The sequence below is a fragment of the Selenomonas sp. GACV-9 genome (assembly GCA_900116485.1).
GTDB lineage: Bacteria > Bacillota > Negativicutes > Selenomonadales > Selenomonadaceae > Selenomonas_A > Selenomonas_A ruminantium_G.
The window spans coordinates 576,714-633,877 of record FPAX01000001.1 but is presented as its reverse complement, the minus strand read 5'-3'; the positions used below and the strand labels follow the sequence as shown (position 1 = coordinate 633,877).

The window sequence follows — 57,164 nt, the reverse complement described above, 5'->3', positions numbered from 1 at the left end:
GAGGGTGATACGCTGCGCATCAATTATTGGGAAAAGAAGAACTGACAGGATAAAGAAAGGGCGCCATGCAATCGGTGATGCATGGCGCCCTTTTTGTCTGCGCAGCGCGTGTAGGGAAGCCGGCTGCAAGGTCGTCCGTTCCGTGGTTGGCGATCGGAAGCTGGATGACGCGAGCCGGCGCAAAGATAGGCGGGACAGGATCGCGAGCCAACCATATCCCTGTTGCTATCATTATAGCATAAATCCCTGTCGCTGCGGGCAAAAGAGAGAAAAATAACGGGTATGATAGCTTGCGGTTATATCGTCTTAAGCATTTGTTATTTGTATTTATCCTCAATATGAGGTATTATGATTAGGTAATAAAAACACAGCGCGAAAAAGTTTGCGATGAGGAGGCATTATCCATGCTTGAAAATAAACAGTGGGATGGTTTTTCGGGAAGCCTTTGGCGGGAAGAAATCAATGTGCGTGATTTCATCCAGAAGAACTATCAGCCCTATGATGGGGATGAATCGTTCCTGGCAGGCCCGACTGAGGCGACGAATAAACTTTGGGACAGACTGCAGGCGCTGCAGAAGGCCGAGCGCGAGAACGGCGGCGTCCTCGATATGGATGTGGATATCGTATCCAGCCTGACGTCCCATGGGGCAGGCTACATCGATGAAGCCATGAAGGATTTGGAACGGGTTGTCGGTCTGCAGACGGATAAACCGCTGAAGCGTGCCTTCATGCCCTATGGCGGCATCAAGATGGCAGAGCAGGCCTGCCAGAACTATGGCTATGAGCCGAGTGCGAAACTTCATGAGATCTTCACGAAATATCATAAGACCCACAACCAGGCCGTGTTTGATGCCTATACGCCGGAAATCCGCCGCGCCCGTCACAGCCATATCATCACGGGACTGCCGGATACGTATGGCCGCGGCCGCATCGTCGGCGACTACCGCCGCGTAGCGCTTTATGGTATCGACCAGCTGATTGCCTTCAAGGAAGCCGATAAGGCTAATACCGGTATTGATGGGGTTATGACCGACGATGTCATCCGCCAGCGTGAGGAGCTCACGGAGCAGATCCGTGCGCTGCAGGGCATGAAGGAAATGGCTGCCATCTATGGCTTTGACATCTCGGCCCCGGCCAAGGATGCCCGCGAGGCCGTGCAGTGGCTCTATTTCGGCTATCTGGCTGCCATCAAGACCCAGAACGGCGCCGCCATGAGTGTCGGCCGCATTTCGACCTTCCTGGATATCTACATCGAGCGCGACATCCAGAACGGCAAGCTGACGGAAGCGGAGGCCCAGGAGCTCATCGACCATCTCGTCATGAAGTTCCGCATGGTGAAATTTGCGCGCATCACGTCCTATAATGAGCTGTTCTCGGGGGACCCGGTCTGGGCGACGCTGGAAGTTGCCGGCATCGGCATGGATGGCCGCAGTCTGGTCACGAAGAACGACTACCGCTTCTTGCATACCCTTGAGAATATGGGCCCGGCTCCGGAGCCGAACCTCACGGTGCTCTATTCCTCGGCCCTGCCGGAGAACTTCAAGCGCTATGCGGCCAAGATTTCGGTGACGACGAGCTCCATCCAGTATGAGAACGACGATGTCATGAAGGTGGAGTGGGGCGATGATTACTCCATCTGCTGCTGCGTATCGGCAACCCAGACGGGCAAGGAGATGCAGTTCTTCGGGGCGCGTGCGAACCTGGCCAAGTGCCTGCTCTATGCCATCAATGGCGGTGTGGACGAGAAGTCCGGCGAGCAGATCGGGCCGGAGTACCGCGGTGTCACCGGGGATATCCTGGACTACGAGGATGTCGTGAAGAAATTCGACCGCATGATGGATTGGCTGGCAGGCCTTTACGTCAATACGCTGAACCTCATCCAGTATATGCATGATAAGTATTATTACGAGGCCGCTGAGATGGCCCTTATCGATACGGATGTGCGCCGCACGTTTGCTACGGGCATTGCTGGCTTCTCCCATGTGGTTGACTCCCTGTCGGCCATCAAATACGCCAAGGTCAAGGCCATCCGCAACGACGCGGGCATCGTGACCGATTACGAGACGACGGGGGATTTCCCGCGTTACGGCAACGACGATGAGCGTGCCGACGAGATTGCCAAGTGGCTCTTGAAGTCGTTCCTCGACAAGATCAAGTCCCGTCATACCTATCGCAACTCGGAGCCGACGACGTCGATCCTTACGATCACGTCGAATGTGGTCTATGGCAAATACACGGGCGCCATGCCGGATGGCCGCAAGGCTGGCGTTCCGCTTTCGCCAGGTGCCAACCCGAGCTATGGTGCCGAGCAGAACGGCCTGCTGGCATCGCTGAACTCCGTGGCGAAACTGCCGTATGAGTGGGCCCTTGACGGCATCTCCAACACCCAGAGCATGACGCCGGAGGCCCTTGGCCATAACGACGAGGAGCGTTCCGCGCAGCTCGTGAATGTGCTTGACGGCTACTTCGACCAGGGCGCCCATCATCTGAATGTCAACGTCTTTGGCCGCGAGAAGCTCCTCGATGCCATGGAGCATCCTGAGAAGGAAGAGTATGCAAACTTCACGATCCGCGTCTCGGGCTATGCGGTCAAGTTCATCAACCTGACCCGCGAGCAGCAGCTCGATGTCATTGCGAGAACCTTCCATGCACACATGTAAGGGGTATATCAATGCGGTAGAGAGCTTCGGCTCGGTGGACGGGCCGGGGCTTCGCTACATCTTTTTCCTGCAGGGCTGCCCGCTGCGCTGCAAGTACTGCCATAATCCCGAAACCTGGCAGGGCACAGGCGGCACGGAGATGACGGCGCAAGAGGCACTGGCTAAGGCCCTGCGCTACAAGTCCTATTGGAAAAATGGCGGTGGCATCACCGTGTCGGGGGGCGAGCCGCTGCTGCAGGCAGGCTTTGTCACAGAGTTGTTCACACTGGCCAAGGAGCAGGGCGTTTCGACCTGCATCGATACCTCAGGCGCTGTCTTCTCGCGGGAAGAGCCGGTGTTTTCAAAGCTTGCGTCACTGCTGGCCGTAACGGATACGGTGCTTCTGGACATCAAGCATATTGACATGTCAAAACATCGGGATTTGACCGGTCAAGGCAATGGACAGATTCTTGCTTTTGCCAGATATTTGGCTGAAATCGGGAAACCGGTCTGGATCCGCCATGTCCTTGTGCCGGGCATCAACGATGATGCGGAAAGCCTTGCCAAATTGTCCAGCTTTGTGGCGGGACTTGGCAATGTCCAGCGCTTTGAGGTACTGCCTTATCATCGACTGGCCATCCATAAATACGAAGAACTGGGGCTGGATTACCCTTTGTCCGATGTGCCAGAGCCAACAAAGAAAATGGTAGCAAGGGCAGAAGAAATCCTGCGCACAAGTGAATATCAGGGATATAAACGCTGAATAACAAAGTACGTTCGTCATATCCCATAAATCAGCGGTCCGAAAGGGCCGCTTTTTCTATGCGCAAAAAGCGTGAGAAGGTAGACTTACGCAATAATATTTGCTGAGAAAAAGGGAAATGATTGTTGGTTCGCGAATTTCAAGGCATCAGTAATTGTCAATCATAAAGGAGTAGTGGCTATATGGACAATCAAAATCCTGTCATGGCGGTAGATAAGGCTGATCGCGACAAAATCATCATCAAGACCAGTGTCATCGGTATCCTGACCAATGTGTTACTAGCAGCCTTCAAGGCGGCTATCGGATTGGCGGCCAATTCCATCGCCGTGACCTTGGATGCGGTGAATAATCTTTCCGATGCCCTTTCTTCCGTCATCACTATTGCCGGAACGAAACTGGCGGGAAAACTTCCGGACAAGGAGCATCCCTTTGGCTATGGCCGGATCGAGTACCTCAGCGCCTTGGTGGTGGCGGGCATCGTGCTTTATGTTGGCATCACCGCCGCCGTGGAATCCGTGAAGAAGATGATTTCGCCGGAGGTGCCGGACTACAGCGTGACGGCACTGCTCATCATCGGTGCGGCAGTTATCGTAAAGATAATATTGGGTAGATTCGTCAAGGCGCAAGGGGAAAGAGTAAACTCCGGTTCCTTAGTGGCCTCGGGGTCGGATGCCCTGCTTGATGCGGTGCTCTCGCTATCGGTGCTTATCTCGGCTATCATCTTCATCGCTACCGGCATATCCCTGGAGGCGTATGTCGGTGCAGTAATCTCCGGGTTCATCATCAAGTCGGGTATCGACATGATAAGGGAGACTTTGGATGAGATCCTGGGGAAACGCATGGATAAAGAGATATCCCGGCAATTGAAATCGCTGCTGTCCGATGAGCCCGAAGTGCGGGGGGCTCACGACCTTGTCATCTATAATTATGGCCCCGACAAAGACTTGGCCTCTGTCCATCTGGAACTGCCGGATACCATGAGCGTAAAAGAAGTGGATGGGCTGACCAGACGGTTGGAAACGAAGGTGTTCAAGGCAACGGGCATCATTCTCGCCGCGGTAGGCGTCTATTCCTACAACACGGAGGACAGCAGCGAGGCAGCAAATATTCGTGTTGATGTGACGAAACGGGTGCTGGCCCATGCTTGGGCTCTGCAGCTCCACGGTTTTTACCTGGATGAAAAAGCAAAGGCCATGCGTTTCGATGTGGTCATGAGTTTTGATATACCGCATAAAGAAGGTGTGCGGATTCTCCAAGAGGAGATGAAGGAGGCCTACCCGCATTACGATATTCAGATCGTGCCCGATGTGGATTTATCGGATTGACAATATTGGTGGTTTTTTAAAATTGTATTTGACAAAATCGAATTTTGTTATATAATAAAGCATGTAAGATGAAATGAGGGATATAGAGACTGATATGCAGTAGTGTTTGTATTTCAAAGGAGAGCTGAAAACATGGAAAAACAGGAAATCATCAATGCCTTTCATATGATGTGGGACAATTTTCCGGAGCCAATCATGCTGATTACCAAAGACCGCCAGATTCATGCGGTAAACAAGAAAGCCGCTTCGTTTGGTCTTAATGATCAGATGAAATGCTCCAGCATTGGCAAGCCGGAACAGCATAAGGGCTGCCTTTGCAATCAGGCCGCAGATACCAAGCAGGCCGTTTACAAAGCCTATGAGGGCCAGTTCGGCCGGGCTTATGGTTTTTGGGTTCCTGTAGCCGGTGCTGAGGAATATATCATTCATTTCGGCGTAGGTTCTACTTTCGAGTATCCCCTGTGATGAAGGTTATATAAGTTCTGTTTTCCAATTCGGTTCAGAGAAAAGGAGCTGATGGCATGGAGAAAAAGCGAATCCACAAGGATATTATCATTATCGGTGCAGGTATGGCGGGACTTACAGCAGCCCTCTATGCCGGGCGTATGAATCTTGACGTGCTGGTGCTGGAAAACGGCATTATCGGCGGACAGATTGCAAACGCCACAGGCATTGAGAACTATCCGGGCTTTGCCAAGGTTTCCGGCAAGGAACTTATGGGAACGCTGCAGCAGCAAGCGGAAAGCTTTGGTGCGGTCATTGATGAGTTTGACTCCATTGTGAAGGTGAGCCTTAAAGGGCAGCCAAAACTGGTGGAGACGGAGGAGTATCTCTATGATGCTGATGTCATCATCATCGCCTCGGGCATGAACCGTCGCAAGCTGCCATTGCCGGAGGAGAAAAAGTACGCGGGTAAAGGCGTGCATTATTGCGAACTCTGTGATGGTCATATGTACCAGGATAAGGTGATTGCCGTCATGGGCGGCGGCAATGCAGCTGTGGATGCTGCCAATTTCCTCACGAAGTATGCCAGCAAGCTTTATCTGATCCATCGTTCGGATTTGCGGGCCGATGAAGTCTCGCAAAATAGGTTGAGGGAAAATCCCAAGGCAGAAATCTTCCTGCAGACGGAAATCAAGGGCCTGCAAGGAGAGGGACGCCTGGAGCGCATCGAGGTGCTGGACAAGGCCTCGGGGGAGACGCGCAGCCTGCCCGTGGATGGCATCTTTGTCAATATCGGCGTGGTGCCCAATACGGAGCTTTTCCAGGAAGAGCTGCCGCTTTCGGCCAGTGGCCGTATCGAAGCCGGTGAGGACTGCCGGACAGCCATTCCAGGGGTATTTGCCGCTGGGGATGTGCGGGAAAAGGAAATCCGCCAGCTGACTACCGCTGCCGCTGACGGCACGGCAGCCGCTTTGCTGGCTGAAAAATATCTAGTGAAATTGAAGGAGGGTAATGCAGTATGGTAAAAGTATATTCAATCAATGATTGTCCTTGGTGTGAAAAGGTCAAGAAGTATCTGAAGAGCAAGAATGTGGAGTTCGAGGAGCACAATATCGAGGAAAATGATGCAGACCGCGATGCCTGCTATGAGCTGACGGGAGACACCATGGTTCCTATTACTACAGTCAATGACAAGGATTATGTGCTGAGTTTTGACAAGGCTAAGCTGGATGCCATGCTGGGCCTTTGATAGATCGCGTGCCAGATGTAAGTGAGGAGAACGATATGGGGATTTATGATTTTGTGGTAAAGACCAACAAAGGTGTGGAAAAATCCTTGGCTGATTACAAAGGCAAGGTATTGATAATCGTCAATACTGCCTCCAAATGCGGTTTTACGCCCCAGTTCAAGGAGTTGCAGGACCTCTATATGAAGTACAAAAGTCAGGGCTTGGAAATCCTGGGCTTTCCCTGCAATCAGTTCGCAGAGCAGGAGCCGGGCAGCAACAGCGAGGTGCAGGAATTCTGCCGTTTGAATTACGGCGTGACGTTCCAGATTTTCGAGAAGGGTGATGTGCGCGGCGAAACGGCGCAGCCACTCTTCAAGTATCTGATTGAGCAGCAGGGGTTCAAGGGCTTTGATGCGTCTCATCCGATTGCTGCTAAACTGACGGAGGCTCTCCAGCAGAATTTCCCGGAATATTTGGAAGGGGATTCCATCAAGTGGAATTTCACCAAGTTCTTGGTAGATAGAGAGGGAAATGTGGTGGCCCGGTTCGAGCCGACCTTTGCTCCTGCCGATATGGCTAAGGAAGTTGAGAAATTACTATAACACGATAAGGCAGTCTTCTTCACGACTCAGTGAGGGAGGCTGCTTTTATTTTGATCGTAATTGAATCGATTCCGTAAATGCACCTTTTCGATAACTAAAAAATAAGAGGAATGATAAGTTTCGGTATAGAATGGAGAAGATAACAGAAAAATGCTATGAGTACTGACTCCCAGACGACATAGTGACAATCGAATAGGTGAGGAGTGAAATGTATGGATTCTGCAGTAATTACCTTATGTGTGCTTTGCGTAGCGGGGTTCTTCTTTGCTACGGAACTTATTCCTTTGGCTGTTACGGCCATGGGATCGGCTATCCTGCTGGGCCTGTTTGGTGTGCTTACCCCCGCACAGGTTTATTCTGGGTTATCCAATTCAACGGTCGTTTTATTTGCGGGGATGTTTGTCATCGGTGCGGCGATGTTTCAGACAGGACTCGCGCAGAAAATCGGCGTCACGGTCGTAAAGAAAGCCGGTACCGATGAGAAGAAACTGATGCTGGCCTTGATGGTCATCACCATTGTTCTCTCGGGTGTTTCGTCGAATACGGCGACCGTCGCTTGTTTGATGCCAGTGGTGGTGCAGATTTGCATTGCCGCCCATATTCCCGTATCGTCGCAGCTCATGGGCATGGCATTAGCCGCAAATGTCGGTGGTACCCTTACCCTTATCGGTACGCCGCCGAATATCCTCATGAGTGCGACCCTCGAAACCTCTGGGTACAGTCCCTTTGGATTCTTTGAATTTGCCCTTATCGGTATCCCGCTGTCACTGGCTGGTGTCCTTTACATGATGACCGCCGGGCGGCGTCTGTGCCCGCATAATTATGCGGATAACAACTTGTTCGACCAGGAGTCCGCGGAACCGGAAAATCCGCGCAAGATGCTGATCTGTGCAATTATCCTGATATGTGTGGTTGTAGCGATGGTCTTGGAAAAGGACATTGGCGTGCCGATGCAGACGTCGGCTATTATCGGTGCCCTGGCCTGCGTGTTGACGGGATGCGTGACAGAAAAGCAAGCCTATCAGGGGATTGACTGGGTTACGATTTTTCTGTTCGCCGGCATGCTGCCGCTGGCCAGTGCTATGGACAAGAGTGGTGCGGGCAAGATGATTGCCGATTTTGTCATTGGCCTTATCGGCTCAGAACCTTCGCCCATGGTCATCGTCGTGGCGATGTTCATCCTGTCCTGCGGCCTTACGCAGTTCATGAGCAATACAGCGTCGGCCGCCCTTTTGGCACCGATTGGCATTTCGATTGCGCAGTCGATTGGTGCTTCGCCGTATCCAATCCTCATGACCATCGGCATTGCTGCTTCCTGTGCGTTTACGACACCGGTGGCAACACCGCCGAATACGCTGGTGCTGGGGCCTGGTAAATTCCGGTTTATCGATTATGTCAAAGTCGGCATTCCGATGGTTATCGTGGCCCTGCTGGTATGCGTGGTGGTCATTCCGATATTCTGGCCGTTCTTCCCAGGATGAGGATAGCAAAATATTAGCCTGAATCGAGGAGGAATATCTATGGAACGCGAAAAAATCATTCGGGGTATTGAAGCCTTTGACCCCGAACTGTTTGACTTTATACAGATGGAATTAAAGACTCAGCGCTATACGTTGTCGCTTTTGCCTAACGAGAATTATGCCTCGCCCTTCTGCTCCTATCTGAAGGGGAGCCTTTTAAGCAATACCTATATGGACTATCACGATGTCTTGACCTGCAGCCGTCTTGAAGCGCTGGCCATTGAGCGCGCGAAAAAGCTGTTCGGCAGTGAAGCGGCCATCGTGCGCATCAACAATCTGGTGGCGGCCTCCCAGATTGTCTTCCACAGCTTTGTCAATACGGGGGATACCATCATGTCCTTCAACCTGCGCAAGCAGGAGTATTGCTATACGAAGGACATGAAGTACAACTTCGTCAAGTACAGCATTGAGCCCGAGACCCAGCATCTAGATTATCGTCATATCGAGGCGCTGGCCAGTGAGTGCCATCCCAAGATGATGATATTTTCCCCAACCAATTATCCGAAGGATGTCAACTACCGGAAACTGGCGCAGATTGCGCATGGCGTCGGCGCTGTGCTCTGGGTCGATATGAGTGCGGTGGTTGGCTTGGTAGCGGCCAAACTCATGAATTCTCCGGTTCCCCATGCGGATGTGGTGACCTTCTACACCCACGATACACTGCGGGGACCGCAAAGCGCTGTTATCCTGACGAATAGCGAGAATGTGGATAAGCTCAATGAGATTGCCATCAACACCGGCCATGTCTATCTGCAGGAAAACATCCTGGCGGCGCTCTGCATCGCCTTTCGGGAGGCGGAAACCCCAGAGTTCGTCAATTACTGCCAGCAATGCCTGAATAATGCCAATGCGCTGATGAATTCCCTCAAGGAAAATGGCCTCAATATCGTTTATCATGGCACCAATAGCCAATATATAGCTCCCGAAGTACATTATAGGGACCGCGGAGCTTTCTTGGCGCAGGTCAAGCAGGCGGGGTTCATTGTCAAATGTGACAACATCATGACATTTGACGATGACAAGACGATTCCGGCTCTGCGGCTGTCGAGCTTGATTCCGACGACCAGAGGCATCAAGGAAGAAGAAATGGTGGAAGTGGGGCGGCTGCTGACCCGGGCTATTGTTCCTGAGCTGGAGTCCAAACAGATTGCCAAGATCCGTCAGTCATTGGCTGAGATTGTGTTTACCAAGCCACTGTTTTCGGAGGAATGGCTGCCGCGGAAAAATATTGTCAATCCCCTCTATAGTTCGCATAACATCAATTATTCGCGGGAACTCTATGCGGCCAATAAGAAGAACTTCCTCAAACATCTTTTTGGCTTTGATGATTAATATCATTGACAAGAATTTTCTGACGTAATATAATGTCAACTGTGATATAAATCACGGTAATAATTACATATTCAGGGAACAGGTGCCATCGAAGATGGCCGAAGAGAAAAGCCGGTAAAAACCGGCGCGGTCCCGCCGCTGTGAGGGGAGCAAACCTGCAACGATGCCACTGGATGAGATCTGGGAAGGCGCAGGCAAGCGATGAACCGAGCCAGAAGAACTGCCTGTCCGAAAGTCACCGAGTTGACTTGTCGATTGACATTTGACTAGTCAAGCCACCTGCGAGCGATGGGAAGGGGACTTCTGAATATCTAGTGAAGGATAGCAGAGGTCTTTTGGCGCGCGCTAAAAGACCTCTTTCTATTTTATCCAAACTAATAGGGGGATTTTACTATGAAGAACTGGAAAAAAGCATTAGCTGTATCTCTTGCCTGCACGGCAGCATGGGGCATTGCTGCTCCGCAGACCGAGGCTGCTTATCAGCTGAACCCGGAGGTCAAGAAACCGACGATGGCACTGAAGACGGCATCGGAGATCGGCGTGCTCAAGAACGAGAATCCAGAGCTCAAGAACCTTGCCAATAAAGATGCTATCGTTGTCATGACCTTTGGCACGACGTTCAAAGATACGCGTGCTAAGACCATCGATGCTACGGTCAACGAGATTCAGGCTGCCCATCCGAACGTTAAGGTCGTAACGGCTTATACGTCCCATATCATCATCAAACGCGTAGCAGAGAAGGAAGGCATCAAGTTCCCGACGCCGGAGGAGGCTCTCGAGCAGCTCAAAGCTGATGGCTATAGCCGCGTAGCGCTTGTTTCCCTCGATGTTATCCCGGGCATGGAGTACAACTACGACATGGGCGTTTATCAGAACTACAAGAACCAGTTCAAGAAGATGACGCTGGGCACGCCGTTGATGTACTGGCAGGGCCAGGAAGAGCAGGCTGATGATGTGACGGAGACTCTCAAGGCGCTGTCCTCGCAGTTCCCGAAACAGGGCAAAGATGATGCCATCCTGATCATGGCTCATGGCACGCCGAACATCTCTAATGCTTATTATTCCGTTATGCAGGCTAAGCTCGATGAGATGGGCTGCAAGAACGTCTTCATCTACACGGTTGAGGGCTGGCCGAATCTCGAGACGGTCCTGCCGAAACTCAAGAAGAATGGCATCAAACATGTTACGCTGATGCCGATGATGATGGTTGCTGGCGATCATGCCAACAACGATATGGCTGGCGACGAGGAAGATTCGCATAAATCTGTCCTGGAGAAGGCTGGCTACAAGGTTGATGCCTATATCCATGGTATTGGCGAGAACAAGAACATCCGTGATCTCTATGTTTCTCGTGCCAACGATGCTTGGAATGCCTTGGAGGCTGACAAATAATCTGTTTCGTGCAGATTGGGACGCGTGCGATTTTTCGCACGCGTTTTTCTTATAGGGAGATTGCAGGAAAAAATCCTTAGGATGCGGACATTTTGCTTGACGCTGGCCCCAGAACTCTTTATAATGAATCTGTAATTTGATAAAAGCGAATGACATGGCTGACGGTTCAGTGGAATTGACCACGGGCCGTGTCATTGGTGGAAATGCCGACCGTCTGGGCACCATTTTTGTGGGCTCGGACTGTCGGCATTTTTGTTATTTTATGGAGGAGCGATTTTTTTGGAGCTGTTGGAGAGAAAGATACAGGAAGAAGGCATTGCGCTGCCGGGCAATGTGCTCAAGGTGGACTCGTTTCTGAATCACCAGATCGACCCGGAGCTGTCGCTGGCGATGGGCAAGGAGTTTGCTCGTTTGTTCCGCGAGGCAGGCATTGACCGCGTGCTGACTGTGGAGGCATCGGGCATCGCCATTGGTGTCATGGCCGCCCTCGAGCTTGGCGTGCCGCTGGTCTTTGCGCGCAAGAAGAAATCGGTACTCATAAATGAGCCGGTTTATTCGCAGGAGGTATTCTCGTTCACGAAGAAGGAGACCTCAGAAATCATCGTGCTGCAGAAATATCTGCCGGCTGGTGAGAATGTGCTGATCATCGATGACTTCCTGGCCAATGGTGAGGCGGCACTGGGCCTTGCCAGTATTGTCGAAACGGCTGGCTCGAAGGTTGCCGGTATCGGCATCGCCATCGAGAAGGCATTCCAGCCGGGGCATCAGCGCATTATCGACAAGGGCTATCACCTGGAGGCCCTGGCGAGCATAGCATCCCTTGCTGATGGCAAGATTACGTTTACGGAAAAATAAGACGTTGGAGGAATTTATTGTGACAAAAGCGATTCATCCTGTTGACCAGAAACTGCCGTTTACGCGCACCCTTATCTATGCGGCCCAGCACGTGCTGGCCATGTATGCTGGGGCCGTCGCTGTGCCCTTGGTGCTGGCTGGTGCCATCGGCCTTTCGACGGAGCAGCTCATCTACCTCATCAATGCCGATCTCTTTACCTGCGGCATTGCAACTCTCGTGCAGGCTCTTAGCATCAAGGATTTCATCGGCTCGAAACTGCCGATTGTCCAAGGCTGCACCTTTACGGCAGTGACGCCGATGATCATAATCGCCAATACCCATGGCGGCGGGGCAGCAGGCCTGCAGGTAGTCTATGGCTCAGCCATCTTTGCCGGCATTGCCTGCTTTGTCATCAGCAATTATTTCAGCAAGATGCTGCGGTTCTTCCCGCCAGTGGTCACGGGCTCGGTCATCACGATCATCGGCCTGTCGTTGCTGCCGGTAGCCGTCAACTGGATTACGGGTCCGAACCCGCAGGCTGCTGATTACTGCAGCCCGTCGAACATTGCCTTGTCGTTGGCGGTACTCGCCATCATCCTGTTCATCTACCGCACCTGCAAGGGATTCCTCGGTCATATTTCCGTTCTGCTTGGTCTCGTGATTGGCACGGGCATTGCCGCAGCTTTCGGTATGGTGGATTTTCATGCCGTTGGCGAGGCGGCGATGCTCGGTGTCACGACGCCCTTTGCCTTTGGCCTGCCGGTCTTTGAGCCGGTATCCTGCCTGATCATGACGCTGGTCATGCTGGTGACCATGGCTGAGACTACGGGCGATGTCATGGCGGTCAGCTCGATCGTCAAGAAGCCCATGACGGAGGAGATGCTCACGAAAGCCCTGCGTGCCGATGGTTTCTCCACGGCCCTGGGCGGTGTGTTCAACACCTTCCCGTATACGGCTTTTGCCCAGAATATCGGCCTTATCAGCATGACGGGCATCCGCAGCCGCTACATTGTGGCGACTAGCGGTGTGCTGTTGATGATCCTCGGACTTTTCCCGAAACTGGCGGCTGTCGTTGCCTGCATTCCGACCATGGTACTCGGCGGCGCAGGTCTTGCGATGTTCGGCATGGTAGCGTCGAGCGGCATGCAGGCTCTCTCCCAGGCTGATCTGCAGAAGAAGGGCAACTCCATGGTAGTAGCCATCAGCGTAGCCGTAGCACTGATTCCCATTGGCGTGCCGTCCTTCTACAGCCATTTCCCCCAGTGGGTGCAGCTCATTGGCAACAGCGGCATCACGATTGGCAGCATCATGGCCATCGTGCTCAATGTGCTGCTCTGTGAGCACAAGCCGAAAACAGCTGAGCAGGAGCAGAAAGCTGCTTTGAATCTTCAATAATATAGCGAGTAAATGTCATCTGGCAGTCCCGGAAAGGGGATTGCCAGATTTTTTCTTGTCAAAACAATATTGTTACATGTATACATATATTCCTCTTTTATGGCGCTTTTAATTGTGGTATAATGTTCTTTGTGATTGTACATTACAGGTGTACAGTTGCAAAAAACATTTACCCTATAAGGAGCATTCATACGATGAAACAAAATGACAATGAGTTTATGCAGCACGATTTACGGCTTCCTGAACTTACGGTCCGCGGTATGCTGCTCGGTGCTATCCTGACGATCATCTTCACAGCATCGAACGTCTACCTGGGCCTCAAGGTCGGCCTGACCTTTTCCTCGGCTATTCCGGCCGCGGTGATCTCGATGGCCGTCCTCAAGATGGCGAAGGATTCCAATATCCTCGAGAATAACATGGTGCAGACACAGGCTTCTGCCGCAGGAACCTTGTCGGCTATCATTTTTATCATCCCTGGCATGCTGATGATTGGCTATTGGCAGGGCTTCGAGTTCTGGCAGACGCTTTTGGTATCGGCTTGCGGCGGCTGCCTGGGCGTGCTGTTCACGATTCCGCTGCGCCGCGCGATGGTCGTCCATAGCGACCTGGCCTATCCGGAAGGTGTGGCTGCCGCTGAGATCTTGAAGGTCGGCAGCAATGCTGCGGCAGCTTCTAAGCAGGGCAGCGGCCTCAAGGAAATCATGTCGGGCGGTATCGTAGCTGGTGTGGTCGCACTGCTCTCGAACGGTTTTCAAGTGCTCTCGGGCGGCCTGTCGCTCTGGTTCCATGTGGGCCGCGGCATGACGCAGTTCCCGATTGGCTATTCGACGGCTCTCGTCGGTGCTGGTTACCTCATCGGCATTGCCTCGGGACTGGCGATGCTCGTCGGTATCCTGATCGCCTGGGCGGGCTTCGTGCCGTTCTACACGATTACGAGCGCTCTGCCTGACGGCATGACCATGCAGAAATTTGCCGGTGCGGTCTATCAGGAGCGCGTCCGTCTGATTGGTGCCGGTGCCATGGGCGTGGCCGCCATCTGGACGCTTATCACGCTGGCCGAGCCGGTCATCGAGGGCGTCAAGGAGTCCATCGCCTCGGTCCGCATGTCCGATGGCGAGAAGGACAAACACCGCATGGACATCGATATGTCCATCAAGAGCATCGGCCTGGTATTCGCACTGACGGTTGCCGGCCTGCTGGCGATCTTCTATGCCTTTGTCAGCCCTGAGGGCCTGCCGCTGATGCAGAACCTCACCTTTGTCCTCGTCGGCGTCGGCGTGGCTGTGTTCATGGGCTTCTTTGTCGCCGCAGCCTGTGCCTATATGGCCGGTCTCGTCGGCACCTCATCGAGCCCGATTTCGGGTATCGGCATCCTGGGCATCATCGTGGCGTCCCTGGTGATGTATGCGCTGTGCACCTCCTTTGGTATCTTCAGCCTGCCCGGCGGCGAGAAATTCGCGACGGCCACGGCTATCTTTACGACCTCCATCATCATGGCGATTGCCTGCATCTCGAACGATAACATGCAGGACCTCAAGACTGGTTATCTCGTCGGTGCTACACCGTGGCGCCAGCAGGTGGCTCTGCTGCTCGGCTGCGTAGTCGGTGCTCTGGTCATCGCCCCGGTACTGAACCTTCTCTATGAGGCCTATGGTTTCCCTGGTGCGCTGCCGCGTCCGGACATGGACCCGTCCCAGGCACTGGCTGCCCCGCAGGCCGCACTGATGACGACGATTGCCCAGGGCATCTTCTCGAGCCAGCTGGCTTGGGAGTACATCTATCTGGGCATGGGCCTCGGCGTACTGCTCGTCATCGTCGATCAGCTGCTCAAACGCAATACGCGTCATCTTTGCCTGCCGTCGCTTGCCGTTGGCATGGGTATCTACCTGCCGCCCTCGGTACAGACGCCACTGGTCATCGGCGCCATCATGGGCTACTTCCTCAATAAGAAGCTCAAGGAGCGCAAGGGCGAGGAAGGCCGGAAAAATGGCATGCGCCGTGGTACGCTGTTCGCTTCGGGCCTTATCGTCGGTGAGTCGCTGGTCGGTGTCGCCCTGGCTGGTGTCATCGTCGTCTCGGTCACGAGCGGCGGCAGCGACAGCCCGCTGGCACTGGTCGGCAAGGATTTTGCCGATACGGCCGAAATGCTGGGCCTTGCTGTCTTCCTCGTGACGCTGGCCATCTTCGGCAAGACGGTGCTGGGCAATAAGAACAACTAAAAAGACGTTCAAAAAAAGCTGCCGTGCAGGGCTTCCTGCGCGGCAGCTTTTTTGCTATGCGGGGCTCCGGAAGATAGCAGGCAGAAGCCGGCAGTATCTTTCCAGGAAAACCGGTTGCTATTTTCATAGGAGGGAAGTACAATGGCAATAGAATATATGAGGAAAGGCAGGCGATAGATATGTTGCCGATGGAGATATGGCAGGGGCTGCTCATTCCGCTGCTGGGAACGGGGCTTGGCGCTGCTTGTGTATATATCCTGAAACGTGAATTGTCGGTGAATGTGCAGAAGGCTTTGATGGGCTTTGCGGCGGGTGTCATGGTGGCCGCGTCGATCTGGAGCCTGTTGATTCCGGCGATGGAGGGCAGTGCCGAGATGGGACGGCTGGCGTTCTTGCCAGCGTTTATCGGCTTTTGGGCAGGCACGCTGTTCTTGCTGCTGCTCGACCATGTCATCCCGCATCTGCATCTTGATGCAGATAAAGCTGAAGGTATGTCATGCAGCTTGCCGAAGACAGCGATGCTGGTGCTGGCCGTGACGCTGCACAATATCCCTGAGGGCATGGCAGTCGGCGTTGTCTTTGCGGGGTGGCTTTCTGGCAATGCTGATATCACGCTGAGCGGTGCCTTTGCTTTGTCCATCGGTATTGCCATCCAGAACTTTCCCGAGGGGGCAATCATCTCGCTGCCGTTGCGGGCTGAGGGCATGAATAGACACAAGGCTTTTTGGGCAGGCTTGCTTTCAGGTGTGGTCGAGCCATTAGGTGCGGCCTTGACCATCGTGGCGGCTAGTTTTGTCGTGCCTGTCCTGCCGTATTTGCTGGCCTTTGCCGCTGGTGCCATGATCTATGTGGTGGTGGAGGAGCTCATCCCCGAGATGTCGGCGGGGGAGCATAGCGATATTGGCGTATTAACCTTTGCGGCGGGCTTTACCGTGATGATGGCGCTGGACGTCGCTTTGGGATAAGTTGCTGGCAACGTTTTGCCAGCGCTGTCCTTCCTGTACGGCGCTTTGGATGCGCTGCTGCAGGTCAGGGAAATGGTACAGTCCGTCGGCATTGGCAGTCAGTCCCTTCAAGCGCAATGGAACCCGGGCTGGCGGAGCTTGCAGGGTAAGTGGCGTGCGGTGGCGCAGCTGCTGGGCTGTGGCGTAGACAAGGGAAAGGCCTGCGTACTCTTCGCCGTCCTTTCCTTGGCGTTTTTCGATGACGAGCTTGGCGCCGATGGGGGTCTTGGCTTCGATGCTGCCTGCCAGCGTGTAGTCTTCAACGCCTAGCGCGGGCAGGACTTCGGCGAGATTGACATCATGGCCCCCGAGAAAAGTGATCTTCCGCTGGCCATTATCAAGTTCCTGGCTGATGGTAGCAAGCAGCGGCGCGGCCAGGGCTTTGGCGGCCGTTGGCTCATAGAAAAGGGAATTGATGCCGAGTTCTTTGAGGGCCGCAATATCTTCCCAGTCCTTTGACGTCAGCTGATGACCGAAGGCGGCCGCCAGGTCATTTTCCTCTTCGTAATATTGCAGGGTCAGCGCATCGCTGGCTGGTATCAGCGCGCCCCAGGGCGTTTTGAGCCCCAGCCCGCCATTTTTCGGCAGGGTAATCGCCTTTCCCGTATAGTCAATGGGACCATGTTTCCGTGCATAGGCTGACTTGTCAAAATCAAGGGCCTCGATAAGCAGCTTGCAAGCGCGCTCGCCGCGCTGCTGTAAGTCGTTTTTGATTCCTGACTGGTCAAACTCTCTTTGCACTTGCTGGCGGTAAAGCTCATTGTCGGGAGTGGCGGGCAGGAATACGGGGTCAGCCGCATTGACTTCCTGGTGGTACTCGATGGTCACATCGCTTAGTGGCAGCAGGCCGCAGGCAAAATAGCGTGCCGTAGCAATCGTGCGCTGGAAGGAGTTGGTGTAAAAGCGGACTTCCTCCGCGGCTGGCGAAACATTATGCGTTAGCAGGGATTCCTGTTCGAGCCATTGCCGGAAATACTGTCCCATCAAGAGTTCAAGCTCGGCTCCGCGAGGGGAGAGCTCGCCGGGTGCGCACTGCCAGTCAAACCAGGTATGCGGTGTGAGCTTAGCAAGGGTAGAGTCGCGTCCGGCCAAGGGGGCGCGGATATTGTGGCGGCTCAGGATCAGCACCTGTTTCAGCGGATACTCGGCTTTTTCAGCGGCCTGACTGGTAACAGGCAAAAGGAAAAGCAGGCAGAGGATGATGACAATTAGTTTTTTTGACATGGTATCATATCCTTTCTGAAAGATCATGATTTTAGGAGGCGGAGACAATCAAGACGGTCATTTACTATTATTCAGCCACAGGCAACTCCCTCTATGTGGCAAGAAAATTGCAAAAGGCACTGCCCGAGGCTGAGGTTTGCTCGTTGGTACAGGCTTTGCAAGGAGGATTGCTCACAGTCAGTGCCGATTGTGTGGGCTTTGTCTTTCCCATGCATTATTTTGGTCTGCCGCTGCAGGTAGAAGAGTTTGTGGAAAAGCTATCTATCAGCGGGTGTCCCTATATCTTTGCTGTCGCTACTTGCGGTGTGCCGTACTGGGGGCGTCCATTTATGGATCTTGAGCAGATCCTGCAAAAGAAGGATTGCACACTTCAGGCAGCCTGGTATTGGCGGCTGGTGTCCAACTATATTCCCTGGCGGGATCTTGCGGCCCAGTGGCGCATCAACATAAGGGCCTGGCTGGCAGAGCGGAAACTGGTAAAGATCTGCGTGGCAGTCAAGCAGCGTAAGCTGCATACGACCTGGCAGTTGCTGCCGAAGTTCTGTCAGGGGTATCATGAGAAATGGCGGCAGCGCCAGCCGCAGATTGACGAGAGTTTTGTCTGCGATACCGCTAGATGTACGGGCTGCGGGCTGTGCGAGCGGATTTGCCCGCGGCAGAATATCATCCGTGAAGGCGGCGCGCCTGTCTGGCAGCATAACTGTGTGGAGTGTTTGGGCTGCATCCATATCTGCCCGGTGCGCGCCATCGATTATGGCGAAAAAACGCAGGGGCGCAAGCGCTACCGTCACGAGAGCATCAAGCCGGCCGATTTACTGCTGCGTTAAGGAAAAGGCGTGGTTCAAGGGGCCCGAGCCTTTTCCCAGGTCGAGCATGGCCAGCAGCGTGCCGGTAAGGTACTCTTTGGCAAGCTCGACGGCAGTGACGAGCGGCAGTCCCTTGGCAAGGTTGGCGGCAATGGCGCTTGAGAGGGTGCAGCCGGTGCCATGCGTGTTGGGGTTGTCGAGGCGCTGGCCGTCAATCCAGTGATACGTATCGCCAAGATAGAGCAGGTCATTAGCATCGCCTGACGCATGACCGGCCTTCAGCAGGACGTGGCAATGATAGCGGTCGTAGATAGCTGCCGCCGCCGTCAGCCGGTCTTTTTCGGAAGAGATTGACTGCCCAGCGAGGATTTCGGCCTCCGGGATATTGGGCGTGACGAGCTCAGCCAGCGGCAGCAGCTCGTCCGTCAGTGCGGTCAGGGCAGCATCGGCGAGCAGGCGCTGGCCAGCCGATGCGACCATGACGGGGTCGATAATGATATGCTCGGCCCTATAATCTGTCAGTTTCTGAGCGATGGTATGGATAAGGCCGGCATCAGCGACCATGCCAATCTTCACGGCGTCCGGGCGGATGTCAGTGAAGATGGCATCAAGCTGCTGGGCGAGGAAGGCAGGCGAGACTGTCTGGGTTGCGGTAATGCCTGTGGTATTCTGAGCTGTCAGCGCGGTAATGGCACTCATGGCATAGACGCCATGCATGGTCATGGTCTTGATGTCCGCCTGGATGCCCGCGCCGCCGCTGCAATCGCTGCCAGCGATGGTCAGGGCAGTGGGCATGGTCTTGGTGATATGCATGCAGATTCCCCCTTGTGGATGCCTTTGGATACTACCTTAATTATACTCGTTAGCCTGAAGGGGAGCAATTGGCGCCAAGACAGGAATCTGCTGTCCTGGCAGCGAATAATACAGGAAATGCTATGAGAATCCCTGTGGGGAAAGGAGGCCTTTATGATTTGCAGTATCCGCTTTGTTTTGGACGTTATCCTGTTTGTCCTGCTGCTTACGCTTTTCAAGCGGCATGTCATCTCGGCAGACTATCATGTGTGGGCAGGGCTTGTTTACTGCGGGCTTCTGATCTGGCATATCTGGCTCAATCGTCAGTGGCTGCAGCAGCTCATCGGCAGGAAGAAGAAAGGGCTTGACTGGCTGGTTCTTGGTCTTATCCTTGTCTGGATCCTTCTGTTGGTCACTGGCATCCTGACGGCCAAGCAGTTTGGCATTGAGTGGCATTTCCTGAAACCGTATCATAAGTTCCTCGGTGCCATCTCATTGCTATTGGTGGCTGCGCATATCGGTTTTCATTGGCAGTATCTGAAGGATCATATCCTGCAGTGCTGCGGCTTTCTTCGCAAAGTACCGGCGGCACTTGCCACTTTGGCCTTGGTGGGAACGCTGTGCCTTGGCGGCTACGGTTTTGTGGACTCGGGCTATGCCAAGTGGATATCGGCACCGTTTACGGTGGCAGCCCGTCCGGCAGCTGATGCGGCCCAGCGGCGGCCGCACAAGCCACGGCCGTTCAGCTGGGAACGGCTGGGCAAGTCCATGGCGGAGATCGCGGGGATGATGTTCCTGGGGGCCTATGTGGTCAAATGCGCACGGAAGCCGCCGGGCAAGAAATCCGGCAAGGGCTAGCAAGAAGGAGTTTGTTTCACGGGCCGGGAATAAAAAATATATGAGACTTTATTCCGAACCAGAGGAGAATTGCCGTATGAAAGCACTGCTGTCCTTGTTTATCTGTCTATCTGTGCTGGTGTGCCTGCCAGCTGCAGTCCTGGCGGAGAGCCCTGCGGGGGCGACCATCCGGCTGGGGGTTGTGCCGCCAGACAGGAGCGTCGCCAATGCCCGTGTCCTGTGGCAGTATTACATCGGTTATCTGGATGAATTGTCCAAGCATAACGACAGCCAATATGAGCTGGTGGATCTATCCGGCAGCAATATCTTTTCCCCGCTGCTGGCTGGCGATGTGGATATGATGCTGTCATTGGAATATCCGGGCTTTCTGGCCAAGCACGACGGGCTCATTTATAGTGACAGGGATTTTGGTTATGATATCGTGGGGCTCTATACGCGCCCCGAAGAAGACCGATTTGGGGCCGGCGACCTGAGCAGCTTGGAAAATGCCCGGGTAGGCGTGCTGGCTGCGCACAGCTTGGAAGCCCGCCTGCAGCAGTTCCAGCAGGAGTACCGCGTGCAGCTTGCCGTGCAGACCTATGCAGACCATGCGTCGCTGGTGGCGGCGTTGGCCGCAGGCGACGTGGATATGGTGGTGGATACGGCTGCCCAGAGCTATGGACAGGAGAAATTCTTCCTTGCCTTTGCTCGGGTGCCCATGAAGATCGTGACGACGGCTGGGCAGCAGCCCAAGCTCAGGGAAATGGAGCAGGCTCTGCAGCGGCTCGATACAGAGAATCCGCACTTTGCATCGCAGCTGTCGCAAAAGCTGGCGGAGAATCTGGACTTCCAGCTCGTGCATTACACGCCGGCCGAGAGGCAGTTCATCAACAGCCTGCCACCGCTGCGGCTGGTGGTCTATGGCGGCGTCCGTCCCTATATCGAATATGATGACAACCGGGACAAGGCCAGCGGTATCTATCCGGACCTGATCGCGGCGATTGCGGAAAACTCCGGGGTGAAATTCGAATACATCCATGTGCTGACCTATGACGACGCCCTGAATATGCTGAAGACCGGCAAGGCGGATGTCATGCTGGATATCTTTGCGGGGTCAGCAGTCCACCAGCCATTCCTCTATACCAATCCCGTGCTGGAGATCCCGTATACCTTGGTGGGCAAGATGTCTGCGCCCCCTGACCGCGATGAGAACATAACGCTGCTGCTTCCCTATGCCGATGCTTCATTCATGGCCTTTCTGGAGCAGAAATTCCCGCACTGGCAGATAAAGAACTCCCGTGCCGATGTGATCGATACGCTGCAACAGGTGGACAACCATAGCGATGCGCTGGCCTTGGTGCGCAACTCGATCTTGGAGATCGATCGCCCCTTGAGCTTCTACCCGCATTTGGCGATAATCCCCGATACGTCCATCAATATCCCCATGAGTCTGGCGCTTTCGCCGCGCCAGCCGCGGATGCTGCAGACCATCCTCAACAAAGCGATCACGCAGATCAATCCTGAGACCCGGACCAGCATCACGCAGAAACATATCATTGCCACGAAACCGGTTTTCTCGCTGCAGCATCTGTTGGCGTTCTATCCGCTGCAGACGGGGCTGATGGGCGGCCTGGTCGCACTGCTGCTGGTCGTGATTGCCGTGATAAACCGGCATGAGGTATCGATGCGCAAGGCCAAGGATCTGCTGCAGGAGAAGAATCTCATGCTTATGGCGACGGTCAAGGAACTCATGGCGGCCAATAAGAGCAAGCGGCTCTACAAGGAAATGGCGCAGAAAGATGCGCTCACGGGTGTCCTCAACAAGCGGGGCATCGAGGAGGCGGGGGCAGAGGTGCTGGCGTCGTCTCTGTCTGAGGGCTGCTGCCATGCCCTGCTGATCATCGACCTGGATCATTTCAAGGAAGCCAATGATACGTTGGGACATCAGCGCGGCGATATGATCCTGCGCCAGTTTGCGCTGAGCCTTATCCATGTGGTCCGCTCGCGGGATGCTGTGGGCCGCTTTGGCGGGGATGAGTTCATCCTCGTCTTGAACGATCTGCCGGCGGCGATGGTCACGACGGTGGCCAAACGCATCAATGAAGCGGCGCACAATCTTGAGACCGATAGGGAGAAGTGCACGCGCCTGAGTGCCAGCATCGGCATCGCGCTGGCGCCATTGCATGGCAGGGATTACCAATCGCTGCTGCACACGGCCGACCAGGCCCTCTACCAAGTGAAGGAACGGGGACGGGATGGCTGGCTCGTAGCATCATCTTAGGAGATGGATCCGTGGACAAAGCCTATTGCTGCTGGCAATAGGCTTTTAGTTTGCCCACGAAGGTGCGGGCAGCATGGGAAAGGTAGCGGTTCCTGCGCCAGGCAATGACGACCTGCCGCTGGGGATGGGTGTCGATGGCGGCGTAGCAGGGGGGCTCCTGGGGGCGGAAGCCCTCTATCAGCGGGGCGGGCAGCAGGGCGGCGCCGAGGCCTGCTCCGCTGAGGGACAGTGCGGTTTCGAGACTGCGAGTTTCCAACAGGCTCTGGGGCGTGAAGCCTGCTTCGTGGCAGAGGGCATAGAGCTGGCTGTGCAGTTTCTGCTCGGGGTGCATGGTGATGAACGGCGTATCCTTGAGCGCTGCAAGAGGCAGCTGGGGCAAAGGCTGTGCTGGTGTATGCGGCAGGCTGTAATGCTGGGACAATGGATGCATGGGCGGCAGGGTCAGCAGCAGGTCCTCGGCAAAGAGGTTTTCCGTCATGAAATGGCTGGTGTCGATGGGCTGCAGCGACAGGATGACATCGGTCTGCCCTGCGAGGGACAGTTCCTCGAGCTGGCGCGTGGTGTTTTCGAGCAGCTCGACAGTGATCGAGGGATACTGCCGCTGGAAAGCGGGCAGGAACCGCGACAGCAGGTAGGTGCTGCGGAAGGGGGAACTGCCGATGATGATGTGCCCCGCAGACCGTTGCAGCATATCATCGGCACGCTGCTGGAACTCTTCGTCAAGTGCCAGGATGCGGCGGGCCGTGTCAAGGTACAGCTCACCCAAGGGCGTGGGCCGCAACGGCGTGAGGCTGCGGTCAAAAAGGGGGGCACCGAGCTTCTTCTCGATGCCGGCAATCGATTGGGAGAGGGAGGGCTGGGAAATATAGAGCTTCTGGGCGGCGCGGGAAATCGAGCCTTCCTGTGCGACGGTCAGGATGTAGCGGAATTGGCGGAACTCCATGGGCAAAACCTCCTCGGTTATAAGTGCAGACTTATGCTTACTATAAGTATATTGGTATTCGACTTATATGGAAAGCAAAATTATAATAAGAGCAACGAAAGCAATTCCAAGGATTGTGTTATTGTGTGCGGAGAGGAAGGATAGTATGACGAAAGAACAGGCGGTAGCCCGGATGACGGATACCATCGCGAAGTTTTTGGCCTTTTCCGGCAAGTGCCTGCCCGATGATGTGCGCGCGAAGCTGGCAGAGCTGGCTGCGCAGGAGGAAGAGCCGCTGGCCAAGGCAATCTATCAGACGATGCGGGAGAATCAGGAGCTGGCGCAGAAGCTCAACCGCCCGAGCTGCCAGGATACGGGAGCCATCCAGTTCTTCATCAAATGCGGCGCTGGCTTTCCCTATATGGGCGAGCTGCCGGTGCTGCTGCGGGAGGCTGTGATCCAGGCGACGAAGGCTGCGCCGCTCCGGCATAACGCCGTGGAGACCTTTGATGAGTACAATACGGGCAAGAATGTCGCCCTCGGCATCCCTTCGCTGTTCTGGGATATCGTGCCGGGGCGCGATGACTGCGAGATCTATACGTATATGGCTGGGGGCGGCTGTTCTTTGCCAGGACAGGCCAAGGTCCTGATGCCGGGTGAAGGCTATGAGGGCGTCACGAAGTTTGTCCTCGACGTCATGACGAGCTATGGCCTCAATGCCTGCCCGCCGCTTCTGGTCGGCGTTGGCATCGGCACCTCAGTGGAAGTGGCGGCCCTGCAGTCCAAATGGGCCCTCATGCGGCCGCTGGGCTCGCATAACCCGAATCCCAAGGCCGCCAAGATGGAAAAGCTTTTGGAGGATGGCATCAACAAGCTGGGCCTGGGCCCGCAGGGGCTGCGCGGCAAGAATTCCGTCATGGGCGTCAACATCGAGAACAGCGCCCGTCATCCGTCGGTCATCGGCGTGGCGGTCAACGTCGGTTGCTGGTCGCATCGCCGCGGGCATATCGTTTTTGACCGGGAGCTCAACTACACGATCGATTCGCATGCGGAGGTGGATTTCTAATGGCAAAGAAGATACTTACGACACCCATCAGTGCCGAGGATTTGGAAGATATCCATGTGGGGGATGTCATCTATCTGACTGGTGAGCTCACGACCTGCCGTGATGTGGCCCATCGCCGCGTCATCGAGGAACAGCGCCCGCTGCCTGTCGATGTGCGCAATGGTGCGATCCTGCACGCAGGCCCGATCATCCGCAAGCATGGTGAAGATGACTACGAGATGGTCACGGTCGGCCCGACGACCTCGATGCGCATGGAGAAATTCGAGGAAGCGTTCATCCGGGAAACCGGTGTCCGGCTGATCATCGGCAAGGGCGGCATGGGAGATGGCACGATGCGCGGCTGCCGCGAGTATAAGGCGCTGCATTGCGTATTCCCCGCTGGCTGCGCGGTGGTGGCAGCCGATTGCGTCGAGAAGATCATCGCGGCCAACTGGATGGATCTTGGCATGCCTGAGACCCTCTGGACGAGCAAGGTCAAGGAATTTGGTCCGCTCATTGTCTCCATCGACACCCATGGGCGCAACTTGTTCGAGGAAAACAAAGTCATTTTCAACGAGCGCAAGGAGAAAGTCTACGAAGAGATTTGCCAAGAGGTAAGGTTCATCAAGTAAATAACAGCAAAAAATGACCGGTCAGATTGACGTCAGTTGACGCGTCAATTTGACCGGTCATTTTTGCGGATTTTCAATCGTTATTGCAGGGCTGCTTTCAAGGTTTCCATATTCTTGCGCATGGTCGTAAGGTAGGCGTCCATGGCCGATTCGTTGGCCTCGCCGGTTACGACTGGGTCAAGCGTGTAAATCTTGGCGCTGGTCTCGCGAGCGATGGTCTTGGCAGCCTCAGGCGAGTACTGGGGCTCGGTGAACAGGACTTTGGCCGTCAGCGGTTTGACCTGTTCGATGACTTCCTGCAGTTCCGATGGCGTCGGTTCCGTGCCCGGCTCACGTTCGATGACCGTCAGGATGTGCAGGCCGAATTCCTTGGCAAAATACGGGAAGGCCTCATGGAAGGTCACGATGTCCTTATGGGGGACGTTGTCGAGGGTTTCGTGCATTTCCTTTTTGAGGGCCTCGAGCTTCTGGATATAGGCATCGGCATTGGCCTGATAGGCATCAGCGTGCTTCGGGTCAGCTTCCTTCAGCTGGGCGGTGATGTTCTTGACTTGTTCGATGCTCGACGTGATGCTGAGCCAGACGTGCGGGTTCTCCTCATCGCCATCTTTCAGCAGTTCGATGCCTTTTGACGCGTCAATCACCTTGAGGTCCTTCTGTTCCTTGATGACCTTGCCGAGGAAGTTTTCCATGCCAGCACCGTTGGCGATGAGGGCATCGGCCTTCTCCAGGGTCTTCATATCCTCGGTGGTCAGCTGGTAGTCATGCAGGCAGCCGGTCTGCGGCTTGGTCATATTCGTGACCGTAACGCCGTCAATGCCCTTGGTGATGTTGATGGCGTCGATGTACATGGGATAAAAGGTAGTGACAATGCGGAAGCTGCCGTCTTTGGCGGCGTCCGACGAAGAGCTCGTGCTGCCCGCGCCACAGCCGGTGAGCATCAGGCAGAAGGCGGCGAGCAGGCAGAGAAACGAAGTTTTGCATTTCAAAATAAGGACCTCCTAGAAAGAAAATAAGTAAATAGTAATATTACTATTTACGATTATAGCATGCAAAAGAAAAATGACAAGAGTAATTTGATAATTTTTATCATTGCCCTTGTCATTGACTTGTCAACGCTTGCCCTTGACTTGTCAATCTTTATGTTTTTTCTGCTGGCACTTTTGGCAGAGCCCGTAGAACTCGAAGATATGGCCAGTGATCTGAAAGCCCTTTTTGGCAGCCTCTTGCGCATAGGCGTCAGTCATCGGGCAGACGTCGATGCATTCGGTGCGGCCGCATTCGGTGCAGACCAGATGATGGTGATGATGGGCAGCATCGGCAAGCTCGTAGACATTGCCGGAACTGCGGAATATCTCGTGGACGATGTCGAGCTCTGTCAGCAGCGACAGGTTGCGGTAGATCGTATCGAGCGATACGTCGGGCTGCTGCTTGCGGACTTCCTCGCGGATCTGCTGCGCGGTGGGAAAGGGCGGGCAGCTTGCGAAGGCCTGCAGGACAGCGCGCCGCTGTGGTGTTATCTTATAGCCCTTGTCCCGCAGTCGGTCAAGTGGCGTTTGTTTTTTTGTCATCGGTTATCCCCTCGGTTGTCATGTTCTGCTGTCTGTTATTATAACGTCATTGTTCAAATTTTGCCAAGCGTAAAATAAAAGGAAAGGCTGGAGACGGTTTATGAGATTCAAGTTGGCAGGAAAATAAGGAAACGTGCGGAATACTAAGGATAGCTAAAGGGGGAAGATATCATGTGGAAAAAGAAGATCACTGCAGCACTGCTTGGCTTTAGCCTGTTGCTGCCAGTACCGGCCCTGGCGTCGGTACAGAAAGATGGCGTGCATATCACGATCATGCATACCAATGATATGCATGCCCGGGTGCAGAGCACCGATGATGGCGGGAAAACCATTGGCATCGACTGGCTGGCAGGGGCTATCGGGAAACAGAAGGCAGCTGATGAAGATACGCTGGCATTGGATGCTGGCGATACCTTTCATGGCCTGCCGCTGATCAATCTGAATCGGGGCAGCGATATGGCCTTGCTGATGAATCGGGCTGGATATGATGCCATGACGCCAGGCAATCATGACTTCAACTTCGGGATGCAGCGGTTGCGCGAACTGTCGCAGATGCTGGAGTTCCCCGTGCTCAGTGCCAACCTGTACGATAAGGGCAGTCAAACCTGTATCTTTGCGCCCTATAAGTCTTTTACGTTCCATGGCGTCAAGGTGGCCGTCGTGGGGCTGACGACACCGGAAACGGCTTATAAGACGAATCCCAACAACGTAGCGGCCGTTACCTTTGCCAATCCCCTTGTGGTTGCGAGGAAACTCCTGCCAAAACTGCGGGCTGACCATGATGTGGTAATCGGCCTGATGCATATGGGCGTAGATAAGAGCTCGGCAAGCATCTCCGAGCGCATTGCCAAGGAGGTGCCGGGCTTTGATGTGATCATCGATGGCCACAGCCATACGACGCTGCCCCAAGGGCTGAAAGTAGGCAAGACCTTGATTTGCCAGACGGGATATTATGGCCATGATTTAGGCAAGGTGGAGCTTGTGGTCAAGGATCATAAAGTACGCAAGGTGCAGGGCATGCTGCTGGATTGGCAAGGGGTAGAGAAACTGGCAGCTAAGCCTAGCGATGGCGTGGCGCAGACCCTGAGCGAAATCAAGACGCGGGTGGATAAAGAGATGCAAGAAGTCGTAGCGGAAAGCCCGCGGGAACTGACGAGTGAGCGGGACATCGTGCGCAAGCAGGAATCTGAGCTTGGCAATCTGGCCGCCGATGCGATACGCCATGTTGCTGGCGCAGATATCGCCTTTATCAACGGTGGCAACCTGCGTAGCAATCTGCCCAAGGGAAAGGTGACAAAAGGAGACATCCTTGCGATCTTCCCGTTTGCCAATACCGTAAAGAAAGTGGAATTGGATGGCCGGACCATATTGGCAGTGCTCGAGCATTCCGTGGAATATCTGCCAGCTGACTTTGGTGGCTTCCAGGATGTCAGCGGTCTGACCTTTGAACTTGATCCGGCGGCTGCACCGGGCAGGCGGGTAAGCAATGTGCAGGTGCAGGGCAAGCATTTGCTGCTCGACAAGAAGTATTCGGTGGCGGTCAACGACTTCATGGCCGCAGGCGGCGATAATTTTACCATGGTCAGGGATGCCAAGCTGTTGGGAATCTATGGCGACTTAGAGGATGTTTTCATGGAATATCTGCATACGAATGGCTTAAAAGGGATTGAGATCGGCAGAATACACTTATCAAATACGAAATCCTGACGATATTACTAGTGGAACGTTATGTTTTTGCTAAGGGAGGTAATGTCATGCGGGTTCAAGTGGATAAGCTAAGTGAAACGCAGGCAGCTATGCCAGTGGAGAGGGCTGTGCCGGCAGCGGAGGAAAGTTTCAAGGATATCATGAAGGAATATTCGGCACCGGAAACGGAAGCGGATGTGCCAGCGGTGCAAGGTGTCAGTCCGTCCCTGCCTGTGATGACGGCGCGTGAGGATACTGTGGATAGTATTCGGGATCGCACGCAGGACAATCTGAGCTGGCAGGTGTATTATCAGTCGGGTGGTCATTTCCAGCTGGGAGAAACCTTCCGGATGCCAGCGATGCTGCCAAGCTATGATGAGGCTGTTCGGGCTATTGGCCCTGGCGGACCCTATTCGGTAGAGGCAGTGAGCAATTGCATCCTCAGCATGGCGGCTTATGTGGCAAAGGGAGATCCCGATAAGATTGTCGAGATACGGCAGGAAATCGAAAAAGCCGTGGCGATTTTCCGTCGTGATTATCAGGCCGCTACCAAGGCAAAAGATTTGCCGCAAATCTGCTTGGATACTTATGATGCAATCATGTCTGGCCTGGATAAACTTCAGGCGGAATATACGGCGAACAATGCGGCAACAGAAATATCTGCATAAATAATAGCGGCAAGGAGAGTTTGACCGGTCAAGTTTGACCGGTCAATTTTTTTGCCTTTTAGCAGGAATTGTAGCAAAAAGAAAGAAGTATAGAGATGTAATGTCAGATTATTTTCTTTTTTTCAAATATTACTATGGGGGAGGCGTATTATGGAAAAATCCTTTTCGATTCCGATTTCCCGCCGCACATTCATGAAACTGGTCGGCATGGGGACTGTAGGGATGCTGGCTGGAGCGGCTGCTCCTGGCGACGAAGCCGCAGCTGCACCGCTGGGGGCAAGTGGCGAAGGTCTGCCGACGATTCTGACTGCTGATGTCTGTGTGGTTGGCGGCGGCTCGGCGGGGACGGCTGCTGCTGTCAGTGCCGCACGCAAGGGCGCGAAGGTTGTCCTGATTGAACGGGGGATTTCCCTTGGCGGTCTGGCGACCCAGGGATGTGTATTTCCCTGTATGCCAACCTTCGTCGATGGTAGTGACACGCCTTATATCACGGATCTGAACAAACGCATGGAAAAGCAGGGGGCATCGCCATCCCTGGGGATAGATACCGATACCTATTATGGTGGTGGCAGGTCACAATTTGTGCCAGAATATCTTTCGTATGTCTACGATGAGATGTGCGAAGAGGCTGGCGTTGAGATCCTTTACAATGCTGCCTTAGCGGGAGCTGTGAGTGATGGCGGCAAGATCACTGCCTGCATCGTCCAGACGCTAGAAGGCCTGGCTAAGGTAGAGGCCAAGGTGTTCATCGATGGCACGGGCGATGCCTTGCTTTCACGGTTTGCCGGCGTTCCTGTAGAAAAGGGCTCAGAAAAGACGGGACATAACCAGCCGATGAGCCTGCGTTTTGAGATGGGCGGCGTTGATGTCGGCAAGGTCTTCCAGTTCTTTCAAAAGGAATTGAAAGATGATTATACACGAGGCCTGTTCGTTGATATCGTGGAGAACGCTCTGAAAGAGAAGAAACCGCCATTCTTTGAGTTTGCCAAGTGGAAAAAGAATGAGAAATTCTTCCAGGGGGGTGTTGCTCGCGGGGAACTGACCCAGGATGATATCCTGTATATCCAGGCCTTTGCGATTCCTGGCAAGCCCACTGTAATGTCGATGAACTGTCCGGAGATGCCGCCACTGAACTTCAGTGCTACTGATGCCGTTTCTTACAGCAAGGCGGTATCCTTCGGCCGGAAGATGATGCGCCGCTTAGCTGGATTCTTCAGCAAGAATATTCCTGGCTTTGAGCACGCCTATATCTGCCGCGAGGCAAGCATGGTGGGTGTGCGCGAGTCCTGGCGGGTTCGCGGCAAATACTATATGGAGGCCGAGGACTACCTGAAGGCCCATCATTTTGCGGATGCAGTCTGCCGCACGGCCTATCCGATTGACATCCACGATGTGAAACTTGATCTCTTTGAAAAACTGAAAAAAGGAGAGTATTATGAGATTCCTTATCGTGCCTTGGTAACGAACGAGATGTCCAATCTGCTGGTTGTGGGGCGCTGTGCCAGCGGCAGTTTTGCCGCGCAGGCGTCCTTCCGCATACAGCCGACCTGTATGAGCATGGGCGAGGCAGCCGGCATTGCTGCCGCTTGGGGGCTTTCCCAGAACGTAGCTATAAACGAAATCAAATGGGAAGAGATTCCAGAAAGTATGCGCAGTTATGTAAGCAAATAAACACAATCGGCATATGAAGAAAAGAGATGAGGATAGTAAGTTTTAGGAGGAGCATATGGAAAAATCCTTTTCGATTCCGATTTCCCGCCGTGCGTTCATGAAACTGGTCGGGATGGGGACCGTAGGTGTGCTGACAGGAGCGGCTGTCCATAGCAGCAAAGCCGCAGCTGCACCAATCGGAGCAAGTGGCAAAGGGCTGCCGACGCTTCTGAGTGCTGATGTCTGCGTGGTTGGCGGCGGTGCCGCGGGAACGGCAGCGGCTGTCAGCGCTGCACGCAAAGGCGCGAAAGTTGTCCTTATCGAACGTGGTATTTCCCTTGGTGGTCTGGCGACGCAAGGATGCGTTTTTCCCTGCATGCCAACTTTCGCCGAGGGCAGTGACACGCCTTATATCACGGATCTGAACAATCGCATGGAAAAACAGGGAGTATCGCCCTTTCAAGATGTCACAGACAGCGATACCTTTTACGGTGGCGGCAGAGCGCGATATGTGCCGGAGTATCTTTCCCTTGTCTACGAGGAAATGTGCGCGGAGCAGGGAGTGGATATCCTTTACAATGCAGCCTTAGTGGGGGCGCAGACCGATGGGGGGAGAATCACCGCTTGCATTGTCCAGACGGTAGCAGGGCTGGGAAAGGTAGAGGCCAAGGTGTTCATCGATGGCACAGGCGATGCCTTGCTTTCCCGGTTTGTGGGCATTCCCGTCGAAAAGGGCTCGGAAAAGACCGGACGCAACCAGCCCATGAGCCTGCGCTTTGAAATGGGCGGTATTGATATGGCGAAAGTCTATCATTTCTTCCGCGATGAGTTAAAGGACGGCTGGAAAACTCCATTGTCTGACAGACTCATAATAGATGCCTTGAAAGACGGAAGGACACCCTTCGTGGAATTCGATAAGATGAAAACCACGGCGAAATTCTTCCAAGGCGGTGTGTCGCGGGGCGAGCTGACAAAGGATGATGTCGTGTATATTCAGGCCTTCTCAATTCCGGGCAAGCCTGACGTAATGTCCATGAACTGCCCGGAGATGCCAGCACTGGAATTCAGTTCCACCGATGCGGTTTCTTACAGCAAGGCGGTATCCTTCGGCCGGAAGATGATGCGCCGTCTGGCGGCTTTCTTCATCAAGAATATCAAGGGCTTTGAGCATGCCTATATCTGCCGCGAGGCAAGCATGGTGGGCGTGAGGGAGTCCTGGCGGATTCGCGGGAAATACTATATGGAGGCCGAGAACTACCTGAAGGCCCATCATTTTGCGGATGCAGTCTGCCGCACGGCCTATCCAATCGACATCCACGATGTGAAACTTGATCTTTTCAAGAAATTGAAAAAAGGCGATTATTACGAGATTCCCTATCGTGCTTTGGTAACCAACGAGATGTCCAACCTGCTGGTTGTGGGGCGCTGTGCCAGCGGCAGTTTCGCCGCGCAGGCGTCCTTCCGCATTCAGCCGACCTGTATGAGCATGGGGGAGGCAGCCGGCATTGCTGCTGCCTGGGGGCTTTCCCAGAATGTTGCCATAAACGAAATCAAATGGGAAGAGATTCCAGAAAGTATGCGTAGTTATGTAAGTAAATAAACATAAAGGAAGGGTTAAGGAGGAGACTATCATGCAAAAGAAGAAAATCGTGACGGCTGTTGCTGTTGCTGCGTTTGGCGTAAGCCTTGGCATTGGTGCGATGACGGCTCAGGCAGAGTTCCGCCCGGCTACGCAGGGAGCCATGGAGACCCGTACTGGCGTGCCAGTGGGACCAGGACAGGATTCGGCTGAGGATAAGCTGCCAGCCTCGGAGCGTTTTGTGAGTTCGAAGGATATGGGCTCACAGCTTGAGTATCAGCTTTGCCTGCCGCGTTGGTATGACTCGAGCAAGTCTTACCCGCTGATTGTCGTCATCAATGATGTGGCCGGGGAGACCGATGGTAGAGCCCTGCTGAAACAGCCGGATGGTGTCAGCGCGTGGGTGGACGAGCTGGAGAAAAACCAGCAGTATGCGATCGTGCTGACTATCCAGACTACGCAGGCTTCTGATGCGCGCATCGGTCATCTGACGAGTACGGAAGGCATGAATGTCCTGCGGGGAATCTTAAAGGATGTCCGCCAGAACTATGGCGTCAATAAGGATGCTATCTATGGCATTGGCGAAAATAAAGGTGCCTGGGCTATCCAGCTCATCAATGAACAACTGCCGAGCTATTTCAAAGCATTCTATAACGATGAGAATACGGCCGATGGCAAGATCGATAACAAGGTAATCCATGACTGGCTGATGAAGGAAATGGCATCGCAGGCCAAATGATGGCATTGGGAGAGCAGGCGAGGGGCTGAGTTGATTCAGCCCCTTGTGCCTTATAAAAGAAGGTGATGGGATGTTTCTGGGCGAAAAGGGGAAATACAGGCTTGTGCAAAATTGTGTCCTTTGTGGTGCTGCTCCGTGTGATACGGCCTGCCCAGAAGGGCTGGCACCCGCACGGCAGCTGCGGAGCATTTGGTTTGACAATGAGAAATCTGCAGCGGCCCGCCTGCCAATGCCAAATGCCTGTGCAGATTGCAGTGCTCCTTGTGAAACGGCCTGCCTGAAATGCGGCGAGGTGCCCATACAAAAGGCTATGAGGTTCCTAGCGGAGGAAGTGAAACCGACTCTTGCCGCGGACATGCCAGATAGTGAAGCGGCCTTGCAGACAGATATTTGCGGTATTCCGCTGGAAAATCCCTTTCTGCTGGCGTCGTCTGTTGTGGGCAGCAATTATGATATGTGTGCTCGGGCCTTTGCGGCTGGCTGGGCAGGGGTGTCCTTCAAAACCATCTGTGCCTTTCCCATCCATGAAGCCTCGCCACGGTTTTCGGCGGTTTACAGCGGCGATGGCAGTATGGCAGGCTTTAAGAACATCGAACAGCTGTCTGACCACAGCGTGGCGGAAAATATGGCGATTTTCCGGCAGCTGAAAAAAGATTATCCGCAGAAATTCATCCTGGCCTCCATCATGGGGCGCAATGATGCGGAGTGGACGGAGCTGGCAAGGCAGTGTCAGGAAAATGGCGCAGATGCGCTGGAACTTAACTTTTCCTGTCCCAACATGATGGAAGAGGGACTGGGCTCCGATATCGGGCAAGTGCCTGCGCTGGTGGAGCGTTTTACGGCGGCGGCCAGGCGCGGGGCTAGCATTCCCATCCTTGCGAAACTCACGCCGAATGTGGCGCGCATGAGCCCCGCGGCTGAAGCGGCCCTTAGCGGCGGTGCGGATGGACTTTCGGCTATCAACACCATCAAAAGCTTGATGGCGGTGGATCCTGATACATATGTCAGCAGCCCCGACGTGCATGGCAAGTCGGCGGTGGGTGGTTACAGCGGCAAGGCGGTAAAGCCGATTGCATTGCGCTTTATTGCAGAGCTCGGGCAGAATCGAAAGCTCCGGGGCATGCACCTAAGCGGCATGGGCGGAGTGGAAAACTGGCGGGATGCCCTCGAGTTCCTGCTGCTTGGTGCTGGTTCCGTACAGGTGACGACGGCAGTCATGCAGTATGGCTACCGCATCATTGAGGATCTGAAGGCTGGGCTGAACTATTATCTGCAGGCTAAGGGATTCCGTCATGTCAGTGAAGTGGTGGGACTGGCCCTTGCTGCTGTCAGCGATACGACAGATGCCTTAGAGCGCGGCAGCATCGTTTATCCGAAGTTTAACCGCAAGACATGTATTGGCTGCGGACGCTGCGAGATTTCCTGCCTGGATGGCGGTCATCAGGCCATCCATTTGGATGGACAGCGGCGCCCTATCCTCGATGCGAAAAAATGTGTCGGCTGTCATCTTTGTGTGCTGGTATGTCCCACCGATTCCATCGGTTCATCGGGAAAGAGGATTTGCCAGGCGTAACCGGAGAAGTGAAAAAAGCGATGGTTTTGGATTGGGGGATACGATGGAGAAGAAATTGCTGGTGGCTAGTGTTTTGCTATTGATGCTGCTGGGCGGGGCAGGCTATTTGATTGGCAGCGGTTTTGTCGACTATGCCCTGTATCGTGCTAATCCGGACGATCCTACGGCAATACCAGAGGCGGCAGCAGCAATCGTGGAGCCGGGGCTTGATGCTCCAGCTAAACCACAGGCGGAAAGTGAAACTTGGACAATAACTTCTGCCGACGGACTGAAACTTGTGGCTACGCATTTTTCGCCAGCGGCGCCTGGCAGCAGATGGGTAATCCTTGTACATGGCTATGGCCGGGATCAGAGATTTGTCTGGGATTATGCCGCTGAATACCTAAAGCAAGGCTATCATGTCCTGACGCCGGATTTGCGGGCAGCAGGGCGAAGTGAAGGAAAATACTTTACGATGGGCGTAAGAGAAAGCGATGATATCGTCCTGTGGGCAAAAGAAATCCTTCGCAGGGATGCGTCAGCAAAGATTGCCTTGCATGGGATTTCCATGGGGGCGGCGACGGTGATGATGGCAACGGCAAAACAGCCGCCGCAGGTAGTGGCCGCTGTCGAGGACTGCGGCTATACGAGTGCCTATGATATGTTTACCGTCCAGCTGAAGAAATTATTTGGATTGCCGGAATTTCCTGTGATGAATTGTGTCGATGTAGTCAGCCGGCTCAAGACTGGCGCGGCAATTTCGGCGGCCGCACCCTATAAAAGCGTTCCCTATACCGGGATGCCGATGCTGTTTATCCATGGCGATGCGGATAAATTGGTGCCTGTTGGCATGATGGAAAAGTTATACGCTGCATCAGCGGCACCAGTCAAGGAAAAATGGATTGTGCCAGGTGCTGGCCATGCTGACGCCAAGAATACGGCACCCAAAGAGTATTTTACGCATGTCTTTGACTTTTTAGAGACTTATATGCGAGCAGATTGACCGGTCAATTGACAAGTCAAATTTGAATGGAGGTACTTCCATGGGAAAATCTTTTTCGATTCCGATTTCCCGCCGTGATTTCATGAAAATGGCCGGTATGGCCGCCATAGGGGTCCTGGCAGAAGGCGCGATTGGCGGGACAGATACCGTAAGCGCTGCAGGGAGTAAGGCAGGCACCATAAACTATGGGGGCAAGGAAATTCCGGTGCTGTTTTCGGTAGATGTTTGCGTGGCTGGCGGCGGCCCATCGGGAACAGCAGCGGCCATTATGGCGGCGCGGAACGGGGCCAAAACCGTGCTGATCGAGCGCGGTGTGGCCCTCGGGGGCCTGGCCGTGCTTGGCTGCGTCTATCCCTTTATGGATACCCATGCGCCGGACAGCGATACGCCCTATGTGGCCGAGGTCAAGAAGCGCCTGCGCCAGCATGGCATCGAGCCTTTTGATGGCGTGACCCAGCAGACCTGGCATAATCCGGAGACGCTGACCCTCATCTATGATGAGATGTGCAGCGAAGCTGGCGTGAACGTTCTCTTCCAGACGGTGGTGGTCGATACGGTGGTAGAGGGCCAAAAACTTACGGCCTGCATCGTTCAGACCATTGCGGGCCTGGCAGCCATCCAGGCCAAGACCTTTATCGACAGCACCGGCGATGCCTATCTTTCGCGTTCGGCAGGTGTTCCTTATGAGCGTGGTTACGAAAAGACCGGGAACAACCAGCCGCTGTCCTTCCGTTTTGAGATGGGCGGCATCGATGTCGGCAGGCTCTATCAGCATGTGGCCGTGGAGCTCCAAGAGGACTGGTGCAAGTCTAAGCCGCCGTACTTTGAGATCGCCGAGGCTATGCACCGCAAGCAGCGGTATAAGCTCGAAGACCTGATGGCAAAAGGTGTGGCAAGCGGCGAAATCACACAGGAAGAGGCCGAGTACATGCAGGCCTATACCATTATTGGCAAGAATGGTGTCATGAGCATGAACTGCCCGGAGATTCCTGTGAAGTTTTCGGCCACCGATCCCGTTTCCTATAGCAAGGCCGTAGCCTATGGCCGCCGCATGATGCATAATATCGCCAGCTACCTGATCCGCCATCTGCCCGGGTTTGAGAAGGCCTTCATCAGCCGGGAGGCGGCCATGCTGGGAGCCAGGGAGTCTTGGCGCATCCGTGGCAAGCATTATCTGGTGGAGGACGATTATCATAGCCAGAGCCGCTTTGCCGACGCGGTCTGCCGTACGGCCTGGTTCATCGATGCCCATGGGGAAAAGGTTTCGGAGAAACTGCCCAAGGGCGGTTATTATGAGATTCCTTATGGCGCGCTGGTGGCAGAGAAAATTGAAAACCTTATCGTGGCGGGACGCTGCATCAGTGCCAGTTTTATTCTGCAAGCCTCGATGCGCATTCAGCCCACCTGCATGAGCATCGGCGAAGCTGCGGGCATTGCGGCGGCCTGGGGGCTCAAAAAGCATATCGCGGCCAATGCGATTGCCTGGGATAAGATTCCTCCCGAGAAACGCAGCTATGTCAGTAAATAAACATTGAATATAGAGAGGGGCGTTCTTTATGTACCGGACAAAGAAAATCTTGGCATCTGTTTTGGCAGGTCTATTGCTTGGCAGCACGGGCTATGCGGCTGCGGCTGATCGGGAAAGCATTGCGCAGGTAGCGCTCTTGCAGTCGCTGGCTCAAGGATATTTTGGCGGCACGGTCACCTCTGGGCAGCTTCGCAAGCTTGGCGATACGGGAATCGGTACGTTTGAGGGACTGAACGGCGAGATGATCGTGCTCGATGGCAAGGTCTATCAAGCCTTGGGCGATGGGCGCGTCATCGTTGCGCCTGACAAGACGATCATCCCGTATGCCACTGTGACCTTTTTTGACCAGGATATTGCCGTTAGCCTCAAGGATATCAAGGATAAGGCAGCCTTTGAAAAGGTCCTGGACGATACCGTCCAGAAACAGGGAGGCAACAGTTTCTATATGGTGAAACTGCATGCGCAATTTGAGTCGGTGCTGTTCCGGAGTGAATATGGCAGCAAGGAGCCCTATCCTACGCTGGTGGAAGCTTTGAAGGGGAAACAGACGGAGTTTACGGAGAAGAACATCAACGGCACCTTGGTGGGCCTGTATTGCCCCAGCTATATGGCGGGCCTCAACTCGCCGGGCTGGCATTTCCATTTCTTGTCGGATGACAAGAAAAAGGGCGGTCATATCTTAGAACTCACGCTGAAAGAAGGGACTATCTATCTGGACAAGACGGATAAGTTCACGATGATCCTGCCGGATGACAAAAAGTTCCATGATATCAATTTGGCTAAGGATATGAAGGAAGATATCCGCAGTGCGGAGCAGGATACTAAGAGCAGCCTGCAAGGCGAAAAATAAACAGAGCGATGCAGGGAGGAAAGGAATATGATTAAAACAAGAAGAGTGCTTGCTCTATTGGTCTTTTGCCTGACTGTGATGTTATCGTTGGGAAACATAGCGGCCACTCCAGTGGAGGCTGGTGATGCATCCCCTGGCTGGGTGAAGGCGCTTCCCGCCGCCCAGAATGCAGACCAGCTGTTCATCGTGGCTGGTGTCGGCCAGACTACGGCCTGGGTGTCAATGCATGAAAAGGACGGAAATGGTCAGTGGCAGCAAGTCCTGACTACGCCGGGCTATATCGGCAAGAATGGCTTGGGCAAGACCAAGGAGGGCGACAGCAAGACACCGGTGGGCGTCTTCCGTTTCAACAAAGCCTTCGGTATTGCCCCTGACCCTGGCTGTGCCATTCCCTATACGCAGGTAGATGAACATATCTATTGGTCTGGCGACATGCGTCCCGGCATGAGATATAACGAGATGGTGGATATCCGCAAGTTCCCAGGCCTTGATAAAGAAGCCAGCGAGCATATCGCTGACTATACGGTTCACTATGTCTACTGCTTGAACATCAGCTACAATGAGGCTGGTGAGCTTGGCAAGGGTTCGGCCATTTTCCTGCACTGCACGGCGCCGATGAAACCATACACTGGTGGCTGCGTAGCCATCCCACAGGACAAGATGCGCTTTGTGCTGCAGAGGGTACGCCCTGACTGTGTGGTATTGATTGATTTCCTCAAAAATATCGCCCCGTCTGTGGCGGCTGATTGGGGCGTGTTGCAATGAATTCCCTTCTTGTAGAGCGTAGGAAGAAGGCAGGAGGTACAGCCGCAGCGTCGGTAAGTTCAGCAACAACTATATCTGGGAAGAAACCATGGGCGATGCTATTTGCCGGAATGTATTTGCGTAGAAAAAATGGAGGTCCCTAAATGTCAGTAAAGAGTATGCAGGCACGAGTCAATCCCGTATATCTAACCGCTAAGACAGCTGTGTGCTTGATGGAAAGGGCGAAAATACCAGGGGCTGAGGAGATTGCCTGTGCCTTGGCTTTAGACGATAAGGCACTGCTGCAAAATATGAAGGATGAAGAAACCATCCTGGGCAATACGCTGGTGGTTGAGGCCAAGTATCGTACGATGTGCCGCTTGATTGAGGCGTCTGGGATTATGACCTCTGTAGATTTGCCCTGCGGCTATACGCCAAAGGCAATTTATATGACGGAACATGGCAGGAAATTTGTTGGACTGGATCTTCCTATCGTTGCCCGGGAAGTTGAACCGATTATTCGTCGGCTGGTTGGCCAATCAGAAAATGTTTCCTTTGCGATGGAATATGCGTTGGAAAAGGGAATCCTGCACCTGTCGTTGTGTGGTAGGCTTGATACCATCTCAGCACCGCAACTGCTGCTGGTGTGGGAGAAAGCCAATCATGGTGGAAACATTGAAGGGATAAGGATTGATTGTACCCAACTGAAGTATATATCATCGGCAGGAATCCGCTTGCTGCTTGAGATACAGGAAAACTGCGGCAGACCTCTAGGTTTTTCTGGAGTCAATGCCAAAGTAAAAGAAATCTTGCAGCAGAATGGTTTGGCGGAGCTGAATGAAAGCTGAATGGTGGGAAGGTGGAACAGTTATGCTGAAAAAAGTTGCGCTGGTTAATCGGATATGCCTGCTATTGCTGGCAGTATTGATGTTGGTGGGGACAAATGCGGAGGCTGGTCATCTGGAGGACATTGCTGCCAGAGGAACGATTCGGATTGGCACCACTGGGGATTACATCCCCATGTCCTACTTGAATCCGCAAACCGGAGAGTATGAAGGAATCGATGCGGAGCTATCCAAGCTTATTGCCGATTCGCTGGGGGTAAAAATCGAGTATGTGCCGACCAGCTGGCCGACGCTTGCCGCTGACATGCAGGCAGGAAAATTCGACATCGCCCTCTGCGGGATATCGCGCAATTACAATCGGGCAAGAACTATGGCCATGTCCGATGCCTATGGGGAAGGTATCTTTGGCAAGACTATCCTTTGTCGTGCGAAAGATGCCGAACGATTCTCCAGCATCGCCGCCATGGATAAGCCGGACGTCCGGGTGATGATCAACCCGGGCGGGACAAATGAGAAGTTTGCCCATGCGAATTTCAAGCAGGCCCAGCTTATCGTTCATGATGACAATGCGGATATTCCCCGGCAGATTGCCGAGGGCAAGGCGGACATCATGATTACGGAAACCGTAGAGGCTGCACATTATGTCCGCATGGACAAGCGGCTGGCCGCTCCACTCAAGGACAAGCCCTTCACGCGTCACTCCTGTGGTATCCTGATGCAAAAAGGCGACCAGGAATGGCTCAACTACATTAACTTTGTACTGGCAGAACTGAAGATGGACGGGACCTTGGCAAACTTGGAGGAAAAATATCTGAAATAGAGAAAAGCAGCAGGAAATAAAGGATATACAGGACACGCGAAAGGTATTATACTTGATAAGGAATATTTGTCGATAGTTGGAGGCTGTGTTTGTGAATCTGGTGGAACGTGTCTGTGGTCATACTTGGATGATCCTGCGTCATAAGTATTGGGTGTTTCGGTTTTGCTGCATTGCGGGGATTCCGTGGCAGGGATTTATGCACGACTGGTCGAAATTTTCGCCGACGGAGTTTATCGAAAGCGTAAAATACTACAATGGCAAGGTTTCGCCCATAAAAATCTGCAAACGGGAAAACAATGGCCTGTCCATGGCCTGGATTCACCATCATGGACGGAATCTCCATCATTATGAGGCTTGGTGGGATAATTTTGACCATGGCGCCCATCCCCAGGATATGCCCTATAAATACGCGGTGGAAATGATTTGTGACTGCTTGGGGGCAGCTAAGGCCTACGGCCGGGATGAGTTCACCTTTCAGGCCGAATACGAATGGTGGCAGAATAAATGTGCCACCGGTGTTGGCATGAGCCCGAACATGCAGGCTTTTGTGGAAACGATACTCAGTCAGCTGGCGGCGACGGAGGATTTGAACTTGCTGCGGCCCAAGTCCCTGCGAAAAATTTATGCATCAGTTGTGAAAGAAGGAAAATATGAATATACAGATTTTCGGCACCAAGAAGTGTAACGATACGAAGAAAGCCCAGCGGTTCTTTAAGGAGCGCGGAATAAAGTTCCAGTTTGTCGACCTGCTGGACAAGGGCATGAGCAAAGGCGAATTCCAGTCCGTGGCCAGGGCCCATGGAGGCATCGGTGGGATGATCAATCCGGATTGCAAGGATAAAGATGCCTTAGCCCGCGTAAGCTATATGGCCGATAAGCTGGAGACGCTTCTGGAGAATCAGCAGGTCATAAAGACACCGGTGGTAAGGAACGGCAAAGAGTCAACCGTTGGTTATGAGCCGGAGATTTGGAAAAGCTGGCAGGCAGCAAAGGAATAACCGAATGGAGAACAAGATTTTACTTAAGCGCATCTATGAACCAGCGAAGGAAAGTGATGGATACCGGATATTGGTGGATAGATTGTGGCCGCGAGGCATCAAGAAGGAAGCGGCTCATCTCGATGAATGGGCCAAGGTCATTACGCCTAGTACCGAAATCCGGCGCTTGTATCATCAAGGCGAGATGCCCTTTGATGGCTTTGCGGAGGCCTACCAGGAAGAACTGGCAGCTAGTGAAGGGGCGGCGGCCTTTGCTGCCCATTGCCGAGAGCTGTTAGCGGCGCAGAATGTGACCTTAGTGTATGCGGCGAAAAACGAGCAGGAAAATCATGTACTGGTGCTGCGGGAGTGGCTGCGGCGGAATATGTAAGAATGGGCGGTTTGACAAGTCAGATTTTGACTTGTCAGGCCGCTCGTTGTATTTTTACGGAAGGTTGACCGGTCAATGGGAAACGTTAAGTAAACTATAAGAATTAAAGGGTATAATACGGATTGTTTCACGTTGCAAAATCAAAGGAGGCTTATTGTGAGTACTTTTTGTGAACGCACCAATTCATCTGATGTAAGCTGGTGCAAAAAATGGATTTTGGCGCTGGCAATTGTCCAGACCCTGAGTATGGGGAAATCGTTCCTGTTTATGACGGGGAAAGGGGATGGTGATACTGCTATGCTGTTCAATATAGTAACAGTAATAGCTGTCATTTTGTTCCTGATCCTGGCGATATATGTCAATTATAAGAATAAGGTCTGGCACTTTTTATTCCGGTTGCTGTTAAGTGTCATGGGCAATGTGATTTTATTGGTGATGGCCGCTTATTCTATTGGTGTTGCCGCGGCAATCGTTTGGGTGGTGGCCGCTGTCTTTGTCAATCGCCGGCGGTTTGCAGTATTTCTGCGGTATAAAAACTATATCAGCTATATCGTGGCAACGTATATCCTGACGGCTGGCCTCAGATTGGCCGTGATGCGGCTCTTTTTCCATAAGCCGGAGATGTGGCCGCTGATTCAGCTTGGTTCGTTTGCCATCAGCATGGCGCTGCTCGGCTGGTTCTATCATTTGCTCATGCAGGAGATACAGAAAGGGAGAACGTTCTTCGAGGCGACGCGCATTGTGGCGCTGATTCCCGTGGCCTTTATCTATTTCCTCATCGGCTTGCTTACCATTGTGCCCGTGAAATTCTTCTCGGGCGAAAGCCTTTTTGGTGAGGAGGGAAATGATTATCTCGTAATGCCGCAAAAATAATTGTTTTCTTTAGGGGGATCTTGACAAGTCAAATTGACCGGTCAATTATCGTTCGCTTTGAGACGGCTGGAATAAGCTTTGCCCCAGTCGCATGCTGCGTGCAAGACAAGAAAATGACAAGCAGATAGGCAGTTTTGCCAGTTGAACGAGGAAAGCCTCACGGTAAGCGTGGGGCTTTTCTTAATGTGATATTAAGAAGAGACTAGGTGCGCCTTAATTTGGGGGAGGTATCATAAATGAAAATAAGCTGAAAGGATGTTTTCGTGGATGAATCAATGGCTGGGAACGATTGGTGCGGTAATGATGTTCCTATATGAGGTGATACCCGGGAGCTGGATTTGGCAGACTGGGGCGCCGGAGATGACGGCAGTGGATGATTTTTCTCTATGTTATCCCGTGGCCGAGACGATGCGTGACGGACGGACATTTTCGATTTATTTGCCTGTGCAGCCAGATAAGAAACAGCAGGCAGCAGCTGCGCCGTATGTGAGCTTGGGCGAGTATGAGGCAGCAGCGGACGGATATCAGATACGGATTCTGCATGGCGTATTAGAAACAGCAGCGCCTGCGCCTCGTTTTGATTTGGCCGGATTCCGGCAGGCATTCCCTCAGGCAGCGGGCAATTTTGACGTACAGGGCGAGGGCATTCGCTTAGCGGGCAACAAGCCGCTGCATATCATCGAGGGTGTGGATGGAAACGACCGCAAGGAATGCTTAGGCTTTCAAGCGGGACGGGATGTCTGGCTCTTTTATTTTCAATGTGCCAAGGATGATGAGGAGGCGAAGGCGGCGATTGAACGAGTTGTTGAAAGCATAGCGATAAATTGATGAGGGAAGGTGAAGTGTACGCGTATATTTATTTTTGCTTGTTTGCTTTGGGGCTTGGCCTGTATCAAGCATGTCTTTTTTCCAGAGGTGTTCTGGCCGTCGTCTTGTTTGGCGGTAAATGATACCAAGCAGATAGAAATCAGTGTGCCGCAGGAATTGCAGGCATCATTGCAGGAAGATGAGGGCTGCAGGTTTTGGCAGGCCAAATGTGACCGCTTTTTTGTTGATGCACATTTACAGCCCTTGGGAGATAAACCTGTGGAGCTGACAGATCCTACTCCGCCTGAGCGCGTATATAAGACGTTAGCGCGCTATAAGGTCAAAGATGTGGTGCTGAAGGATGCGCAGCTTATATGGGTGGATGATTATCCAGTTTGGAAATATGAATTCAGCGGTCAAAAGGATGGAAAAGCCTATGATATGGTGGCAGCATCTTACCTCATCAGTCATAATAGGTATATCGTGACGTATTTCTATCATGCTGGCAGCGAGACGGCACGGGATGACGCGCTGCGCAGCATAAAAAGCCTGCAGGACAGCAAGCGGACGGAAAAGGTGGAGGCTCAGTAAGCAAAATGAGATGGATAGGAAAGATGGCAGCAGTTCTTGCTGTGTTGATAGTAATCGTGGCGGCAGCAGGCTGTGGTGGGGAGCGACAAGATGATGCGCAGGAGGAAATCGGCTGGCGTACGTTATCCCTGCCACAGGATGATGGCAGGTCATTGTCGCTGGAGCTGCCCGGAGAATTGGAAGTCCAGCAGGAACGAAGCGATGATGCCAATGTAAAGAATCAGAAAATATATAAGCATCTGGGCTCACGCATGTTGGTGTCAATACATCATGGCACGATGATAAATCCCAATGTGCGGGTGAAATTTACCATGTCGCGATTCCTGGATGACTTTGCCAAGGTACGGAAGAATAATCCTGTGTTGAAACGTGCAGAAAAAAGAACCATCAATGGCAGAGAGATGGACTATTTTGAAATCGGCCTGCGCGACGAAGATGGTGATTCTTTACGGCTTGAGTGCTTAGGTCTCCAAATGGGACAGGAATATTGGATGATAACGTTTGGGTATTGGACGGATGATAAGACTATGGAAGCCATAGCCGAAAAAGCTATGGCCTCGATTCGCATAGAGTGAGACGCGGGGGCACTGTTGTTTTCCTATGGTTCATAGTGAGGGCATGTCTATGGAAATATATGCGACATGCGCCCTTATTAAAATCTGTTTTTCGCCGATATATATAGGAGAACGTGTTAGTAAAGGAGGATTGTATGGAGATTCAAGCAACAAAAGCGGTGCTGTGGAATCCAGGTGCCGCAGAAACAGAGTCGTCGAAGCGGGATAAGACCCCGGTGGCCAAAACGACGTTTTCCCATATGCTCCGCCAGCTGGAGACGGGCGGCGGCATTCGCGATACGGATGACAACAGCGGTGAGGATACTACCGTTGTCACGCAAGTCATGTCGGATGGATCGGTGCTTACGACCGTTTATGAGGGGAATCGCATCGTGTCGCAGAACAAGACCCATGCGGCACATCCAGAAGAGAATCCGACGATACTGAGTACGCAGGTGGAAAAATTGGGCAAGATTGGGACAGACGAAACCGAAAAACTTGCCAGTGCTGAAACGGCAGCGTTGATGCTCAATATGCTGCAATCACGTTGATGAGCAATGCGTTAAATTTTCGTTAGGGGAACGTGCAACACTAATGGAAGTTTAATTGCCAGCTGGCTATTATCTAATTTACACGACTTATCATGAAAAATGAAAATTGACTGAAGAGGTAGAACTAGGAGGTTATTCAATGAGTACTTTAAGTCAAAGTAGTTTTTCTGAAGATGAGTCATGGTGCAACAAATTTATTTTGATGTTAGTGGCTATTCAGGTTGTATGTTTGTGGCGCACAGTGAGCTTTGTAACAAATGGTATGTCGCATGATAGTTCATTACTGCCATCCTTGGCTATGTTAGTGGTTATGATTCCAGCTATCATTATGATGATTTATATCAATTATCGGAATAAAGTGTGGCATTTCTTCTTTCGCATCCTGCTTAGTGCTCTCGTTAACATGTTTATCTTATGCATGATTGGTCAATTCGTTGGCATCGCAGGAGCCGTTGTCTGGATAATCGCGGCTGTATTTGTGAATCGTCATCGGTTCAAGATTTTTACCGATTATAAAAAGTATCTCATTTATATTGTGGCGACGTATGCGTTAACGTTTGTATTCAACATGTTCTTCGGTGTGGCAATCCTTACGCATGGGGTGGGACAGATGACTGCTGTGATAGCGCCATTTATTCCCTCGATTTTGGTGCTGATATGGCTGTGCTATCTGCTCAAGCAGGAAATAAAACAGGGCAGAAGCTTTTGGGAAGCTACCCGTATCCTGGCTTTGATGCCGATGTCATGTGGCTATTTCTTTATCGGATTGCTTACGCTTGTGCCCATCAAGCTGTTCTCGGGCGAGAGCCTATTTGGTGAGGAAGGCCATGATTATCTGGCCATGCCGCAGGAATAATGTAGGACTGAAAACAAAGAAGACTGACCGGTCAATTGACGGGTCAGTCTTCTTTGTTTTGGGGCAGGGGCGGCATGAGCATCTGCAAGCATTCGAGCAGATAGTCGGTCTGGGCGGACTGGGCGATACCGGTCTTGCACCATAGGGCAAAATGCTCGCAGTTGTTGAGCAGCAGGCTGTAGCCGTGCTCGCCGAGCTTGCTGCGGGCACGCATGACGGTTTCCTGCGGCGAGAAAAGTTCGACATCGCCGCCTGCCAGACGATGTATCAGCCAGTCGAATAGTGCAGTTCCTGCTGGGGTCGTAGCGTTCAGCACATAGATGGTGTCGCTGCTGCCCCTGAATTCAGCGAGCGTAGTCTCGGCAATGATGCCATCGCTGAGCAGCGGATTCCGTTCCTTGTGATAGTGGATGACCTGCGCATCGCCGGTGTAGATGCCGAAGTGCCGGTAGCCGGTACGTTTGACGTAGACGATGTCGCCGCTGTGGATGATAGCCATAGGATAGTTGCAGCTCCTTTCTTATGGGTGAAGATTTCCAAGGGTATATAGACTTTATTCGACAGCTGAACAGAATATCCTTTGACAAAAATTAGTACCTGGTATAAAATTGATAGCAGGTACTAAATTGGTACCAGGTGCCAATTTTTGTTTAAGAAGAAAAGAGTGATAACATGCTTATCCATGATTTGATTTATCAAGGGGCGCCAAATGATTTGGCCATTGTCGATCATGAGCGCCGGTTTACGTACCGTGAGCTCCAGGCTGCCGTGAAAGCCAGCCGCGACCGTCTTCATGCTGCGGGTGTCCATCAGGGTGACCGTGTCGGCATCTTTACGCGCAACAGTGCGGAGTTCATCTTTGCCTATATGGGCATCACTTCGTTAGGGGCAATCGCCGTGCCGCTGAATTTCCAGCTCAGCAGCCGCGAGATTGCCTATATCATCAAGGATGCTGGGATAAAGATGCTCCTTACCTATCAGCCGCTGAATCTTGTGGATGCCCTGGCGCAGCTGCGCTGTCAGCTAAAGGTCGTGCAGTATGACATCCGTTCGATTGGCAGACCGCAGGCGGGCATTGAGCCGGCACCGGAGTTGTCGGAGTACTTCAGTGCCGACAATCCGTGCCAGATTATCTATACCTCGGGAACGACGGGGAATCCGAAGGGTGCAGTCATTTCCCATCACAATATCTTGTTCAATACCAAGCAGATTGACTATATGGGCTGCAAGCCTGGGCATAAGGCACTCTGCGTGCTGCCGATGTATCACTGCTATGGGCTTACCTGCGCGGTGTTCTACACGTTGAGCGTCGGTGCGACCATCGTGATCCTCGATTCGTTTACGCCGCGGACGACTATCAGCACGATCCGTGAGGAGGGGATTACCGACCTTTATATTGTGCCCTCAATCTGCAGTTTGCTGACGAAGCTCGGTACGCCGGAGGATATGAAGTCGGTGCGGCTTGTGGTCAGTGCTGGTACGACGCTGCCATTGAAGATCCAGCAGGATTTCACGACAAAGTTTGGCCTTGATATCTGTGAGGCTTACGGCCTTTCGGAGACATCCCCAATCGTCACGATGACGCCGCTGGGCAAGACCAAGGTGGGTTCCTGTGGGCCGGCGGTTCCAGGGACGCAGTGGAAACTTATCGATGAAGAAGGCGAAGAGGTGCCTTGCGGCGAAATCGGCGAGCTTATCGTCAAGGGCGAGAATGTGATGCTCGGCTATTGGAATCTTCCCGATGTGACCCATGATGCGATGCGCGGCGGCTGGTTCCATACGGGTGATGTGGCCAAGGCGGATGCAGATGGCTATATCTACATCGTCGACCGCATCAAGGACATGATCATCAGCATGGGCGAAAATGTCTATCCCCGTGAGGTCGAGGAAGTCATCTATCAGTTCCCTGGCATTCACGAGGCAGCCGTCATCGGCATCGAGGATAAACTGCGTGGTCAGGTCGGCGCCTGCTTTTACAGCGTGCATCAGGGGGCGACGGTCAATGTGCGGGAGCTCAAGCAATACCTGCAAAGCAACCTGGCTCTCTACAAGATTCCCCGCGAGTTCCATGTCATGGACAAACTGCCGCGGACAACAACGGGCAAGATTGCCAAGAAAAAGATTTGGGCGGAATTCAATAGGGAATTGAAGGACTGAAAAACAGACGGATTACCGGTCGATTTGACGGGGGATCCGTCTGTTTTTTGCGTTACTATAACAAATATGTTAAAATATATATAAGAAATGGTTTTAAAATACATAAAAAGAAAGGATGACCGGATGAAATTCAGTAAGGAATCTATAGCAATTGCCATGGCCTATGTTGGTGTTTTGGTGGGGGCAGGCTTATCCTCGGGCCAGGATCTGCTGCAGTATTTCTTGAGTTTTGGTGAAGCGGGCTTGGCGGGCGTTGTCGTGCTGGGTCTGTTGAATATAATCTTTGGGCGCATCATCGTGACCCTTGGTTCCCATTATCAGTCGAACAACCATCAGGAGGTCTTGGCGCAGATTGCCCATCCTATCATTCAGCGCATCATCGATGTCACGCTGGTGCTGTCCTGTTTTGTGGTTGGCTTTGTCATGGTGGCTGGCGCTGGGGCGAATCTGCAGCAGCAGTTCGGCTTGCCCAGCTGGCTCGGTGCTTTAGCGTGTTCGCTGCTGGTCTGTGTAATCGCGTTCTTGGATTTTGACAAGATCACGCGGGTGCTCGGGGTGTTTACCCCCATCATCGTCGTCATGATCCTGCTGGTGACGGGCTATACGTTCTGGGGTAAGTCCTATGACTTTGCGTTGCTCAATGAAGTGTCAGCGACAATGCGGCCGGCGATGCCCAATGTTTATCTGGCCGTCATCAATTACTTTGCCCTTTGCGTGATGAATGGCGTTTCGATGGCCTTCGTGCTCGGTGGTTCTGTCGTGCGCATCGGCGATGCGGAAAAGGGCGGTGCGCTGGGCGGGGCAATCATCGGCTTGATTGTCGGCAGTGCCTCGCTGGCGCTGTTTGCCAATCTCGACACAGTCAAGGCTGCCGAGATACCGATGCTGACATTGGTCAATCAGATCCATCCAGTCTTTGCCGTTATCTACGCGGTGGTCATCTTTGCACTGATTTTCAACACGGCATTCAGCCTTTACTATGCGACGGCGCGGCGCTTTGCAGGCGGTGATATGGGCAAGATGCGCAAGATCCTCATAGGTATTGTCGCGCTTGGCTATGTTTGCAGCTTTGGTGGTTTCTCCCAGCTGGTGACTTGGATGTATCCGTTGCTTGGCTATATGGGTATCTTGCTGCTGGTGGTCCTGGCGGTGGCCTGGGTGCAGGAGCGCGAGAATATCCTTCGCGAAAAACTCCTGCGGCGCAAGATGATATGGTTGCTTTTCCGTAAATACGATGAGGATATGGAGTTTCAGCCCCAGCATAAGAAGTTGTTCAGGAAGCTTGGGGAGATGTCTGTTGCCGACACGCAGCAATTGACGCAGGATATCAAGTCCTATGCCAAAGAGGTGGCAGAGAATACAGAGAATCTGCAGGAATATGCGCGGGAAAATCTCTCCTGAATGAAACGGCCTGACCGGTAAATTGACTGGTCAGGCCGTTTTTCTGTTGGGGGAAGGTTAGGAACCATCGGCGAAAATAATGCTACTTTAATGGTGCGTTGGGGATTATCTAATTTGCCCGATTTATCATAAAAATTAATGATTACTGAGGGAGTGTGCAAATAGATGGCAAAGGTATTTCAACCAAGCGTAAATGAGGCGATTAATCTCATTTGGCGCCAATATGATCCCGTAAGTGCGCAAAAGGGACAGGAACGCCTTTATCAGGCGGCAGTGGCCGGTGATGCGGATGCCTGGGGGTTATTGGCTCGCAGTTATATGGGCGCCGAAGATGGGGCTGTATGGGAGACGAGTGGCTTAGCAGCGGATGAAGCAAAGGCCAATGAATGTTTGCAAGGGAGTATTAGAGGCGGCAGTGGGCTGGGCGTGCTTTGTGCCATTGCCCATCGCGGCCTTTATCCGTCGGAGCTGGAACTGGTGCGCTCCCGATGGGAAACCATGGAGGACGTTTTGGAAGCGGCGCAGGAATATGCGGATGAGGCCATGGGCGCCTATCTTTTTGGAATTTGTTATCTGGAAAATGCGATTTTTGGCTTGTTGGATAACTGGGAGGATGACAGCCGGGAAACACGGGTGAAATTGGCTGTGCCTTATTTGGAGAAATCTTTATCGCTGGGGCTGGCAATCGGATTGAACGCTTACTGGGCTTGTGCAGATTTCCTTTATGAGCAGATGGGGGATTCAGGCACGCAGGCAAAAGCAGCGGAGTTTGAGCAGCGTTTTTGTGAGGCGGGGATGCCCCAGATGCTTTTTCATCGGGGAAAACGGTACTTCTTGGAGATGGAATTCCAAAAGGCCCGGGAATGTTTTGAGCAGGCGGCTGCCAATGGCTATCAGAAGGCAAATTATTGGTTAGGCTATACCTGGCGTCATGGTTTAGGGGTCGTGGAGGATTTGCAACAGGCCGTGGATTATCTTGTCCCCTTGGCTGAAAACGGATATGTGCCAGCAATGGGACAGCTGGCGGAAATTGATTTTTGGCAGGCGAAGGATTACGCGGCAGCCTTCCAGTGGTGCATGAAGATGCTGGATGCGATTGCCGATGAGGCTCGGCGGCAGCCTTCTATGGGCAGCTACAATTATGAAATGATTTTGCCACTGATGTGTTATTGCTTGTACTATGGTCGGGGAACTACCATCGAAAGAGAGGTGGCAGCGCGTACGATCTTAAAGGAAACGCGGCTGGCGGAGGCCGAGGGAAATCAGAGCGAAGAAAAGCTGGCCCTCCTGCGGTATTTGACGGCGGAAGTCTATGACAATGGTTCTGGTGGCGTGGCCAAGGACAAGGTGAAGGGAAAAGCATACAGGGAAAAAGCTCGGTCGTATGAAGACTTTGGCCGGTTCCTCGACGAAATGGAATGGTCGAAGAGTCCCGAAGGGGTAGGCGATCGGCTGGTCTGGCGATTTTTGGGACGTACCAAGGATACCCGTACTGTTTTGACGGATGCCCAGGATATCCGCAGCTGGCAGGAGGCGCGGATAGCTAGCGAAAGGCAGCAAGGCAGGAAACAGGCTTGGCGTCTTTGCGTGATGCTGCCTAATGGCGGGGATGCGTCCTTTGTGAACTATGGCCAGGCGGAAATAAGCAAAGCGTTGGAGTTTTTGTCGCAGGGCGTTTACCGGCGCGTCATGCTTGACCAGCCGGAAGGGGATGACTATCTGTTAGCCGAGCATGAAGAGGAAACGTTCTTTTTCTATGCCAACGCCGAGGGAATCCGGTATAGCCGTGAGGAAAAAGCATTAACGATAGCCGTGCGGTGTTTTGAACATTGGTATCGTGGCGAGGGAATCGATGCGGCAAAGTGGCAGGAAGATGAGCAGGGAACACGCCGAAACACGTGGCGGGAGATCATGCATCGGGCCAATAGCTGTGCCGAAAATGGCGATGAAGAAGGAAGGCTAGCCGCATTGCGAGAGGCCGCACAGTTAGAGTGCGGCCGTGCCATGGTGGCACTAGGCGAAGACTGTGCTGCGCGTGGCGATTTTGACGGTGCCGTTAGCTGGTATCAAAAGGCTACGGTCACAGAGGACGAGGACGACCGGCTGAATGCTTGGTACTGGCTTGGCAAGCTTTATATGGAAAAGCCCCAGGAGTATGGGCTGGAGGCCCGCTATTATCTGGAAAAGGCAGCAGATGGCGGGGTGTCCTGGGCATTGGTACAACTGGGTAACTGTGCGTTGTCGGGCATTGGCATGGCAGCAAATCAGGAAAAGGCTATCGCTTACTATGAACAGGGAATGGCGGCCGGCGATCCCGAGGCCATGATTGCGCGTGCGGCGCTGTGCCAAGATGAAGAAGGCAATTGGCAGGATGCGCATACAGCTATGAGCTGCCTGGAAAAGGCTGTAGCGGAGAAGAGCGGCTGGCAAAATGATGCCAGGCTCATGCTGGCAAATGTTTTGTTGCAGACAGGCAGTGAGGCTGAGCAGAAAAAAGCTGAATATCTCCTGCAGGATGCTGCTGATGAGGGGTGCGATGAGGCGCAATTGCAGCTTGCTTATCGGGAAAAGGCGCGCGGGAATAACGCAGCGTATTGGGAAAATCTGCGCAAGGCGGCAAGTGAGGGGAATCAAAAAGCCAAGGCTGATATTGAATCCATGTATGTGGATACGGCATGGAGTGAGAATCTTTAAAAAGGAGAAATGATGATGCGGATGAACAGGCATATGCAGGGATTGATGATATTGGTTCTGGGGCACTTTTTCGACCGGGCAGGCGGCGGGACGTTACGCAATATTGAAAGACATCCGCGCTTGCCGGAGGATAACGTGTCTTGGCGCGATGTTGATGCGTCACTTCGGGAGTGGTTTTGTGCGGCGTCAGCAATCAATCGCAAGGCCAATCGCTGGAACGTCCATAAATTCGGTGGCTTTGCCAAGTGGAATCCCTTGGGGGGCGAACTGTCCCGCATGATGTTTGCGTCATCCTGGAATATTTTCTCGCGGCGGGAGCTGATTGAGACGATACAGGACATGTCCGAGCAAATGCGCGATGTGTTTGCGACACAGAAAAAGATGCCCAAGTATGTGATGGTCTGGCAGCTGCAACGATTGATACAGATTTCCTCTAGCGGTTATATTGCAGGATATCTGACGCTTGGTGAAGCGCTCAATACATCCTTTGTGGCTGGAAAACGACTGCAGCAAGTGGTAAGTAGCTGGGACGAGCTGGCGGAGGGGTATGTCACTGCGTACAACGAATTCATGGACGAAGAAGGGGCAAAGCTGCGGGCTGACGTCTATCAAGAACTGAAACAGGATGCGTCGAATCCCTGTGCGCTGGTGCCCTTTGATTTGGAGCTGCGCAAGACCTGGTGAATATGGGAAATGATGATGACTTGACCGATCCATTGACTGGTCAAGTTTTTTTATGGGAGAAATCCGGATAAAATCAGCGGGAGTGCTTGACAAGTCAAGCAAGAATCTGTAAGATAACAAGTGTTGCGTAACATTTGTTTTTATGAAAGGAATGTGTCTATGCCCCCAAAGGTCAAGTTTCAAAAAGAGGAGATTGTGGCAGCGGCCCTCGAAGTCGTGCGCAAGAAGGGAATCGAGGCGGTGACGGCGCGGGAGGTGGCTGCAGAGCTCGGCGTGTCGCCACGGCCAATCTTCACGTGGTTCACGACGATGGAGCAGCTGAAGGTCGAGGTCTATGCCATGGCGAAAGGACGCTATCAGGCGTATATTGAAACGGGACTCAAAGGCCCCGTGCCGTTTTTGGGCGTTGGCCAGCAGTATATCCAGTTTGCCAAGGAGGAGCCTGAGCTTTACAAGCTGCTTTTCTTGACCAAACCGGATGAGGCCGTGGGCGGTGCCATGGATGCGCTGCATTTTTCGCAGGAACTCGTGCGTGAGTCCATTATGCGCATCTATCATATGGATGCGGCAACGGCGGATAAATATTTCCGCAATCTGTGGCTCGTCGCGTTCAGTTTTGCGACGCTTATCGTCACCGATGACTGCCCCTATACCGATGCGCAGATGAGTGCGGTGTTCACCGAGATGAGCTTGGCTTACTGCAAGGCCTTCAAGGAAGTGCCGGGCTTTGCTACCGGCGAGTTTGACAAGGATGCGATCTTTGGGGCATTGGTCAAGAAGTGAAGAGAAAGTACGAGGTTAGTATGGATATTGTTGTCTACGTCCACGGGAAGGGCGGAAGTGCAGAGGAGGCTCAGAATTATCGGAAGATTTTTCCCGCGGCGAAGGTGTTGGGCCTCGATTATCAGACGTTTACCCCGTGGGAAACAGGAAATGAGATTCGAAAGACTGTTAGGGACCTATATAAGAAATATGATAATGTGCTGCTGATTGCCAACAGCATTGGTGCGTTTTTCAGCATGTGTGGCGGGATTGACGAATATATTAAAAAAGCATATTTTATTTCGCCGATAGTCGATATGGAAAAGCTCATCATGAATATGATGAAGTGGGCGCAAGTCACAGAGGAAGAACTGCAGGCCAAGGGGATCATCCATACCGCGTTTGGCGAGGATTTGTCCTGGGAGTATCTGTCCTATGTGCGTGCGCATCCGCTGAAATGGTCAGCGCCGACGCAGATTTTGTACGGGGCTGGCGATAATCTGACCGATTATGTGACAATGAAGGCCTTTGCCGAAACTCATGGTGCGGGTCTTACTGTGATGGATGATGGTGAGCATTGGTTCCATACCGAGAAACAGATGAAGTTTTTGGATGCGTGGCTTGTGCGTGTGAAGTGAGTAAGGTTTTGCGTGAAAGCTGGGAGGACTTATGGTAAAGACAGAACGGTTGATACTATATCCGGCAGATGGGATACAGATGGAGCAGGCTATTGATATGGTACAGGATGCAGGTTTGAAGAAGGCCTATGAGGAAATGCTGAGGGGCTGCATTTCTCATCCCCAACAGTGGGACTGGTATGCCATGTGGATGATTGAGCGTCACGATGGCAAGCATGTGGGCGATCTATGTTTTAAAGGACTTAGCACTGATGGTGTGGCAGAAATCGGCTACGGTATCGAGGAAGATTACCGTGGGCAAGGATATGCGACCGAGGCAGTGCGGGCAGCAATTTCCTGGGCCTTTGCGCATCCGCAGGTGGAAAAGATTGAAGCCGAGGCGGAGGCAGATAACACTGCCTCCCAGCGCGTCTTGGCTAAGTGCTGTTTCCAGGATAGCGGGGAAGTCGGCGAGGAAGGGCCGCGCTATTATCGGGAACGGTTGGGCATTGAGTCGATGATTGAGGTGATATGATGAAAATCCTGGTATTGAATGGCAGCCCGAAAAAAGAACAGAGCGATACGATGCATATCACGCGGGCGTTTCTCGCTGGCATGCAGGAGGCTGCGCCGCAGGAAGTCGAGGTCATCCATATCGCGGAGAAGCATATCGAGTTCTGTGTGGGCTGCTTTACCTGCAAGCGCAATGGCGGCACCTGCATCCATGCGGACGATATGAAGGCCCTGCTGGCTAAGGTGCTTGAATGCGATTTGCTGCTGCTTAACTTTCCGCTCTATGGATATGGCATGCCGGCAAAGCTCAAGGCATTCATTGAGCGGACGATGCCGCTTTCCTGCATGAAGATGAAGCGGGTCGGCGAGCGGTATGAGCATATCGGCCAGGCGGATTTTGCCCATCTGCGCTATCTGATGATCTGCGGCTGCGGGTTCCCGAACAGCAAGGGGAATTTCGAGCCGGCCGTGGAGCAGTTCAAGCTGCTGTTCCCGCATCAGCATACGATACTTACAGTGCCCGAGAGCCCGATGTTCAATGTGCCGGAAGCTGATGTGGTCACGAAGCCGCGGCTGGAACTGGTGCGGGAGGCTGGCAGGCAGTATGCCGCGCAGGGGACGATCGACGCCGGTTTGGCGGCGCAGATCGGCTCGCCGATGATCCCGGAGGAGAAATACGCGGCCATCGCCAACGGCGAGGCCTGAGGATATAGCAGGCAGAAAACAAAGAAATCAATGCAGCAGAAACAATCGATATAGAGGTGAAAAAATGACAATCAGTTTTCGCCGAGAAACGGAAAAAGACTATCGCGCCGTCGAGAATCTCGTGCGCGAAGCGTTCTGGAATGTTTACCGTCCTGGCTGTGTGGAGCACTTTGTGCTGCACCGGCTGCGGAAGGATATGGATTTCGTGCCCGAACTGGACTTCGTCATGGAAAAGGATGGCGAGATCATCGGGCAGAATATCTTTGTGCGGGCGCAGATCAAGGCCGATGATGGCCGGCGCATCCCCATCATGGCGATGGGGCCGATCTGTGTCGCCCCGGCCTATAAGCGCCAGGGCTACGGCAAGATGCTGCTGGACTACTCGCTGGAGCAGGCAGCAGCGCTGGGCTGTGGGGCCTTGTGCTTCGAGGGGGATATCGAGTTTTATGGAAAGAGCGGGTTTACTTATGCGAGCGATTTTGGCATCCGTTATCATGGCCTTCCGGATGGTGCAGACGCATCTTTCTTCCTCTGCAAGGAGCTCGCACCGGGATTCCTGAAGGATATCAGCGGCGAGTATGCGACGCCTGCCGGCTATTTTGCAGCCGAGCAGGAGCCGGAGACCTTTGCCGCCTATGAAAAGACTTTTCCGGCGAAGGAAAAGAAAGTGCTGCCGGGACAGATTTTTTAAAAAGTTCTCAGCCTTCTTATAGATATTGATGTTATACTGATAGTATCGATAAGGGAAGGAAGGCGAGGGCAATGGGGAAGAAACTTGCAGTGCTGACAGGGCTGCTGATGCTGCCGGTGATGACGGCATCGGCGGCCGTGGTGACGGTGACGGGATATGGCGGCTCGGAGCGCAGCGCGCTGAGGCAGACCCTGCGGCAGGCCATCGAGCAGCAGGTCGGCGTCATGGTCGACAGCCGCAGCTATGTGCAGAATTACCAGCTGATCAATGACCGCATCTACACGCAGGCCGATGGCTACATCCGAAGCTATGAGGTGCTGTCGTCGGTGAAGGACAACGGGCTCTATACGGTCAAGGTGCGCGCTGATGTCTCTGAGCAGAAGATCAGCGCGGCGCTTGGCACTTATGCCCAGAAAAAAGCTGTGGTCGGTGCCAATATGCAGGACCCGCGTGTCGGTGTCGTGGCCATGGATCAGCAGGGCATCCGCTATGCAAGCCTCGAAAATGCCGTGATGGAAGGCATCCGCATGCAGGGCTATACGCGCATCGTTGACGTCAATCAGCTTGACAAGTCAAAACAGAAGCAGCTGCTGGCGGCAAGCTATGCCGGTGACAAGTCAATGATACAGACGCTGACCAGTCAATTCCCGCTGGATTATCTCGTGACGGTGTCGGTCGACAAGGCTGTGGGCAGCATGGCTGATTACGCGCAGGTGCCGGGCTTTGAGAACCTCAAGAAGGCCAATGTCACGGTGTCGGTGCGCATGTTGAATGTCAATAATGGCGAGGTGCTTTATGCGGGCGTCTTCTCGGGAAAATCCCAGCGCCGCGGCCCCAATGCCGTAAATGAGGCGGTCGCTGAGGCGGC

Annotated in this window: 57 protein-coding genes and 2 riboswitches (2 of these 59 cut by a window edge); of the genes, 51 read left to right on the top strand and 6 right to left on the bottom strand. The window is 53.2% G+C overall.

What is annotated here, in order from left to right; genetic code table 11:
* From BM322_RS02995 to BM322_RS02925, 15 genes are all read left to right on the top strand, one after another.
* On the top strand, positions 1–45 hold the 3' portion of the coding sequence (locus BM322_RS02995; RefSeq protein ID WP_075428375.1) for a LysM domain-containing protein. Its footprint begins 243 nt before the window's first position; the window shows 45 of its 288 coding nt (coding positions 244–288); its start codon lies beyond the left edge, outside the window; its stop codon occupies positions 43–45.
* 359 nt (positions 46–404) lie between these two features.
* The gene (gene pflB / locus BM322_RS02990) at positions 405–2,660 is read left to right on the top strand and encodes a formate C-acetyltransferase (RefSeq protein ID WP_075428374.1); all 2,256 of its coding nucleotides are present in this window, start codon (positions 405–407) and stop codon (positions 2,658–2,660) included.
* A complete protein-coding gene (gene pflA, locus BM322_RS02985; protein ID WP_075428373.1) occupies positions 2,647–3,402 on the top strand; it encodes a pyruvate formate-lyase-activating protein in 756 nt (251 codons plus the stop codon). The genes pflB and pflA overlap by 14 nt, the downstream gene beginning before the upstream one ends.
* A gap of 182 nt (positions 3,403–3,584) precedes the next feature.
* Positions 3,585–4,727 (top strand): cation diffusion facilitator family transporter, encoded by a 1,143-nt coding sequence (locus tag BM322_RS02980; RefSeq protein ID WP_075428372.1) that lies wholly within the window; start codon positions 3,585–3,587, stop codon positions 4,725–4,727.
* Between the two features lie 132 nt (positions 4,728–4,859).
* The gene (locus BM322_RS02975) at positions 4,860–5,192 is read left to right on the top strand and encodes a hypothetical protein (protein ID WP_075428371.1); all 333 of its coding nucleotides are present in this window, start codon (positions 4,860–4,862) and stop codon (positions 5,190–5,192) included.
* 56 nt (positions 5,193–5,248) lie between these two features.
* Positions 5,249–6,196: an NAD(P)/FAD-dependent oxidoreductase gene (locus BM322_RS02970; protein WP_075428370.1), complete on the top strand. Its 948-nt coding sequence runs from the start codon at positions 5,249–5,251 to the stop codon at positions 6,194–6,196.
* Positions 6,190–6,420, top strand: coding sequence for a glutaredoxin domain-containing protein (locus tag BM322_RS02965; protein WP_075428369.1), 231 nt, complete (start codon positions 6,190–6,192; stop codon positions 6,418–6,420). Before BM322_RS02970 ends, BM322_RS02965 begins: the two co-directional genes overlap by 7 nt.
* A gap of 35 nt (positions 6,421–6,455) precedes the next feature.
* Positions 6,456–7,001, top strand: a complete 546-nt coding sequence (locus BM322_RS02960; RefSeq protein WP_075428368.1) for a glutathione peroxidase — start codon at positions 6,456–6,458, stop codon at positions 6,999–7,001.
* A gap of 212 nt (positions 7,002–7,213) precedes the next feature.
* A complete protein-coding gene (locus BM322_RS02955) occupies positions 7,214–8,482 on the top strand; it encodes an SLC13 family permease (RefSeq protein ID WP_075428367.1) in 1,269 nt (422 codons plus the stop codon).
* Positions 8,483–8,521: 39 nt separating this feature from the next.
* A complete protein-coding gene (locus BM322_RS02950; protein ID WP_075428366.1) occupies positions 8,522–9,853 on the top strand; it encodes a hypothetical protein in 1,332 nt (443 codons plus the stop codon).
* Between the two features lie 63 nt (positions 9,854–9,916).
* Positions 9,917–10,096: riboswitch (cobalamin riboswitch) on the top strand.
* 150 nt (positions 10,097–10,246) lie between these two features.
* Complete coding sequence (locus BM322_RS02945) at positions 10,247–11,245, top strand: sirohydrochlorin cobaltochelatase (protein ID WP_075428365.1); 999 nt, start codon at positions 10,247–10,249, stop codon at positions 11,243–11,245.
* A gap of 144 nt (positions 11,246–11,389) precedes the next feature.
* Positions 11,390–11,472, top strand: a riboswitch (ZMP/ZTP riboswitch).
* A gap of 52 nt (positions 11,473–11,524) precedes the next feature.
* Positions 11,525–12,100 (top strand): xanthine phosphoribosyltransferase, encoded by a 576-nt coding sequence (locus tag BM322_RS02940; protein WP_075428364.1) that lies wholly within the window; start codon positions 11,525–11,527, stop codon positions 12,098–12,100.
* A 19-nt stretch (positions 12,101–12,119) separates the two neighbouring features.
* Positions 12,120–13,475: a nucleobase:cation symporter-2 family protein gene (locus tag BM322_RS02935; protein WP_318254506.1), complete on the top strand. Its 1,356-nt coding sequence runs from the start codon at positions 12,120–12,122 to the stop codon at positions 13,473–13,475.
* A 194-nt stretch (positions 13,476–13,669) separates the two neighbouring features.
* Positions 13,670–15,694: an OPT family oligopeptide transporter gene (locus BM322_RS02930; protein ID WP_075428362.1), complete on the top strand. Its 2,025-nt coding sequence runs from the start codon at positions 13,670–13,672 to the stop codon at positions 15,692–15,694.
* 179 nt (positions 15,695–15,873) lie between these two features.
* On the top strand, positions 15,874–16,659 hold the full coding sequence (locus tag BM322_RS02925; RefSeq protein WP_082334335.1) for a ZIP family metal transporter: 786 nt from the start codon (positions 15,874–15,876) through the stop codon (positions 16,657–16,659).
* On the opposite strand, the gene BM322_RS02920 is transcribed toward BM322_RS02925, so the two are convergent.
* On the bottom strand, positions 16,603–17,922 hold the full coding sequence (locus tag BM322_RS02920; RefSeq protein ID WP_075428361.1) for a histidine-type phosphatase: 1,320 nt from the start codon (positions 17,920–17,922) through the stop codon (positions 16,603–16,605). The two genes, BM322_RS02925 and BM322_RS02920, sit on opposite strands and share 57 nt — an antisense overlap.
* Positions 17,923–17,969: 47 nt before the next feature.
* Here BM322_RS02920 and BM322_RS02915 point away from each other — a divergent pair, with 47 nt between their 5' ends.
* Complete coding sequence (locus BM322_RS02915; RefSeq protein ID WP_318254512.1) at positions 17,970–18,749, top strand: EFR1 family ferrodoxin; 780 nt, start codon at positions 17,970–17,972, stop codon at positions 18,747–18,749.
* On the opposite strand, the gene thiD is transcribed toward BM322_RS02915, so the two are convergent.
* A complete protein-coding gene (gene thiD, locus BM322_RS02910) occupies positions 18,735–19,541 on the bottom strand; it encodes a bifunctional hydroxymethylpyrimidine kinase/phosphomethylpyrimidine kinase (protein ID WP_318254505.1) in 807 nt (268 codons plus the stop codon). The genes BM322_RS02915 and thiD overlap by 15 nt on opposite strands.
* Before the next feature lie 153 nt (positions 19,542–19,694).
* Here thiD and BM322_RS13410 point away from each other — a divergent pair, with 153 nt between their 5' ends.
* Complete coding sequence (locus BM322_RS13410) at positions 19,695–20,378, top strand: DUF4405 domain-containing protein (protein WP_143102162.1); 684 nt, start codon at positions 19,695–19,697, stop codon at positions 20,376–20,378.
* A gap of 76 nt (positions 20,379–20,454) precedes the next feature.
* Positions 20,455–22,638: a GGDEF domain-containing protein gene (locus tag BM322_RS02895; RefSeq protein ID WP_075428359.1), complete on the top strand. Its 2,184-nt coding sequence runs from the start codon at positions 20,455–20,457 to the stop codon at positions 22,636–22,638.
* Positions 22,639–22,660: 22 nt separating this feature from the next.
* Here BM322_RS02895 and BM322_RS02890 read toward each other — a convergent pair whose 3' ends face one another.
* The gene (locus BM322_RS02890; protein WP_075428358.1) at positions 22,661–23,581 is read right to left on the bottom strand and encodes a LysR family transcriptional regulator; all 921 of its coding nucleotides are present in this window, start codon (positions 23,579–23,581) and stop codon (positions 22,661–22,663) included.
* Positions 23,582–23,726: 145 nt separating this feature from the next.
* Here BM322_RS02890 and ttdA point away from each other — a divergent pair, with 145 nt between their 5' ends.
* Both ttdA and ttdB read left to right on the top strand, forming a co-directional pair.
* Positions 23,727–24,626 carry a L(+)-tartrate dehydratase subunit alpha gene (gene ttdA / locus BM322_RS02885; RefSeq protein WP_075428357.1) on the top strand — a complete coding sequence of 300 codons (900 nt, stop codon included), beginning with the start codon at positions 23,727–23,729 and terminating at the stop codon, positions 24,624–24,626.
* Entirely contained in the window at positions 24,626–25,237 is a 612-nt protein-coding gene (ttdB, locus tag BM322_RS02880) for a L(+)-tartrate dehydratase subunit beta (RefSeq protein ID WP_075428356.1), read from the top strand. Before ttdA ends, ttdB begins: the two co-directional genes overlap by 1 nt.
* 80 nt (positions 25,238–25,317) lie before the next feature.
* Here ttdB and BM322_RS02875 read toward each other — a convergent pair whose 3' ends face one another.
* Both BM322_RS02875 and BM322_RS02870 read right to left on the bottom strand, forming a co-directional pair.
* On the bottom strand, positions 25,318–26,226 hold the full coding sequence (locus tag BM322_RS02875) for a metal ABC transporter substrate-binding protein (RefSeq protein ID WP_407047818.1): 909 nt from the start codon (positions 26,224–26,226) through the stop codon (positions 25,318–25,320).
* Positions 26,227–26,370: 144 nt separating this feature from the next.
* Entirely contained in the window at positions 26,371–26,808 is a 438-nt protein-coding gene (locus BM322_RS02870; protein WP_075428355.1) for a Fur family transcriptional regulator, read from the bottom strand.
* Positions 26,809–26,979: 171 nt separating this feature from the next.
* On the opposite strand from BM322_RS02870, the gene BM322_RS02865 reads away from it, so the two are divergent.
* From BM322_RS02865 to BM322_RS02765, 21 genes are all read left to right on the top strand, one after another.
* On the top strand, positions 26,980–28,515 hold the full coding sequence (locus tag BM322_RS02865) for a bifunctional UDP-sugar hydrolase/5'-nucleotidase (protein WP_075428354.1): 1,536 nt from the start codon (positions 26,980–26,982) through the stop codon (positions 28,513–28,515).
* Positions 28,516–28,562: 47 nt separating this feature from the next.
* Positions 28,563–29,162 (top strand): hypothetical protein, encoded by a 600-nt coding sequence (locus BM322_RS02860; RefSeq protein ID WP_075428353.1) that lies wholly within the window; start codon positions 28,563–28,565, stop codon positions 29,160–29,162.
* Between the two features lie 150 nt (positions 29,163–29,312).
* Entirely contained in the window at positions 29,313–30,833 is a 1,521-nt protein-coding gene (locus BM322_RS02855) for an FAD-dependent oxidoreductase (RefSeq protein ID WP_318254504.1), read from the top strand.
* A 55-nt stretch (positions 30,834–30,888) separates the two neighbouring features.
* A complete protein-coding gene (locus BM322_RS02850; protein WP_143102161.1) occupies positions 30,889–32,412 on the top strand; it encodes an FAD-dependent oxidoreductase in 1,524 nt (507 codons plus the stop codon).
* A 31-nt stretch (positions 32,413–32,443) separates the two neighbouring features.
* The gene (locus tag BM322_RS02845; RefSeq protein ID WP_075428352.1) at positions 32,444–33,130 is read left to right on the top strand and encodes a hypothetical protein; all 687 of its coding nucleotides are present in this window, start codon (positions 32,444–32,446) and stop codon (positions 33,128–33,130) included.
* Positions 33,131–33,233: 103 nt separating this feature from the next.
* The gene (preA, locus tag BM322_RS02840) at positions 33,234–34,703 is read left to right on the top strand and encodes an NAD-dependent dihydropyrimidine dehydrogenase subunit PreA (RefSeq protein WP_318254503.1); all 1,470 of its coding nucleotides are present in this window, start codon (positions 33,234–33,236) and stop codon (positions 34,701–34,703) included.
* A 43-nt stretch (positions 34,704–34,746) separates the two neighbouring features.
* Entirely contained in the window at positions 34,747–35,685 is a 939-nt protein-coding gene (locus tag BM322_RS02835) for an alpha/beta hydrolase (RefSeq protein ID WP_075428350.1), read from the top strand.
* Positions 35,686–35,725: 40 nt separating this feature from the next.
* Positions 35,726–37,213, top strand: coding sequence for an FAD-dependent oxidoreductase (locus BM322_RS02830; RefSeq protein ID WP_143102160.1), 1,488 nt, complete (start codon positions 35,726–35,728; stop codon positions 37,211–37,213).
* Positions 37,214–37,241: 28 nt separating this feature from the next.
* The gene (gene budA, locus BM322_RS02825; RefSeq protein ID WP_075428349.1) at positions 37,242–38,063 is read left to right on the top strand and encodes an acetolactate decarboxylase; all 822 of its coding nucleotides are present in this window, start codon (positions 37,242–37,244) and stop codon (positions 38,061–38,063) included.
* Positions 38,064–38,090: 27 nt separating this feature from the next.
* Positions 38,091–38,828 carry a L,D-transpeptidase gene (locus BM322_RS02820; RefSeq protein ID WP_075428348.1) on the top strand — a complete coding sequence of 246 codons (738 nt, stop codon included), beginning with the start codon at positions 38,091–38,093 and terminating at the stop codon, positions 38,826–38,828.
* Between the two features lie 143 nt (positions 38,829–38,971).
* Positions 38,972–39,655 carry an STAS domain-containing protein gene (locus BM322_RS13310; protein WP_082334329.1) on the top strand — a complete coding sequence of 228 codons (684 nt, stop codon included), beginning with the start codon at positions 38,972–38,974 and terminating at the stop codon, positions 39,653–39,655.
* A gap of 22 nt (positions 39,656–39,677) precedes the next feature.
* Positions 39,678–40,472: a transporter substrate-binding domain-containing protein gene (locus BM322_RS02810; protein WP_075428347.1), complete on the top strand. Its 795-nt coding sequence runs from the start codon at positions 39,678–39,680 to the stop codon at positions 40,470–40,472.
* Positions 40,473–40,563: 91 nt separating this feature from the next.
* On the top strand, positions 40,564–41,157 hold the full coding sequence (locus BM322_RS02805; protein WP_074514168.1) for a DUF5662 family protein: 594 nt from the start codon (positions 40,564–40,566) through the stop codon (positions 41,155–41,157).
* A complete protein-coding gene (locus BM322_RS02800) occupies positions 41,123–41,470 on the top strand; it encodes an arsenate reductase family protein (RefSeq protein ID WP_075428346.1) in 348 nt (115 codons plus the stop codon). The genes BM322_RS02805 and BM322_RS02800 overlap by 35 nt, the downstream gene beginning before the upstream one ends.
* Before the next feature lie 4 nt (positions 41,471–41,474).
* Positions 41,475–41,840 (top strand): DUF488 domain-containing protein, encoded by a 366-nt coding sequence (locus BM322_RS02795; RefSeq protein ID WP_075428345.1) that lies wholly within the window; start codon positions 41,475–41,477, stop codon positions 41,838–41,840.
* Between the two features lie 156 nt (positions 41,841–41,996).
* On the top strand, positions 41,997–42,713 hold the full coding sequence (locus BM322_RS02790; protein WP_075428344.1) for a hypothetical protein: 717 nt from the start codon (positions 41,997–41,999) through the stop codon (positions 42,711–42,713).
* Between the two features lie 267 nt (positions 42,714–42,980).
* Complete coding sequence (locus BM322_RS02785) at positions 42,981–43,541, top strand: hypothetical protein (protein WP_075428343.1); 561 nt, start codon at positions 42,981–42,983, stop codon at positions 43,539–43,541.
* Between the two features lie 108 nt (positions 43,542–43,649).
* A complete protein-coding gene (locus BM322_RS02780) occupies positions 43,650–44,111 on the top strand; it encodes a hypothetical protein (RefSeq protein WP_143102159.1) in 462 nt (153 codons plus the stop codon).
* Positions 44,112–44,134: 23 nt separating this feature from the next.
* Positions 44,135–44,686, top strand: coding sequence for a hypothetical protein (locus BM322_RS02775; protein WP_143102158.1), 552 nt, complete (start codon positions 44,135–44,137; stop codon positions 44,684–44,686).
* Positions 44,687–44,820: 134 nt separating this feature from the next.
* Complete coding sequence (locus BM322_RS02770; protein WP_318254502.1) at positions 44,821–45,216, top strand: hypothetical protein; 396 nt, start codon at positions 44,821–44,823, stop codon at positions 45,214–45,216.
* 139 nt (positions 45,217–45,355) lie between these two features.
* Positions 45,356–46,072, top strand: coding sequence for a hypothetical protein (locus BM322_RS02765; RefSeq protein WP_075428340.1), 717 nt, complete (start codon positions 45,356–45,358; stop codon positions 46,070–46,072).
* 43 nt (positions 46,073–46,115) lie between these two features.
* Here BM322_RS02765 and BM322_RS02760 read toward each other — a convergent pair whose 3' ends face one another.
* Positions 46,116–46,571, bottom strand: a complete 456-nt coding sequence (locus BM322_RS02760; protein WP_075428339.1) for a lecithin retinol acyltransferase family protein — start codon at positions 46,569–46,571, stop codon at positions 46,116–46,118.
* A gap of 173 nt (positions 46,572–46,744) precedes the next feature.
* Here BM322_RS02760 and BM322_RS02755 point away from each other — a divergent pair, with 173 nt between their 5' ends.
* From BM322_RS02755 to BM322_RS02710, 10 genes are all read left to right on the top strand, one after another.
* Complete coding sequence (locus tag BM322_RS02755) at positions 46,745–48,229, top strand: class I adenylate-forming enzyme family protein (RefSeq protein WP_075428338.1); 1,485 nt, start codon at positions 46,745–46,747, stop codon at positions 48,227–48,229.
* A 123-nt stretch (positions 48,230–48,352) separates the two neighbouring features.
* The gene (locus BM322_RS02750) at positions 48,353–49,630 is read left to right on the top strand and encodes a hypothetical protein (RefSeq protein ID WP_075428337.1); all 1,278 of its coding nucleotides are present in this window, start codon (positions 48,353–48,355) and stop codon (positions 49,628–49,630) included.
* A gap of 165 nt (positions 49,631–49,795) precedes the next feature.
* Entirely contained in the window at positions 49,796–52,324 is a 2,529-nt protein-coding gene (locus BM322_RS02745; RefSeq protein ID WP_075428336.1) for a sel1 repeat family protein, read from the top strand.
* Between the two features lie 15 nt (positions 52,325–52,339).
* Complete coding sequence (locus BM322_RS02740) at positions 52,340–53,008, top strand: DUF1266 domain-containing protein (protein WP_075428335.1); 669 nt, start codon at positions 52,340–52,342, stop codon at positions 53,006–53,008.
* Between the two features lie 159 nt (positions 53,009–53,167).
* Complete coding sequence (locus tag BM322_RS02735) at positions 53,168–53,791, top strand: TetR/AcrR family transcriptional regulator (RefSeq protein WP_075428334.1); 624 nt, start codon at positions 53,168–53,170, stop codon at positions 53,789–53,791.
* 20 nt (positions 53,792–53,811) lie between these two features.
* Positions 53,812–54,408, top strand: coding sequence for an alpha/beta fold hydrolase (locus BM322_RS02730; RefSeq protein WP_075428333.1), 597 nt, complete (start codon positions 53,812–53,814; stop codon positions 54,406–54,408).
* 31 nt (positions 54,409–54,439) lie between these two features.
* Entirely contained in the window at positions 54,440–54,922 is a 483-nt protein-coding gene (locus BM322_RS02725; protein WP_082334325.1) for a GNAT family N-acetyltransferase, read from the top strand.
* A complete protein-coding gene (locus BM322_RS02720) occupies positions 54,919–55,605 on the top strand; it encodes a flavodoxin family protein (protein WP_082334324.1) in 687 nt (228 codons plus the stop codon). Before BM322_RS02725 ends, BM322_RS02720 begins: the two co-directional genes overlap by 4 nt.
* 64 nt (positions 55,606–55,669) lie before the next feature.
* Positions 55,670–56,296 (top strand): GNAT family N-acetyltransferase, encoded by a 627-nt coding sequence (locus BM322_RS02715; RefSeq protein ID WP_075428331.1) that lies wholly within the window; start codon positions 55,670–55,672, stop codon positions 56,294–56,296.
* Between the two features lie 71 nt (positions 56,297–56,367).
* Positions 56,368–57,164, top strand: partial view of a hypothetical protein gene (locus BM322_RS02710; RefSeq protein ID WP_075428330.1) — the 5' portion only. 286 nt of this gene lie beyond the right edge of the window; the window shows 797 of its 1,083 coding nt (coding positions 1–797); the start codon lies at positions 56,368–56,370; its stop codon lies beyond the right edge, outside the window.

What these genes read in the sequence shown, in the direction of transcription:
- pflB (WP_075428374.1), top strand. Translation starts at nt 405, where the DNA reads ATGCTTGAAAATAAACAGTGGGATGGTTTTTCGGGAAGCCTTTGGCGG.
- pflA (WP_075428373.1), top strand. Translation starts at nt 2,647, where the DNA reads ATGCACACATGTAAGGGGTATATCAATGCGGTAGAGAGCTTCGGCTCG.
- BM322_RS02980 (WP_075428372.1), top strand. Translation starts at nt 3,585, where the DNA reads ATGGACAATCAAAATCCTGTCATGGCGGTAGATAAGGCTGATCGCGAC.
- BM322_RS02975 (WP_075428371.1), top strand. Translation starts at nt 4,860, where the DNA reads ATGGAAAAACAGGAAATCATCAATGCCTTTCATATGATGTGGGACAAT.
- BM322_RS02970 (WP_075428370.1), top strand. Translation starts at nt 5,249, where the DNA reads ATGGAGAAAAAGCGAATCCACAAGGATATTATCATTATCGGTGCAGGT.
- BM322_RS02965 (WP_075428369.1), top strand. Translation starts at nt 6,190, where the DNA reads ATGGTAAAAGTATATTCAATCAATGATTGTCCTTGGTGTGAAAAGGTC.
- BM322_RS02960 (WP_075428368.1), top strand. Translation starts at nt 6,456, where the DNA reads ATGGGGATTTATGATTTTGTGGTAAAGACCAACAAAGGTGTGGAAAAA.
- BM322_RS02955 (WP_075428367.1), top strand. Translation starts at nt 7,214, where the DNA reads ATGGATTCTGCAGTAATTACCTTATGTGTGCTTTGCGTAGCGGGGTTC.
- BM322_RS02950 (WP_075428366.1), top strand. Translation starts at nt 8,522, where the DNA reads ATGGAACGCGAAAAAATCATTCGGGGTATTGAAGCCTTTGACCCCGAA.
- BM322_RS02945 (WP_075428365.1), top strand. Translation starts at nt 10,247, where the DNA reads ATGAAGAACTGGAAAAAAGCATTAGCTGTATCTCTTGCCTGCACGGCA.
- BM322_RS02930 (WP_075428362.1), top strand. Translation starts at nt 13,670, where the DNA reads ATGAAACAAAATGACAATGAGTTTATGCAGCACGATTTACGGCTTCCT.
- BM322_RS02925 (WP_082334335.1), top strand. Translation starts at nt 15,874, where the DNA reads ATGTTGCCGATGGAGATATGGCAGGGGCTGCTCATTCCGCTGCTGGGA.
- BM322_RS02920 (WP_075428361.1), bottom strand. Translation starts at nt 17,922, where the DNA reads ATGTCAAAAAAACTAATTGTCATCATCCTCTGCCTGCTTTTCCTTTTG.
- thiD (WP_318254505.1), bottom strand. Translation starts at nt 19,541, where the DNA reads ATGCATATCACCAAGACCATGCCCACTGCCCTGACCATCGCTGGCAGC.
- BM322_RS13410 (WP_143102162.1), top strand. Translation starts at nt 19,695, where the DNA reads ATGATTTGCAGTATCCGCTTTGTTTTGGACGTTATCCTGTTTGTCCTG.
- BM322_RS02895 (WP_075428359.1), top strand. Translation starts at nt 20,455, where the DNA reads ATGAAAGCACTGCTGTCCTTGTTTATCTGTCTATCTGTGCTGGTGTGC.
- BM322_RS02890 (WP_075428358.1), bottom strand. Translation starts at nt 23,581, where the DNA reads ATGGAGTTCCGCCAATTCCGCTACATCCTGACCGTCGCACAGGAAGGC.
- ttdA (WP_075428357.1), top strand. Translation starts at nt 23,727, where the DNA reads ATGACGAAAGAACAGGCGGTAGCCCGGATGACGGATACCATCGCGAAG.
- ttdB (WP_075428356.1), top strand. Translation starts at nt 24,626, where the DNA reads ATGGCAAAGAAGATACTTACGACACCCATCAGTGCCGAGGATTTGGAA.
- BM322_RS02870 (WP_075428355.1), bottom strand. Translation starts at nt 26,808, where the DNA reads ATGACAAAAAAACAAACGCCACTTGACCGACTGCGGGACAAGGGCTAT.
- BM322_RS02865 (WP_075428354.1), top strand. Translation starts at nt 26,980, where the DNA reads ATGTGGAAAAAGAAGATCACTGCAGCACTGCTTGGCTTTAGCCTGTTG.
- BM322_RS02860 (WP_075428353.1), top strand. Translation starts at nt 28,563, where the DNA reads ATGCGGGTTCAAGTGGATAAGCTAAGTGAAACGCAGGCAGCTATGCCA.
- BM322_RS02855 (WP_318254504.1), top strand. Translation starts at nt 29,313, where the DNA reads ATGGAAAAATCCTTTTCGATTCCGATTTCCCGCCGCACATTCATGAAA.
- BM322_RS02850 (WP_143102161.1), top strand. Translation starts at nt 30,889, where the DNA reads ATGGAAAAATCCTTTTCGATTCCGATTTCCCGCCGTGCGTTCATGAAA.
- BM322_RS02845 (WP_075428352.1), top strand. Translation starts at nt 32,444, where the DNA reads ATGCAAAAGAAGAAAATCGTGACGGCTGTTGCTGTTGCTGCGTTTGGC.
- BM322_RS02835 (WP_075428350.1), top strand. Translation starts at nt 34,747, where the DNA reads ATGGAGAAGAAATTGCTGGTGGCTAGTGTTTTGCTATTGATGCTGCTG.
- BM322_RS02830 (WP_143102160.1), top strand. Translation starts at nt 35,726, where the DNA reads ATGGGAAAATCTTTTTCGATTCCGATTTCCCGCCGTGATTTCATGAAA.
- budA (WP_075428349.1), top strand. Translation starts at nt 37,242, where the DNA reads ATGTACCGGACAAAGAAAATCTTGGCATCTGTTTTGGCAGGTCTATTG.
- BM322_RS02820 (WP_075428348.1), top strand. Translation starts at nt 38,091, where the DNA reads ATGATTAAAACAAGAAGAGTGCTTGCTCTATTGGTCTTTTGCCTGACT.
- BM322_RS13310 (WP_082334329.1), top strand. Translation starts at nt 38,972, where the DNA reads ATGTCAGTAAAGAGTATGCAGGCACGAGTCAATCCCGTATATCTAACC.
- BM322_RS02810 (WP_075428347.1), top strand. Translation starts at nt 39,678, where the DNA reads ATGCTGAAAAAAGTTGCGCTGGTTAATCGGATATGCCTGCTATTGCTG.
- BM322_RS02800 (WP_075428346.1), top strand. Translation starts at nt 41,123, where the DNA reads ATGAATATACAGATTTTCGGCACCAAGAAGTGTAACGATACGAAGAAA.
- BM322_RS02795 (WP_075428345.1), top strand. Translation starts at nt 41,475, where the DNA reads ATGGAGAACAAGATTTTACTTAAGCGCATCTATGAACCAGCGAAGGAA.
- BM322_RS02785 (WP_075428343.1), top strand. Translation starts at nt 42,981, where the DNA reads ATGAATCAATGGCTGGGAACGATTGGTGCGGTAATGATGTTCCTATAT.
- BM322_RS02775 (WP_143102158.1), top strand. Translation starts at nt 44,135, where the DNA reads ATGGCAGCAGTTCTTGCTGTGTTGATAGTAATCGTGGCGGCAGCAGGC.
- BM322_RS02770 (WP_318254502.1), top strand. Translation starts at nt 44,821, where the DNA reads ATGGAGATTCAAGCAACAAAAGCGGTGCTGTGGAATCCAGGTGCCGCA.
- BM322_RS02765 (WP_075428340.1), top strand. Translation starts at nt 45,356, where the DNA reads ATGAGTACTTTAAGTCAAAGTAGTTTTTCTGAAGATGAGTCATGGTGC.
- BM322_RS02760 (WP_075428339.1), bottom strand. Translation starts at nt 46,571, where the DNA reads ATGGCTATCATCCACAGCGGCGACATCGTCTACGTCAAACGTACCGGC.
- BM322_RS02755 (WP_075428338.1), top strand. Translation starts at nt 46,745, where the DNA reads ATGCTTATCCATGATTTGATTTATCAAGGGGCGCCAAATGATTTGGCC.
- BM322_RS02750 (WP_075428337.1), top strand. Translation starts at nt 48,353, where the DNA reads ATGAAATTCAGTAAGGAATCTATAGCAATTGCCATGGCCTATGTTGGT.
- BM322_RS02745 (WP_075428336.1), top strand. Translation starts at nt 49,796, where the DNA reads ATGGCAAAGGTATTTCAACCAAGCGTAAATGAGGCGATTAATCTCATT.
- BM322_RS02740 (WP_075428335.1), top strand. Translation starts at nt 52,340, where the DNA reads ATGCGGATGAACAGGCATATGCAGGGATTGATGATATTGGTTCTGGGG.
- BM322_RS02735 (WP_075428334.1), top strand. Translation starts at nt 53,168, where the DNA reads ATGCCCCCAAAGGTCAAGTTTCAAAAAGAGGAGATTGTGGCAGCGGCC.
- BM322_RS02730 (WP_075428333.1), top strand. Translation starts at nt 53,812, where the DNA reads ATGGATATTGTTGTCTACGTCCACGGGAAGGGCGGAAGTGCAGAGGAG.
- BM322_RS02725 (WP_082334325.1), top strand. Translation starts at nt 54,440, where the DNA reads ATGGTAAAGACAGAACGGTTGATACTATATCCGGCAGATGGGATACAG.
- BM322_RS02720 (WP_082334324.1), top strand. Translation starts at nt 54,919, where the DNA reads ATGATGAAAATCCTGGTATTGAATGGCAGCCCGAAAAAAGAACAGAGC.
- BM322_RS02715 (WP_075428331.1), top strand. Translation starts at nt 55,670, where the DNA reads ATGACAATCAGTTTTCGCCGAGAAACGGAAAAAGACTATCGCGCCGTC.